This window comes from Paenibacillus apis, from assembly GCF_018333295.1.
GTDB lineage: Bacteria > Bacillota > Bacilli > Paenibacillales > Paenibacillaceae > Fontibacillus > Fontibacillus antibioticophila.
On record NZ_BORS01000002.1, the window covers coordinates 230686 to 288356 of the forward strand.

45 protein-coding genes, 1 tRNA gene and 4 pseudogenes (2 of these 50 only partly in view) are annotated in these 57671 nt (G+C 47.6%); 12 read left to right on the plus strand and 38 right to left on the minus strand.

Annotated features, from left to right (window positions below; all coding sequences use genetic code 11):
• Both KI362_RS03660 and KI362_RS03665 read right to left on the minus strand, forming a co-directional pair.
• Positions 1–1196 carry the 5' portion of an S-layer homology domain-containing protein gene (locus KI362_RS03660; RefSeq protein WP_301624945.1) on the minus strand. The gene continues 436 nt to the left of window position 1, outside the view, so the window shows 1196 of its 1632 coding nt (coding positions 1–1196); the start codon lies at positions 1194–1196; its stop codon lies beyond the left edge, outside the window.
• Between the two features lie 24 nt (positions 1197–1220).
• Positions 1221–5492 carry a PA14 domain-containing protein gene (locus KI362_RS03665; RefSeq protein ID WP_301624947.1) on the minus strand — a complete coding sequence of 1424 codons (4272 nt, stop codon included), beginning with the start codon at positions 5490–5492 and terminating at the stop codon, positions 1221–1223.
• 309 nt (positions 5493–5801) lie between these two features.
• On the opposite strand from KI362_RS03665, the gene KI362_RS03670 reads away from it, so the two are divergent.
• Positions 5802–6734, plus strand: a complete 933-nt coding sequence (locus KI362_RS03670) for a VOC family protein (RefSeq protein ID WP_301624948.1) — start codon at positions 5802–5804, stop codon at positions 6732–6734.
• Between the two features lie 162 nt (positions 6735–6896).
• Here the strand turns inward: KI362_RS03670 and KI362_RS03675 are convergent, their stop codons facing one another.
• Together KI362_RS03675 and uxuA are read right to left on the minus strand one after the other, a co-directional pair.
• A complete protein-coding gene (locus KI362_RS03675) occupies positions 6897–8504 on the minus strand; it encodes a mannitol dehydrogenase family protein (protein ID WP_301624949.1) in 1608 nt (535 codons plus the stop codon).
• A complete protein-coding gene (gene uxuA, locus KI362_RS03680; RefSeq protein ID WP_301624951.1) occupies positions 8504–9580 on the minus strand; it encodes a mannonate dehydratase in 1077 nt (358 codons plus the stop codon). The genes KI362_RS03675 and uxuA overlap by 1 nt, the downstream gene beginning before the upstream one ends.
• A gap of 149 nt (positions 9581–9729) precedes the next feature.
• Here uxuA and KI362_RS03685 point away from each other — a divergent pair, with 149 nt between their 5' ends.
• Positions 9730–10398, plus strand: a complete 669-nt coding sequence (locus tag KI362_RS03685; protein WP_044477936.1) for a GntR family transcriptional regulator — start codon at positions 9730–9732, stop codon at positions 10396–10398.
• Between the two features lie 209 nt (positions 10399–10607).
• On the opposite strand, the gene KI362_RS03690 is transcribed toward KI362_RS03685, so the two are convergent.
• The 19 genes and pseudogenes from KI362_RS03690 to KI362_RS03780 all read right to left on the minus strand — a co-directional run bounded on the left by KI362_RS03690 (position 10608) and on the right by KI362_RS03780 (position 30076).
• The gene (locus tag KI362_RS03690) at positions 10608–10847 is read right to left on the minus strand and encodes a NifU family protein (protein WP_044477935.1); all 240 of its coding nucleotides are present in this window, start codon (positions 10845–10847) and stop codon (positions 10608–10610) included.
• A gap of 48 nt (positions 10848–10895) precedes the next feature.
• Positions 10896–11108, minus strand: coding sequence for a hypothetical protein (locus tag KI362_RS03695; protein WP_301624953.1), 213 nt, complete (start codon positions 11106–11108; stop codon positions 10896–10898).
• Between the two features lie 57 nt (positions 11109–11165).
• Complete coding sequence (gene sufB / locus KI362_RS03700; RefSeq protein WP_301624954.1) at positions 11166–12563, minus strand: Fe-S cluster assembly protein SufB; 1398 nt, start codon at positions 12561–12563, stop codon at positions 11166–11168.
• A 42-nt stretch (positions 12564–12605) separates the two neighbouring features.
• A complete protein-coding gene (sufD, locus tag KI362_RS03705) occupies positions 12606–13889 on the minus strand; it encodes a Fe-S cluster assembly protein SufD (RefSeq protein WP_301625241.1) in 1284 nt (427 codons plus the stop codon).
• Between the two features lie 47 nt (positions 13890–13936).
• On the minus strand, positions 13937–14716 hold the full coding sequence (gene sufC, locus KI362_RS03710) for a Fe-S cluster assembly ATPase SufC (protein ID WP_301625243.1): 780 nt from the start codon (positions 14714–14716) through the stop codon (positions 13937–13939).
• Complete coding sequence (locus KI362_RS03715; protein WP_301624955.1) at positions 14697–15338, minus strand: MarR family transcriptional regulator; 642 nt, start codon at positions 15336–15338, stop codon at positions 14697–14699. Before KI362_RS03715 ends, sufC begins: the two co-directional genes overlap by 20 nt.
• Before the next feature lie 124 nt (positions 15339–15462).
• A complete protein-coding gene (locus KI362_RS03720; protein WP_301624957.1) occupies positions 15463–16062 on the minus strand; it encodes a YitT family protein in 600 nt (199 codons plus the stop codon).
• 22 nt (positions 16063–16084) lie between these two features.
• Positions 16085–16933 (minus strand): PRD domain-containing protein, encoded by an 849-nt coding sequence (locus KI362_RS03725; protein ID WP_301624959.1) that lies wholly within the window; start codon positions 16931–16933, stop codon positions 16085–16087.
• 32 nt (positions 16934–16965) lie between these two features.
• A pseudogene (locus KI362_RS03730) lies at positions 16966–18375 on the minus strand (glycoside hydrolase family 1 protein); the annotation flags it as partial.
• Between the two features lie 133 nt (positions 18376–18508).
• Complete coding sequence (locus tag KI362_RS03735) at positions 18509–19504, minus strand: LCP family protein (RefSeq protein WP_301624961.1); 996 nt, start codon at positions 19502–19504, stop codon at positions 18509–18511.
• A gap of 52 nt (positions 19505–19556) precedes the next feature.
• A pseudogene (locus tag KI362_RS03740) lies at positions 19557–21401 on the minus strand (acyltransferase family protein).
• Positions 21402–21563: 162 nt separating this feature from the next.
• Positions 21564–22910 (minus strand): ABC transporter substrate-binding protein, encoded by a 1347-nt coding sequence (locus tag KI362_RS03745; protein WP_301624963.1) that lies wholly within the window; start codon positions 22908–22910, stop codon positions 21564–21566.
• A gap of 23 nt (positions 22911–22933) precedes the next feature.
• On the minus strand, positions 22934–24049 hold the full coding sequence (locus tag KI362_RS03750) for an efflux RND transporter periplasmic adaptor subunit (RefSeq protein ID WP_301624965.1): 1116 nt from the start codon (positions 24047–24049) through the stop codon (positions 22934–22936).
• 15 nt (positions 24050–24064) lie between these two features.
• Complete coding sequence (locus KI362_RS03755) at positions 24065–24853, minus strand: carbohydrate ABC transporter permease (protein WP_301625245.1); 789 nt, start codon at positions 24851–24853, stop codon at positions 24065–24067.
• 89 nt (positions 24854–24942) lie between these two features.
• The gene (locus KI362_RS03760; RefSeq protein WP_301624967.1) at positions 24943–25803 is read right to left on the minus strand and encodes a carbohydrate ABC transporter permease; all 861 of its coding nucleotides are present in this window, start codon (positions 25801–25803) and stop codon (positions 24943–24945) included.
• A 106-nt stretch (positions 25804–25909) separates the two neighbouring features.
• On the minus strand, positions 25910–26647 hold the full coding sequence (locus tag KI362_RS03765; protein ID WP_301624968.1) for a hypothetical protein: 738 nt from the start codon (positions 26645–26647) through the stop codon (positions 25910–25912).
• Positions 26644–28074: a sensor histidine kinase gene (locus KI362_RS03770; RefSeq protein WP_301624969.1), complete on the minus strand. Its 1431-nt coding sequence runs from the start codon at positions 28072–28074 to the stop codon at positions 26644–26646. Before KI362_RS03770 ends, KI362_RS03765 begins: the two co-directional genes overlap by 4 nt.
• 2 nt (positions 28075–28076) lie before the next feature.
• A complete protein-coding gene (locus KI362_RS03775; protein ID WP_301624971.1) occupies positions 28077–28733 on the minus strand; it encodes a response regulator transcription factor in 657 nt (218 codons plus the stop codon).
• A gap of 431 nt (positions 28734–29164) precedes the next feature.
• Positions 29165–30076, minus strand: coding sequence for an AraC family transcriptional regulator (locus KI362_RS03780; protein WP_301624972.1), 912 nt, complete (start codon positions 30074–30076; stop codon positions 29165–29167).
• 151 nt (positions 30077–30227) lie between these two features.
• On the opposite strand from KI362_RS03780, the gene KI362_RS03785 reads away from it, so the two are divergent.
• Positions 30228–31421, plus strand: coding sequence for an MFS transporter (locus KI362_RS03785; protein ID WP_301624973.1), 1194 nt, complete (start codon positions 30228–30230; stop codon positions 31419–31421).
• Positions 31422–31518: 97 nt separating this feature from the next.
• A complete protein-coding gene (locus tag KI362_RS03790; RefSeq protein ID WP_301624975.1) occupies positions 31519–31995 on the plus strand; it encodes a DinB family protein in 477 nt (158 codons plus the stop codon).
• Positions 31996–32193: 198 nt separating this feature from the next.
• Here the strand turns inward: KI362_RS03790 and KI362_RS03795 are convergent, their stop codons facing one another.
• The gene (locus KI362_RS03795) at positions 32194–32370 is read right to left on the minus strand and encodes a hypothetical protein (protein WP_301624976.1); all 177 of its coding nucleotides are present in this window, start codon (positions 32368–32370) and stop codon (positions 32194–32196) included.
• Between the two features lie 179 nt (positions 32371–32549).
• Between KI362_RS03795 and KI362_RS03800 the strand changes: the two are divergent.
• From KI362_RS03800 to KI362_RS03830, 7 genes and pseudogenes are all read left to right on the plus strand, one after another.
• Positions 32550–33146: pseudogene (locus tag KI362_RS03800) on the plus strand (AAA family ATPase); the annotation flags it as partial.
• A 71-nt stretch (positions 33147–33217) separates the two neighbouring features.
• Positions 33218–33661, plus strand: a complete 444-nt coding sequence (locus KI362_RS03805) for a transposase (protein ID WP_301624978.1) — start codon at positions 33218–33220, stop codon at positions 33659–33661.
• A 7-nt stretch (positions 33662–33668) separates the two neighbouring features.
• Positions 33669–33956, plus strand: a complete 288-nt coding sequence (locus KI362_RS03810; RefSeq protein ID WP_301624979.1) for an IS3 family transposase — start codon at positions 33669–33671, stop codon at positions 33954–33956.
• A gap of 658 nt (positions 33957–34614) precedes the next feature.
• Positions 34615–36138 (plus strand): group II intron reverse transcriptase/maturase, encoded by a 1524-nt coding sequence (ltrA, locus tag KI362_RS03815; RefSeq protein WP_301624981.1) that lies wholly within the window; start codon positions 34615–34617, stop codon positions 36136–36138.
• A 74-nt stretch (positions 36139–36212) separates the two neighbouring features.
• Positions 36213–36698, plus strand: a complete 486-nt coding sequence (locus KI362_RS03820) for an IS3 family transposase (protein WP_301625249.1) — start codon at positions 36213–36215, stop codon at positions 36696–36698.
• A 37-nt stretch (positions 36699–36735) separates the two neighbouring features.
• On the plus strand, positions 36736–37077 hold the full coding sequence (locus tag KI362_RS03825) for an MmcQ/YjbR family DNA-binding protein (RefSeq protein WP_301624983.1): 342 nt from the start codon (positions 36736–36738) through the stop codon (positions 37075–37077).
• A 42-nt stretch (positions 37078–37119) separates the two neighbouring features.
• Positions 37120–37338: a DNA-binding protein gene (locus KI362_RS03830; protein ID WP_301624985.1), complete on the plus strand. Its 219-nt coding sequence runs from the start codon at positions 37120–37122 to the stop codon at positions 37336–37338.
• A 162-nt stretch (positions 37339–37500) separates the two neighbouring features.
• Here KI362_RS03830 and KI362_RS25495 read toward each other — a convergent pair whose 3' ends face one another.
• Positions 37501–37764 (minus strand): YkvA family protein, encoded by a 264-nt coding sequence (locus tag KI362_RS25495; protein ID WP_374705620.1) that lies wholly within the window; start codon positions 37762–37764, stop codon positions 37501–37503.
• 58 nt (positions 37765–37822) lie between these two features.
• A tRNA-Leu gene (locus KI362_RS03835) sits at positions 37823–37910 on the minus strand.
• A 585-nt stretch (positions 37911–38495) separates the two neighbouring features.
• On the opposite strand from KI362_RS03835, the gene KI362_RS03840 reads away from it, so the two are divergent.
• A complete protein-coding gene (locus KI362_RS03840; protein ID WP_301624987.1) occupies positions 38496–39416 on the plus strand; it encodes an ArsR/SmtB family transcription factor in 921 nt (306 codons plus the stop codon).
• A 52-nt stretch (positions 39417–39468) separates the two neighbouring features.
• On the opposite strand, the gene KI362_RS03845 is transcribed toward KI362_RS03840, so the two are convergent.
• The 12 genes and pseudogenes from KI362_RS03845 to KI362_RS03900 all read right to left on the minus strand — a co-directional run.
• Positions 39469–41538: a glycoside hydrolase family 43 protein gene (locus tag KI362_RS03845; RefSeq protein ID WP_301624988.1), complete on the minus strand. Its 2070-nt coding sequence runs from the start codon at positions 41536–41538 to the stop codon at positions 39469–39471.
• Between the two features lie 502 nt (positions 41539–42040).
• On the minus strand, positions 42041–42892 hold the full coding sequence (locus KI362_RS03850) for a hypothetical protein (protein WP_301624989.1): 852 nt from the start codon (positions 42890–42892) through the stop codon (positions 42041–42043).
• Positions 42893–43219: 327 nt separating this feature from the next.
• Complete coding sequence (locus tag KI362_RS03855; RefSeq protein WP_301624991.1) at positions 43220–43774, minus strand: hypothetical protein; 555 nt, start codon at positions 43772–43774, stop codon at positions 43220–43222.
• A gap of 295 nt (positions 43775–44069) precedes the next feature.
• Entirely contained in the window at positions 44070–44630 is a 561-nt protein-coding gene (locus KI362_RS03860) for a DUF1697 domain-containing protein (protein WP_306432815.1), read from the minus strand.
• 10 nt (positions 44631–44640) lie between these two features.
• Positions 44641–46743, minus strand: coding sequence for a 5'-nucleotidase C-terminal domain-containing protein (locus KI362_RS03865; protein ID WP_301624994.1), 2103 nt, complete (start codon positions 46741–46743; stop codon positions 44641–44643).
• Positions 46744–47052: 309 nt separating this feature from the next.
• The gene (locus tag KI362_RS03870) at positions 47053–48657 is read right to left on the minus strand and encodes an alkaline phosphatase family protein (RefSeq protein ID WP_301624996.1); all 1605 of its coding nucleotides are present in this window, start codon (positions 48655–48657) and stop codon (positions 47053–47055) included.
• 176 nt (positions 48658–48833) lie between these two features.
• Positions 48834–49945: pseudogene (gene glf, locus KI362_RS03875) on the minus strand (UDP-galactopyranose mutase).
• 16 nt (positions 49946–49961) lie between these two features.
• Positions 49962–50978, minus strand: coding sequence for a glycosyltransferase family 2 protein (locus KI362_RS03880; protein ID WP_301624997.1), 1017 nt, complete (start codon positions 50976–50978; stop codon positions 49962–49964).
• Positions 50979–51100: 122 nt separating this feature from the next.
• Entirely contained in the window at positions 51101–51706 is a 606-nt protein-coding gene (locus KI362_RS03885; protein ID WP_044477885.1) for a hypothetical protein, read from the minus strand.
• Between the two features lie 12 nt (positions 51707–51718).
• Positions 51719–54145, minus strand: coding sequence for a beta-glucosidase family protein (locus KI362_RS03890; protein ID WP_301624999.1), 2427 nt, complete (start codon positions 54143–54145; stop codon positions 51719–51721).
• A gap of 285 nt (positions 54146–54430) precedes the next feature.
• On the minus strand, positions 54431–57301 hold the full coding sequence (locus tag KI362_RS03895; RefSeq protein ID WP_301625001.1) for a glycoside hydrolase family 3 C-terminal domain-containing protein: 2871 nt from the start codon (positions 57299–57301) through the stop codon (positions 54431–54433).
• Positions 57302–57583: 282 nt separating this feature from the next.
• Positions 57584–57671: the 3' end of an ATP-binding protein gene (locus KI362_RS03900; protein WP_301625003.1), read on the minus strand. The gene runs 1223 nt beyond the window's last position; 88 of the gene's 1311 nt are visible here — the last part of the coding sequence; its start codon lies off the right edge, out of view; it ends in the stop codon at positions 57584–57586.

Sequence of the window (57671 nt, forward strand, 5' to 3'; positions counted from 1 at the left end):
CGCGTGATGCTGCGTCCCGGCGCATAATGATTATTGTCCACCCCGTTCACAATCTGTTTGGCAGCCAGCGACTTGACCGAAGCCTCCGCCCAATGGCCAACCAAATCAACAAACGTCTTGCTGTATTGCAGGATCGTGTAGTAGGAAAAATGATCCGCTGAGAACGTAAATTGACCGTTTTTCAAGACACCTGGCACATATTCCACAGATGCTCCGTCCGCATAATAGACACCGGCCAGATCCGCAGAAATAAGCTGTGCCTGTTCACTTGTCAAAGCTATCGTCACTACAGCGGATTTATCTAATTGATGAATTTCTTGAATGCTATCGCCGGAAATCAATTGAATCACTACAGAAAGCACGACACCCGTAGTTGCATAATCCGATTGATTTTTTAACGATTGCTCTACCCATGCCTTGGCTTCATTGTTCCAAGCCGCTTGCACTACAATATGGATTCGGGCAGACGAGTCAGCAGCTAGCGATAATGCCCCCGCTGGAAAACGCACCGTCCGATTGCCGGACACAATGATCAGGTCCGTTCCTTGATCGCTTAATTCCGTCAGCGATTTGGCCGGAAATTCCAGCGCCGCCCCGGATTCTGAGGCCGCAGCGGGAAGCTCAATCGTTACAGAGCCATTGGCCTGGCGAGCAGCCTCAGCGAGCACATCACGACCTACGATATAACGGCCATCCTTGGCCAGTTCAGGCTGAAGCTTTGCCCCGTTCGCCTGTCCTGCGGTAGGCGGAATCTCATCGGAATCTATCACAGGACTGCTATTATTATTCGCAGGCACTGTTGGAGTCGGGCTTGGAGCAGGACTCGGAGCAGGGCTCGTACCGGAGCCCTTGGCCGGAATTGTAAATGTTCCGCTCGCCGTCAGGCCGCCGTTTCCTGCAACCACCGTATATTGTCCTGCAGGAGCCAGGTCTTCCGCCTGAGGGATTGTAACTGTCTGCGAGTAAGCGCCGCTTGCTGCAGGTATCACATCAATATATAAGATGGTTTGATTCGGACTTACAATTTTGACCACAACATCGTCTGATTCATCCGCAACTTCTCCAGAAAGCGTAAGTTGACCTCCGCGTTGCACTTCCTTCACACTGAGATCCAGTGTAAAGGAAGCCGCGGCAAAGACCGAAGCCGGCATAAGCATAATCACCAATGCCAGAATCGCCGCCAAATATTTTCTCACCGTATTGTCCTCCCCTTCAGTCCGTTATTGAAGCACAACCGGTCTTGCCAGTTGGAATGGTACTTCAAGGCTGTTATCAAATTCGTCGAACACGAACACCTTCACGCTGTACTTATTCCCGCTGACGTTAAAATACTGGGAAACATTCAGCTTGCCGTTGTTCAGCGGTATGGCGTTGATCAAGATCGGCTCGTTCCCGTTCAATAGCTCAAACACTACATAGACAGGACCCGTGTAATTCTCCAGCTGCTCGATCTCCACATCCACCTGGAGCTGATCCTCCCTCTTCACCGTTCCGGTCAGCGCAAACGTATCTCTGAACCCGTTCACCGTAAATGGAAGATCCGAAGCCAGCGGCAAGCCTGCTTCTGTTCCAGCCGCAGCATTTCCTTTCACGCGTACCAGAACTGTACCGGCAGGATAGTCATGATCACCAACCGGCTGCGGATTTGACGTCACCGTCCGCCACGTAATGCCTTCGTCTACGCTGTATTCATAGTCCGAAAGTTCAGCATAACCCGGTACCAGCTTCCACCCGAAGGTGTTGCGAGCATCATCCACCACAGGATGGGTTGGCGCAGACGGCGCACCGCCTTGCAGAACTGCCGTCCGGACCTCTGAATTGTCTCGCTTGTCCACAGCTCTGACCGCAAATTCATAGGTTACAGAGAAGTCCAGCTTTTCAATTTCAACCTGGTAGTCTGTTTGTCCCGCTACAACAGGTACATAAACGCTCCAATTCGGTCCCAGTCTCCCGCTCGTCTCATAGACCCGGAAGCCGCGAATGAGATCATCCGCAGAATGATCAGCAGGCTGTGTCCAGGCTAATACCGCCCCTCCCGTATCGGTCTTATCAATCGACAGCTCTTCTACCGGATTGGGTTTGGCGCTGTTTTGTACAATCGTATAGCTATCAAACGGATCATCCTCTCCGGAAATATACGTATGGATCGTCAGGCTATCCTCCGTAATTTGAACCCCCGAATAGATCGGTTTGTACGGCTGTTGGTAGACGGCGGCAAAAGACTTGTCCGCGTTCGCGTTAATTCCATAATATTTTCGGCCCGGCGAGTTGTTGATCATATATAGCGTTCCGTCCGGATTCATCACTTGGCCATTCGTATCGGTAGTCACATTGGCTACAGGCTGATTGTTATACATCTGATAGGATCTCATAAAGACATGGTCGTGTCCTTGAAGGACCATATCGATCCCGAGTTCATCCAGCACAGGGTATAGCTTCTGCCGCAGCTCCTTGATATCCGTATCGTTAGCATGATTGCCTACCGAATAAATCGCTTTATGGAAAGCAACGATCTTCCACTTCTTATCTGTTTGAGCCACTTCTTTGCGAAGCCACTCCATTTGCTTGTTGAATGAATTGGTCTGTGCGTCATCCCAAGGGATGTCCCCTGTGTTCAGCACCATAATATGCGCGGGACCATAGTCAAAGGAATATACGGTTCCTCTTGGCTTGGGATCTGTATACGAATCATCCGGCAAATTAAAATGATAGAAGAAATTGTTGTTGTTCGGCCCTTCATGGTTGCCGATCGTTGCCATTACCGGCAGATTCATCAACATATCCTGCGGTTGTCCGAAATAATCGCTCCATTGGCTTTCGTTCGCTCCGGCATCCACCAAATCACCGGGCATCACCAGAAATCTCGCGTCCGGATAATCGTCCAGAGCGTTTCGGAGTGATTCGGCCCAGACGCGGTAATCCTCGGTGTTCGCGCCTTGGGAGTCCGTCATATACAAAAATTCGAACTCCGTCTCGTGTTCGCCTTCGGTCGTAAAGTGACCGTCCGTGCTCCAATTTCCGTCACTGCCTACCCGGTATTTATAAGCCGTTCCCGGGACAAGGCCGGATGCTATTGCTTTATGGCTGATATAAGTACCTGTTGTGCTGCCCAGATTCAAGTTCTTCAAGACCAGCGTATCTTCCGGCGCACCGGTAAAGCGGAGTACTGCTGTCGAGTTAAAGCTTTGATCTGCAGGTACGACTTCGACAATGCTGTCCAGAATATTTCCCGGGGCATGATCCGGAGCCTCATAAGAGGTATACCAGGCAAAGGAACGAGCCGTCTTCGCGTCACCATACAGGGACATAACAATATCCTTTGGCGAGTAGTCCACAGCTTCCGACTGGTTGACCGGACTAAAGGTAAATTCACTTATGCTTTTGCCGCTATTGAACTTCAGTGCGGCTTGTCCATCATATGCGATAGTTACGATTTCTTTAGGCTTGACAGTACTCTCGAGCTTCAGCTGGAGCATGGAAGGGTCATTTGCCAGCGCAGCCTCTTCAACCTTCAGCTCCTGATCGCCGACTTTTGCCGTTAGATGATCCTTGAGGCCGGAAGGAAGTACATCCAGCTCCTCCATGAGCTGCAAGGATACGGTCTGACCGTTCGCCGCCAAGCTGCCGGCGATAGGGCCGGTATAGTCTTCAGGCAAATAAAACGCGGTTGCCGGGACAATCTCCTTCACCATCGTTGGAGTGGACCAGCGCAAGTATAAGTTCGAACCGCCGAAATCTTCGAAGTAGTCCACTTTGAAGCTATATTTCACTCCGCTTTGCAGATTCACCGGCTGACTGATTTGTTCTACGTCCCAATCATTTTCCCAGTGATCGATCACGAGCCGATTGTCAATCCATAAGCGGAATCCGTTGTCACCGATCATGTAAAAGGTATAGTCATTCGTTTCCGGCACTGTAATCTGCCCGGTCCAGGATATGTTGGCATTGTCCTGTTGGCCGACCCAGGTCTGCAGAATCGGGTCCAGATTCGTGAAGTGGATTTGCGGATCAATTATTGTTGATTTGTGTTCGCCAAAATTAAACGGCGTGCCTGTGTTCGTGTAATATTGCCCCAGTAAACCTTGATTCTTCGCAATGACAGGAGGGGGAATATCAGAACTGTTTAATTCCATGGAGAAATACAAGTCTGAACTGCTTCCTCGCTGCTGATGAACCTCCACCGCAATGACGTTCTTTCCATCTAACAGCAGGGAAGGGTCAATATCGAAATACAATTCCTCACGCTCATCGCCTACCGCATCCGGAGCAAGCGTGGTGTAGGTAATGGCTCCTTGCGGCAAATTCGTACGGTAAACCTCCTGACCGTTCAAATAGACCACTGCGCCGTCGTCACGGATCAATACGGCAGAGAGCTGCTTAATGTCGTCCGCATTGGCAATCTGAAGCTCCTTGCGGAAATAGGTCGTAATATATCTATTGTTGCTGTCCGAACCATAATCAACCGCCGTGTTCGGCTGTTCCTTACCGCTGCTGGCGTATCCGAAGGAACCCGGAGCCGACTTCCATTGGCTGTCGTCAAAATTAACAGCGGTCCAGGCCGCTCCTTGATTCGAGCCATTATCTAGATAGGTCCATTCACTGTTGTGTGCGATCAATTGCCCGGCTGCTAAAGTCATTACGGTCTTCGGCATGGTCACCACGACTTCCGCAGATGCACTGTGCCCGCCATCTTCCGTAATCACCGTAAGTTCCGTTGTCCCTGGTGATATTGCCTTAACCAGGCCGTCAACACTCACCTCTGCGACAGAAGGGTCTGCCGTGGACCAGGAATAGCCCGGCTCGTCCGCATTACTTGGTGCAATGGTTGCCCGAAGTGATTCCGATTCTCCAACCTCAAGCTCCAGCCTTGACTTATCCAGGGAAATACCGGTTACCGGAATGGCATCTGCCGATGTATTCCCGAACGTTCCGTAAGCCTCGAACTCATAAATACTCGCCTGATAATGACCATTCCCGTTAATCTCACCAGGGTTTGTAATATTCAACTTAAAGTAGCGGGCCGTAACCGGCGCATCCAGTTCATGCTCTGTCACACCGTATGTGTTGTCTGTCACCGTGACCACATGGCTCCAATGAAGCTCATCAGAGCTGGCTTCAATCGTAAAATCGCGGGTATTATACTGCTCTGGCTCCCCCGCAGCACCGGCATGGTACAGCACGAACTTGTGAACCGTTGCCTCGCTGCCCGCATCAACCTCTAACCAATAAGGGTTGCTCCGTTCAGGTAACTGTGCATCCCCTTCGTAGGACCATTTCTTATCAGCAGCTTCCCCGTCAATAGCATTGGCCGCTGAATAGCTCTGCGAAATCTCCCCGTTAGCCGTGGCCGCAGCAGCCGCTCCGGCAAATACATTGACGTCACCGGGCTGCGCCACTGCCGGCTGAACCGGAACATACCCCGTTGAGAACAACGAGGTGATAAGTATAATTACTGCTAGAACCCGACTTGTAAGCGCAATCCTGCTCTTCACTCCTAAATTCCCTCCTAGACAAAGTAATGATTGACCTAAAGAATGATATGATTTAAGACCGGTTCAAACAATACATCGATCGTAAAGGGAGGATTAAAGTTTCGTAAAATTTTTTAATATCGCCTTGGCGACCAAACTCTGCAGTTCTTCCGCCATGGTTGAGAAAGTGGCGGCGGAAGCCGTAATCTCTTCCACATATTCTTATTTAAAATTGAATGATTTCAAAATAAAAATATTTTCGAGTCACAAAGTCGATTTTCAGGGTAAAATAGAAATGATAGCCTACCCTATATGTTTGGAGGAAAATATATGAGTGACGCCAAAAACGGTCCGCTGATCCATCCCATCATCCCGCACCTCTGGTTCGACAAAGAGGCGAAAGAAGCCGCGGAGTTCTACTGTAGCGTCTTCCCGGATTCCCAGATCACTAGCGCGGTGACGTTGCGCGATACGCCTTCGGGGGATCCCGATCTCGTTTCGTTTACCGTTTGGGGACACTCGTTTATGTCTATCTCCGCAGGGCCGTATTTTAAGATCAACCCTTCCATCTCGTTTATCGTCAATTTCGACCCGTCCCGGGAGGAGAACGCAAAAGAAATGATCGATGAGGTGTGGAGCAAGCTGTCCGAAAACGGCACCGTGCTGATGCCGATCGATAAGTACCCGTTCAGCGAACGGTACGGCTGGATTCAGGACAAGTACGGCGTCTCTTGGCAGCTTATGCTGACGAACCCGGCCGGAGAGCCGCGGCCGACGATCATCCCCTCTCTGATGTTCGTGGGCGAAAATTGCGGCAAGACGGAAGAAGCCCGCGAGTTCTACCTATCGGTCTTCCGCAACGCCAAACCGGGCTCTCTCCTCCGATATGGTCCCGGCCTTGAGCCGGACAAGGAAGGAACGGTGATGTTCACCGATTTTATGCTGGAGAACACTTGGTTTGCGGCCATGGACAGCGCGCACGAACACCAATTCGGCTTCAACGAGGCGGTGTCCCTCTTGGTCAATTGCGAGACGCAGGAGGACATTGACTACTACTGGGACAAGCTTTCCGCAGTGCCCGAAGCCGAACAGTGCGGCTGGCTCAAAGACCGATTCGGCGTCTCTTGGCAAATCTCTCCCGCCGCTCTGGACGAGATGATGGCCAAAGGTACGCCGGAACAGCGCAACCGCGTCACCCAGGCGTTTTTGAAGATGAAGAAGTTCAACCTGGCAGAACTGCGCCAAGCGTTTCAAGAGGAATAAAAAGCGGGAGGATGGCACGGCCCCGCGGCCGGCATCCTCCCGTTTTGCAACTCACTGCCACAGGCCAGTCGGCGATTCGGGGAAGCACGATCAGCAGGGCTCTCTATAAGGGTGACTTTTCAAAGTGTCCATCTTACGGGTCACAGTTAACTCTCTTTACCGCTATTTCAAGTATTTCTCCAGCGTTTTCCGCACGGCCCCCGGACCTTCCAGCATTTCATAAAACATGCGCTCGATCTTCTCCCCAAGTCCGATCGCGTACAAAGGAACGCCGAAAATGTTCTCGTCCTCAAGAATAGCGCGAACTCCCGAGGTTATATCGCCAAGCTTCACCCCTGCCAAATGCCCTTGCAACGCTTCCAGCAGCGGGTCCGGACTTAATGCGAACGGCTTGCCTTCATCATCCACTCCCAGCAAGTAGCGGCACCAGACGGCAATCGCCAGCGGGATGGCCGTTAACTCGGCTGGGTCAAGGTCCTCCCGGCGGATGTACGATTTGATCGTCTCACCGAAGCGGATTCCCACTTTCTGCGAGGTATCGGTTGCGATCCGCTGCGGCGTATCGGGAATAAACGGATTGGAGAAACGCTCCTGCAGCACTTCGTCCAGGAACTGCTTGGGATTCAAAATGCCGGGGTCAACCACGACCGGCAGCCCTTCGGTGTAACCGATCGTCTCCACGAATCTGCGCAGCGTATCGTCTTTCATCTCATCCGCAATCAATGTAAACCCAAGCAGACAGCCGGATACGGCGAGGGCGGTGTGGAGCGGATTCAAGCAGGTCGTAACCTTCATCGTCTCCACTTTGTTTACGGTGTCTCTATCCGTAAATATAATCCCCGCTTCTTCCAGCCGCGGTCGGCCGTTGGTGAACTTGTCCTCGATCACCAGATATTCGCTGATTTCCGCATTCACGAAAGGCGCGGTATAGGTGTTCTTGGAGGTAATGATCACATCCATTTCGCCGATGCCCTGCTCCAATAGCGCGGCCTGCACCGTTTCCGACGGACGCGGCGTAATTTTGTCGATCATGGACAACGGGAACGAAATATTGCGTTCATCTTCAAGATAGTCGATGAAGCCCGCTTCGACCAACCCTCTCTTCGCCCACTCCCTGGCAATCGTCAAGACGGCATGCTTCAGCTTGTCACCGTTATGCGAGCAGTTATCCATGCTGACGAAAGTCATCGGATATCGGCCTTTCAAATAACGGCGGTAAGCCAGCGAGGCGACAATGCTCATCACGTGAATCGGCTGCACGGGACCAGCTTCCATGTCCTTCTCCACGATGCCCAGGAAATGACCGTCCGGGCCGGTCAGGGAATAGCCTTTTTCCGTAATGGTGAAGCTGGCCATTTGCAGACTCGGATGCTCAAAGATCTCGATTAGGCGGCCGTAATCCGCTTCCCGGTTTTTGTCCGCCGTAACGGCCTCAACAATGCTGGCGACCACCTTCTTCTGAAACTCTCCGCGGGCATTCATCAGTACCAGCAGCGTCAAATTGTCATAAGGCTTGTAGACCTTGTCGATCATTTCAAAATCAAACGACTCCGCAGCGATAATCCCCGTATCCGCTTTGCCGCTGTCCAGCAGTTTTTGGTGGGCATTCGCCACAAAACCCCGGAAGATGTTGCCTGCGCCGAAGTGAACCCATTCCGGCTTTGAACCTGTGTTCTTCGCCACTTGCGCGATATCAAACTGAGGCAGCTCCACGCCTGCAGCCGCCCATGCCGAGGCATCGGAAATACGGTTAAAGGATAAGCGGAGCATTATTTTGTCTCCTTCGCATTTTCCAGGCTGTCCCAAACGCCCAGCAAATACATGACGCCCAGCGCCCGGTCATACAGGCCATAGCCCGGACGGCAGTTCTTCTCTTCTCCCCACAAATGTCGCCCATGATCGGGACGCACATAACCGGTGAATCCATTTTCGTGATAGGCCTTAACGACTTCCGCGATATCTACGCTGCCGTCACGCCCCCGGTGGGACACCTCGATAAAGTCCCCGTTATCAAACACTTTCACATTACGGATATGGGCAAAATGAATCCGGTCATGAAACTCGCGGATCATCGCCGGGAGATCGTTCTCGGGGTTCGTTCCCAGCGACCCCGTGCAGAAGGTCAGGCCGTTATACGGACTGTCCACGGCGTCCAGCATGCGGCGGATCGTGTCGCGGCTGCGAATGATGCGCGGCAGACCAAAAATCGGCCAAGCCGGATCGTCGGGGTGGATCGCCATCTTGATATCCACTTCTTCACATACCGGAATAATCCGCTCCAGAAAATACTTCAGATTCTCAAACAGCTTCTCTTCCGTTACATCCGCATAGGCGGCGAACAGCTCATCCAGCTTCGCCAGCCGTTCCGGCTCCCATCCCGGCATCGTGAAATCTCCGGCGCCTTTCAGAATCCGGTCCACCATCTCTCGAGGATGATTCGTAATGGCAGCCTTTTCATAAAAGAGCGCGTTCGAACCGTCGGGAAGCTCTTTGTACAGCTCTGTACGCGTCCAGTCAAAGACCGGCATGAAATTATAGCAGATCACTTTAACGCCGACTTTGGACAGTTTACGAATGGTATCGATATAGATATCGATATATTTGTCGCGCGTCGGCAAGCCGATTTTAATATCATCATGAACGTTAACGCTTTCCACAACCGCCGTACTGAAGCCTTTGCTTGTAATTTGGTCGGCCACTTCCTGAATCCGTTCCATTTCCCATACTTCTCCGGCCACTTTGTCGTGCAAGGACCAAACGATTCCCATAACTCCGGGAATTTGCCGGATATGGTCAAGGGTAATGTTGTCATTCCCTTCTCCATACCATCGCCATGTCATATTCATTTCATGATCTCCTCCTTCTTGTATACAAGATTGAACTGATCATAAGATACAAGTTTGAGAAGCGTCTGTTAAATTTATCACCTAGCTTGAATTCGATTTATGTTAACATGATGTATACCAGATAATACGAAATCAAAGCAGGAGTCCACATGTCAATTAAAGATGAGATCATGCGATCACTGAAGAGCGAAATCCTGACTCTACAACTAAAGCCCGGCACCATTCTAAGCGAAACCGCCCTATCCGAACGTTTCCAAATCTCAAGAACCCCGCTTCGCGATGTGCTGAAGCAGCTCAGTTTGGAGTCCTATATCGATATCTATCCGAAGAAAGGCAATCTTGTTTCCTTTATTGATTTGGAATCGGTGGAACAAATCATTTATTTGCGCAGCGTACTGGAGAAAGAAATTATCAAATATTTATCCTCCCACCTTCTGCTCACAGGCGTTCATGAGCTCAAGGAGATTTTGGACAAGCAGCTGGCCGTTATCCATGAAGACGAAGGCGGCGAACGATTTATGAATCTGGACGACGCTTTTCACCAATCCCTGTTTCGGCTGGCCGGGCGGGAGTTCCTGTGGAATCTGATTCAGCAGTCCAATGTCCATTACGCCAGATACCGCAGGCTGCATATGTTGAGAAAGGAAAAGCTGGTGGAGCTCCATCAGGAGCATAGCACCCTTCTCGAATTTATGATGAATAAGGAAATCGATAAACTGGACGAGCTTATCCATCATCATTTGAGAGAGGATATTAATTCTATGTACTTACAGAAAAATTTCGCGGAGTATATTAAGACCGGGGCTGGGGCGTCATAGCTGAAAAAGCTCAGGGCATCTGCATAAGCATCTGCCCCTGTAATCAATTAATTATTCTTTTGGGGAATACCTACAAATCGGTTTCGTTGATTTGATTCGGCATTTCTCCTCCTGAATGTCATCCCCATGATGAAGAACGTGATGATTATTGAAAAAGGAACCCGTGAAGAGTTCCCTTCCGTCGATACCTTCTTATCGTTAAAAGAAATTTAAAATACTTGTACCACTTCTTTAATATCATCGATTTCCTCAAGAATTGCGCGTTCGATAGCGGCTTTTAACGTAATCGTCGCACTTGGGCAACCGTTGCAAGCTCCCAAAAACCTTAATTTGGCGATACCGTTCTCAACCTCGACCAATTCAGCATCCCCACCGTCACGCAATAAGAAAGGACGTAGCTTGAAAAGCACTTCCGATACTTCGTCGAACAAAATCCCGTTATCCTCCATCATGCAAACTCCTCTCATTGTTTTCCCAACAGTCAATTCTTGCCTTTTTCATTCTGGATGCTCTGATTGATCCTTTGCCTTTTTTGTCAGAGAGGCCTCTTGCTCTGAAAGTTCCATTAAAATCGTATAAATTGGATCTGTAGGTATCATCACACCACAACTTGTAGCCATTCCTAAGAGCATACTAAGATAGAACTGAACTTTCTTCTTCTCTCGAGTAATTTGCTCTAATTCTGAGCTGTCTGAGTTATTTTTCTTCATTAAAACACACCCTATGCCTCCTATTAAGTGAAACGCTTGATGGATGAAAGGAATAAATCAACCGATGCTTCCCTCCATTTCAAATTGAATCAGCCGATTCATTTCAACAGCATATTCCATCGGCAATTCTTTGGTAAACGGCTCAATAAAGCCCATTACAATCATTTGTGTGGCCTCTTGCTCCGTAAGCCCGCGGCTCATTAAGTAAAATAATTGCTCCTCGGACACTTTGGATACGGTTGCCTCGTGCTCCAAAGTAATCTGATCGTTCTTAATTTCATTGTACGGAATCGTATCCGATGTTGAGAGATTGTCCAAAATCAACGTATCGCACTTAATATTGGACTTGGACCCTGCGGAATCGCGGCTGAAGCTGGACAACCCCCGGTAGCTGACTTTGCCTCCCTGCTTGCTGATGGATTTGGATATGATCGTAGAGGTTGTCTCGGGAGCAAGGTGAATGACCTTCGCGCCGGCATCCTGATGCTGATCTTTACCAGCTACGGCAATGGAAAGGATGGACCCCTTGGCTCCCCGTCCTTTCAAGATTACAGCCGGATACTTCATTGTTGCCTTGGAGCCGATGTTGCCGTCCACCCATTCCATTGTGGCGTTCTCTTCTGCGACGGCCCTTTGGGTTACCAAGTTGTAGATATTAGGAGCCCAATTCTGAATGGTCGTGTAACGGACACGGGAATCTTTCCGGCAAATAATTTCAATAACTCCGCTATGCAGAGAACTGGTACTATAAATAGGTGCTGTACATCCTTCAACATAATGGACAAAGCTGCCCTCTTCGGCAATAATTAATGTCCGCTCGAATTGGCCCATATTTTCGGAATTGATACGGAAATACCCTTGTATCGGAACCTCACACTGAACGCCCCGCGGAATGTATACAAAGCTGCCGCCCGACCAAACCGCACTGTTAAGCGCCGCAAATTTATTGTCGGCAGGAGGGATGATCGTCCCAAAATATTGTTTAAACACTTCGGGGTATTGCTTCAATGCAGTGTCCGTATCAAGAAAAATAACGCCTTGATCCTCCAGTTCTTTCCGCATATTATGATAGACGACTTCCGACTCGTATTGAGCGGATACGCCCGCCAGGAACTTTTGCTCCGCTTCAGGGATTCCCAGCTTATCAAAGGTGGCTTTAATCTCGGAAGGAACCTCCTCCCAGGTCTTTCCCTGTTTTTCCGAAGGGCGAACGTAATATTGGATGTCATCCAGATTAAGCCCGGCCAAATCCGCTCCCCACCCAGGCATCGGCATTTTGTAGAATTGTTTCAGAGCTTTCAGCCGAAAATCGAGCATCCATTCCGGTTCTTCCTTGATTCGGGATATTTCCCGGACAATCTCTTCAGTCAGACCTTTTCCGGATTGAAAAATAGACTGGTGCCCGTCGCGAAACCCGTATTTATACTCGCCCATATCCGGCGCTTGTTTAGCCATTAGTAACACTCCTTTTTTAACCTTTCAGACTCATTTGATTTGCTAGGATCTGCCGAGCTTGCTATCCACCAAATCTTGCAGGCGGTCGCGAACCCCCTCTAGCGGGATTTCCGAAATGACAGGAGCGAGGAATCCGAAAATAACAAGATATTCGGCTTCACTCCGTGATATCCCGCGCGACATCAGATAATAGATTTGTTCCGCATTGACCTGCCCCACGGATGCAGCATGACCGGCGGTTACATCATCCTCATCGATCAGCAGGATCGGATTGGCATCGCCGCGGGCTTTAGGGCTTAACATAAGCACGCGTTCTGTTTGCTGACCATCGCAATGAGTTGCGCCTTTTTCAATCTTTGTAATTCCGTTGATGATGGCGGTAGCTTCATCAAGCATGACTGCACGCGTAATCATCTGGCTTACCGAGCTTCTGCCAAAATGCCGGGCTTGCGTGGTGTAGCTCGATTTTTGAATGCCCGTGCCAATCGCAATCACCTTCGTGTCGGATACCGACCCATTGCCTTGAAGCAAAGTCTTGGTATCGCTGGCGGTATAACCCTTATTCATCTCCCCGATAATCCATTCCACGGCCCCCTCGGCAAGAACGACCGCCTGCCGCTCGGTGAAATCCGTTGTTGCTGCAGCAAGCTGATGAACCGAAGCGACCTGCACCTTCGAGCCCGCTCCCGCAAAGACCTCAACCACACCGTTATGCAATGCCTTGACATCATCCCCGCTCGATACACAATGATCCACATAAATGATCTTGCTGTTGCTCCCGGCCACAATTAAGACGTGAGGGGCGAATCGCACCCCGCTTGTATCGTTAAGAAAGATCGCTTGAATCGGCGCTTCAACCTCGACACCGTCCGGGACATATAGAAACACGCCGCCACTCCATAAGGCGCTGTGTGCAGCAGATAAACGATGCTCTTCCGGCTTCACTGCCTGATAGAGATAACGTTGAACCAACTCCTCATGCTCTTTTGCCGCTGTATGCAGGTCCGTTAAAATGACTCCCTGGGCGGCTAAGCTCTCGGACAATTCCGTATACACTACATCCGAATTGTACTGAACGATCAGTCCGCCTATCACTGGAGAAGCAACCAAGCCTCGAACAACCTCCGGCGCCTCTTCCAAACTTGACCACGGATGCTCCGCTTTGTAATCTCCTGTGTCGTAGATATCCCATTTCTCAAGTTTGGTTTTCTCCACTTTAGGCAGCTCCAGCGTTCCTGCCAGCTCAAGTGCCTGAATCCGGCGTTCAAGCAGCCAATGAGGCTCACCCATAGCACTTGACCAAGCGCGTAAAGCATTCGCATTCATTGAAATTCCTGTCTGTATACCCACTTGCGTTTCCTCCTCTCCCGCTTTTAAACTTCCTCGCCTACCGTCTCATCCGTAATCCCAAGCTCCTCTTTCACCCAATCGTACCCTTCGGCTTCCAGACGTTGGGCAAGCTCCGGGCCGCCGGATTTGACAATCCGGCCTTGCATCATGACATGCACAAAATCGGGGGTAATATAATTCAACAGGCGCTGATAATGAGTGATGATCAAAAAACCTCGATCCGGGCTGCGCATCTCGTTTACACCATTAGCCACAATACGCAGTGCATCAATATCCAGCCCGGAATCCACTTCATCCAGAATCACGAACTTGGGCTCAAGCAGCATCATTTGCAAAATCTCATTCCGCTTTTTTTCACCGCCGGAGAATCCCTCATTCAAATAACGATGCGCGAATTCCGGGTTCATCTCCAGCCCCTTCATTTTGCTCTCCATTTCACGGACAAAACGGATTAAGGAGATCTCATCGCCTTCTTCACGCCGCGCATTGATGGCGCTTCTGAGAAAGTCGGAATTCGTCACGCCGGCAATTTCACTCGGGTATTGCATCGCGAGGAACAAGCCTGCCCGGGCCCGCTCATCTACCTCCATCTCCAGAAGATCCTCATTGTCCAACGTCACCTTGCCGTCCGTAACCTCATATTTGGGATGGCCCATTAAAGCCGAAGCCAACGTACTTTTTCCCGTTCCATTAGGTCCCATAATCGCATGAATCTCTCCGCCATGAATCTCCAATGTGAGTCCTTTTAAAATTTCTTTGCCTTCAATCTTGCTTCTTAATTCCTCAATCTTTAAGGTCGTCATTCTCCCGTACTTCCCTTCCGTAGAGTTTTTCGGCACGCGCCAACAAATCACTCATAAATTTTCCGATCGTCTGTAACTCAGCCTCTGAATAGGACTCAATAAATTGGTAAAAACCTTCTTCCTTTTCTTGATGCAGCTTTTTATGCAAATGATAAACACGTCTTCCCTTATCCGTTAAGCTAAAATAAATCTCCTTCCGGTTGTTGTTCAACTGACTCTTCCTAATAAAGTCCGTTTCCAGCAGCTTTGAACAAATATTAGTAATGCTTGCTTTGGACAAATCCATTTTCTTCACAATTCCGGTATGGTTTATAGGTTCATAATCACCAATGCAATCGATCACGTGGACACTGGTAATATTGTTAGAAAGCATGTCGATCTGGTGCTCTCTGGCTTGTTGCCGAAACATGTCAATTTCATGCTCCATATACAACTCGTTCAGATGCAGCATTTTTATATACTGCTCGTAAAGATGACCTTTAAAATCATGTTGAAACTCCAATTTCGCAATCTCCCCTCTCTTGTAGTAATTACGGGCCAAATTCAGTGGCAGCAATAGATCATTACTTTTTTGTTCAGCACTAAACAAAATCATCTTAACACAGGTGATAATGATTATCAATATCAATAATTTTGATAAGCTGTAATTCTGGAGCCGCCTCAACCTCATAGAAATCGCCCTTCAACTAGCCTGCCGGGCCAATTGAAGGGCGATTAGTATAAATCATAATATTATCGGGATACCGTTATGCCCGACGGAATCTTGCAATGAGATGGGGCACTGATTTTGTGAAATCCATCGTTCGTCCCATAATGAGGGATGCCAGGAATGTGAAAAATGCCGTTTTGATGTCCATGATCATAGCTCCAAGTAAAAGAACCACAAAATCAAATGCGATATGAATCGTACCCATCTTTAGATTAGGAAAATGAAGCTGAATTAACCGTCCTATCAGTCCAACCCCACCGCTGGTCAGCCCTTGGCTAAAAACGATGCCCGACCCGAATCCCAGGCATGCCCCGCCAATCAGAATGCCTAACCATAGAGGAGGGTGCACCCAATTTCGGATGGGATACAAAAGGTCGAGGAAGACGGACAGAGCCCCTGCAACAATCACGGTCTGGATCACGAAGGAACGGCCAATCCGTTTCCAAGCCAGCAATAGCAAGGGAACGTTAAGAGCAAACACGATGATCCCCGGACTCCAATTTAGAGTATAGAGAGTGAGAATCCCGATTCCCGGAAATCCTGTACTGAACAAGTGAACGGGAACATATCCTGCATTTACGCCTAAACCCATAATAAAACATCCAATGAACGAAATCATAATGCGGTTCAATTTCAATATGGAAGAACCTCCGTCTAATCTAAGCCAACTGGTTATGGGAGATCAGCCTGTGAATATGCACGGCCAGATAGGTGAGCTCCTCGTTTGGAATGGTTTTTCCGTATACCTGGTGAATATACTCCTTGATTTTGAACGCCCCGTCCATCGCCTGCGGATACAGGCTGGCAATTTGCTCAAACAGGATATTGTCCGTATTTTCCAGCATCTTATCCGTGTAAAACCGCTCCACAAAAAACTTCACATGGGTTACAAAACGGGTATAATGAACGTTCTCCGCTTCCATATCAATATTCATTGAGTATCTCACCAGGTTGACGATGCTGCCGATCATTTTAGCCATCTTCATGCTGTCCCTGGATTCCTTCTCCCCGCTTTGGGCATTGATCAAATGAAAAGCGATGTTGGCCGCTTCCTCTTTGGGCATGTCGATGTGCAGCTTTTCTTTGATCAGCTCCAAGGAGAAGAGTCCGATTTCAAATTCCTCGGCATAGTAATTTTTAATCTCCCAAAACACTTTGTTGGCAATCGCGATATTTTTGTGATACCGTTCCACGGCAAAATGCAAATGGTCCATAAGGGTAAAATAGATCCCCGTGTTGAGCTTGGTTTGCAGCTTCTTTTCCGCGTAAGCCACGATTTGCCCGGTCAGTTCCACGTATACCGGAGGAATAGCGTCCAATACGCCAAGATACTCTTTGACTTTGACATTTTCGACGGGTACGAAGATTTGATCGGCTTGGTGCTCCTCGACGGTATTGCCCGCTTTCTGGCCGTAGCCGATGCCTTTGCCAAACAGAATGTACTCTTTGCTCTGCTCATCCTCCACCAAAACTACGCTGGAATTCAACACTTTTTTGATTTTGATCACACGGGTTACCTCCCTAATCAAAAGATGGGGAACTAATCCAAATTTTCGCCATTGGTTTCAATCACTTTTTTATACCAGTAAAAAGAATCCTTGCGGCTGCGCTGCAACGTGCCGTTCCCTTCGTCGTCCTGATCGACGTAAATAAAGCCGTATCTTTTGGACATCTGGGACGTGGAAGCGCTGATGATATCAATCGGTCCCCAGCTTGTGTAGCCAAACAGGTCGACGCCCGCTTCCACCGCTTCTTTCATTTGTTTAAAGTGTTCCCTGAAATAATTGATCCGGTAGTCATCATGGATGGAGCCGTCGCTTTCCACCCGGTCCACGGCGCCCATTCCGTTTTCCACAATGAGCAGCGGTTTTCTGTAGCGGTCGTATAGCTCGATTAGGGAAATTTTCAGGCCCACCGGGTCGATCTGCCAGCCCCAATCCGTTACGGGTAAATAAGGATTTTTCACCCCTGTGATCGTATTGCCGGACGTTCGCTCCAGCCCTTCTTTCGCGGACTCCGTTAATGACATATAGTAGCTGAAGGAGACAAAATCGACCGTATGCTTTCGTAAAATCTCCCTATCTCCCGGTTCCATTTGCAGATGAATATTTTTCTGCTCAAGCATGGTTTCGATCAGAGGCGGGTATTCTCCAAATACCTGCACATCCGCGTAAAAATAAGTGTGCAGATTCCTCATCAGCGTAATTTCCACATCTTTGGGGTGGCAGGTATTCGGATAGGTCGTCAGCATCGTCAGCATGCAGCCTACCTGGCTGCCCGGAATGATGCGGTGGCAATCCGCCGTCACCAGCGCCGAGGCGACAAACTGGTGATGCAGCGCCTGATAAATGGTCTCCTCCACCTTGCCCTCCGGACAACGCTCCGGGACAATGCCCGCGGTCGTGAAAGGATGGCGGATGATGCTGTCGATTTCGTTGAAGGTCAGCCAATATTTCACCAGGTCCTTATACCGCGAGAAGCAGACATTGCTGAATTTGACGAAATCATCAATGACCTTTCTTTCCGCCCACCCGTTGTATTTGACGCTCAATGCAAGCGGCATTTCATAGTGGGACAGCGTGACGATCGGTTCGATGCCGAGCCGTCTCATTTCCGTGAACAAGCCGTCATAGAACTTCAGCCCCGATTCATTGGGCTCGTTCTCTTCCCCGGTCGGAAAAATCCGGCTCCAGGCGATCGAAACACGCAGCGCCTTGAAGCCCATTTCGGCAAACAGCGCCAAATCCTCCTTATAGCGGTGATAAAAATCGATCCCCCTGCGTTTCGGGTATTTTTTGACGTCCGGGTCCTGCATCGCCCGTTCGATCATTTCGATGGTAACGACCTGGTGCGCCTCGTAATCCTCGACATTTAAATGAGGTCTGTACATGGCTATATCAGCGACGGACGGACCTTTCCCATCCACGTTCCAGGCACCTTCCGCTTGATTCTAGCCTGCCTTCCTTCCCGCGAGGAGGCAGGCTTATTTGATTAACACGATTACAAATTAAACACTATGTCCCCCCTTCTCCTTCCTGTCAATCGTTCCGACAAACAACGCCGATGAGCCGGCTGCGGAATTGTCACATGGCGGGAGGGTTTCCGTTCAGAGATTCACTTTGAATTGGATCTCCTTCAATAATTTCTTTCACATATTCCCGTAAAGCCGTTTCGCTTGAAACGGTCAATACTGCGGCTTTGCCGACATAAGTCTCCTTCAGCAGCTCCATCGGAGGAATCTGCTCACTCCTCTCGACGGTGCTCTCATACCCTGCCGTAAGCAGCTTTAACATATCGTTTACCGATAAGTTGGTATCGATATAGGGACTCACCTCCTGGAGGATCGAAGGCAGCTTCATGAGCGAAGTCGTGGATTTCATTTTCTCGGCCACCGCTTTAAGGAAGTCGCGCTGCCTTTGGGTGCGCGTAAAATCGGACATGGCATCATGACGAAAACGAACGTATTGCAGTGCGGTTTTCCCATCCAGATGCTGCTCGCCCTTGTCCAGATGGATATCGTATTCATGCCGATCGGCCTTGCTTTCATAATGCATGTCCTTTTCCACATAGAAATCGACTCCGCCGATCGCATCCACCAGCTTAATAAAGCCCTCGAAATCGGTATATACGTAATACTGAATCGGAATCCCCAGTAAATCGCTAACGGCGTTCATCGCCGTTTTGGGTCCATGGGTGACCGCAGTATTAATGCGGTTTTTGCCGTGTCCGGGAATGTCCGTGTAAGTATCGCGCAGTACGGAAAGCACATGGATGCGTTTATGAATGGGATGCAGCGAAACCACGACCATACTGTCGGATCTGGCGATTTCACCTTTCTTGGTTCCGCGCGCATCCACTCCCATCAACAATATATTTACAGGCTCGGTTCCCTCCCATTTGGGCGGCTCGACCGCCAAGGCTTCCTCCGCGCTCACCCCTTTAAACGGAGAATTTTCCGTCGATTTATTCAGGCTTTCCAAGCCTTTATACATGGATGAAACATAATGTACTCCAAAACCTATTACAGCTATTAGAATAAAGCCCGCCAAACAGAGTATCGTTTTTCTTCTGTAGGTCATCCCTATCATCCTTTCATCCTTTTGATGCATGCTGCAGAGGGGAAACTGCGGCTCACAGTTTCTGCAGGGCTTCGACCAGAAGCGAAGCGAAATACCTGCTTCCATCCGGCTTCAGATGAACCCCGTCCTGATAGAAGTAATCTGCTTTATCTTTACTGGCCGCGTACCAATCGACGACATCGACATTGCTGAATTCATCGGCTACACTCTGGATATTTGCGTTCACCGCGTCCTGCCAATCTTTCGGAACCCGAGTCGTTACCAGCAAAACCTGTTCTTTATCAGACAGGGATTCCAACAAGGAACGCAGTTGCTGTTTCTTGAATGGGCCGTTGGTACCGAGCTCAAGTATAATTTGATCGCCCAGCTTCCCTTGCGCTTGCAACTTATCGATCACATCCAGGGCTTGGGACATCTGCCTGCCCTCCTTACCATCAACGACAATCTTCGGCAACACTTCCTTGAGGTAGGGCTCGACTCCGATGATCACCGAGTCTCCGATTACAGTGACTCCCTCCCCGGTCAGCGGCTCCCGATGATTGAGCTGCTGCTCTCCCGAAAGCGCCGGCTCGCTCTTCGGAGCCAAATTCCGCGTCTCCGGTGGCTCATGCACAGTGGATGGCAGCCCTATTGCTTCCCGTCCCAAAGCGTCAACCGTCGTTTGGACAGGGGCGGCCCTCTCAGGCTTGTCCGCCGTATAGACCTGGGAGCGGAGTCCCACGCAAGCACATATAACGATAATTATTAATACGATTCCCCATGCGGCCCCAACTTTGCTTCTTTTCATCCTGGTTTCTTCCTTTCCCGAAGTACTCTTGCCCCGGCGAATCGGCTCTTCGACATACTTGTATGAAAGGGCCGAAAGTAACAAGCTGATCGCCAATTGCAGAAAAACACGACCTAAGCCCCCGGCCTCGTCATTTGCTGCGGAATTCGTCAAAATCATGACCGGATAATGCCAGATATAGAGACTATACGAGCGCTTCCCAATCCATTTTAGAGGTTCGCAACCCATGATTTTTCCCAACCGGCTGGCCGGATGCACCAGTACGGCGATGATTGCCGCGGTGAGCAGAGCTATAAAAAGAAACCCGCCGCGATACAGCCAATCATCAAGCTTATTGGTACCGAAAATCAGGATCATCAAGATGACAAGGCCAAGGCTGCCGGAAACATCGAGCAAAGACCGGGCTGAAGTCGAGATCGCCCCGTTCAGCTTCCAACTGGGCCAGATGACTGCCAGGGCCGCTCCAATAAGAAGGGCAAATGCCCGGGTATCCGTTCCGTAATAAACCCTGCTCGGATCCGTGCCTGGCTCATAAATGACGGCCATAGCCAGTGCGGAAACAGCAGCACCGGCGAGAAGCCACAGCATAAGTTTGCCTCGCCGCGGCGCAAGCTTTATACCGATCACCAGAACGATCGGCCAAACCAAGTAGAACTGTTCTTCAATCGAAAGCGACCACAGATGACCGATGGGGGATGGTGGGCCAAAGCTTTCAAAATACGAAACCTCATGAAAAATGAGGTACCAGTTATTTACGTAAAATAAAGAGGACAGGAACTCCCCCTTCAATGCTTAAAATAAGGGCGGATCGCTGCCGATAAGCCATACGGCCACGAAACCTAACATGCAGATCATCGCCGGCAGCAGCCTTCGTATTCGGCGAAGCCAGAAATCCATAAGGGAAAACCTTCGGTACGTTTTCCACTCGAGGAGAATCTGGTCCGTGATCAGGTAGCCGGATAACACGAAGAAGATCCCTACGCCCAGAAGTCCGCCCTGAGCCCACTTCAAATCAAGGTGATAGGCGATGACAGCGAGCACGGATAACGCTCTTAGGCCGTCCAACCCGGGCATATAGCGTCTGATCGGTTGATTCTGGTTCCCATTCATTGTGATTCAGTCCTTGCTGGCATATTGGTCATTTCTTTGCCAGTGTAATGCGCGAATATATGAAAAGTGAGGTAGACTTGTATTGAAGTTGTAAAACATTGAAAACGGCAGCTTCTGGCAATAGAAAAGGAACGGATTCAATCCGTCCCCGTGCTAAAGAAACTATTCGTTCAAATACGTCGTTACGCGATTCTGGATCAACTGGCTGACTTCCTCGGCGGTCTTCTGTCCATTCATATAGTAAGCAAATTCTTGCATAACGATATTCGTAATTTCCAAATCCGCCGAGCTGCTGGAAACGGCGGATTCCATTACCGATTTCAGCGTTTCCTCAGCTTGATCGAATGCCTTGGCATCAGGCAGCGGAAATGAAATCGGCGTGGAATCCGAAGCATCCCCTGTGCTGCCGGATTTCTCGATTTGCTCGCGGGCTTGCTGGATTTTTTTCTGTGCCGCCGCTTTGTTCAACGGGAATCCGCTCAGTTCGGTAGAATCCTGCATCTCCTCGGAGAGCATAAAACTCAAGAACTTCCAAGCCTCCGGCTTCACTTGCGATTTGTTGTTAATCGCATAGGCCTCCCCGGCCTCATAACCGATCTCGCCCGTTTGACCGGTAAACGAAGGGGCTCGGTAAATCGACATTTCCGGATTTAAAATACTGACAAGTGCGCCGGTAGGATTCGACATATCCGCAAAGCTGAACAATCCTTTGCTGTGATCTGCGCCAAACTCTATAGGCATGGCTTTTTGATCGTATAAAGTCTTGACCTGTTGCATCGCATTGCGAAACGCATCGGAATCGAAGCTCGCACTGTCGCGCTGATAGTACCTCTGCAAATCGCCCATCATCAAATAAGTGGGATCGATGTCCAGGAAGGCGTAAGTATCCTGACCGGCCTTTTCTTTCAGCTGTTTGGATAAATCGCTGACCTGGTCCCATGTCCATGTCTTGTCATCGACGGCAATCTCCGCTTGCTCCATAAGCGACTTGTTTCCTTGTACCAGCCCAGTCAGCGAGAAAGAGGTAGGAACAACATACAAACCTTCGTTAGATGCTCCGGAATCCACAAGGTAGTACTCACTCTTCTGGAAGGAACCGTCACTATCCATCAGTTCCCTGACATTGGCAAACGCCTGCTTTTTAATGAATTTATCCTTCGGCAAAAAGTCCGTAGCGATCAGATCGGAAGCCTTGCCGGATAAGATCTGGGTCGTAATCGACTGCGTGTACTTTTCCACCTCCAGCAGCGATATATTTTGCGTAACCTGTCCGTTCGCATCTTGCTTGGCCTTCATCGCCGTAAAATATTCTTTGATCTCCACATGAATATCGGGATGAATAGCTTCGAACTTTTGTACGGCCTCCTTCAGATACGGACTAGCTACCGGGGTTGCGATAACAATGTTTTTTTGTGCCCCTGGCTGCTGGCCCGCTTCTTTTCCTCCGCTCGAGCAAGCTGCAAGCAACAAGCTCATTATAGACAACATAACGAACCATTTTTTAAACATAGGTGCGTTGCCTCCCTTTTCTATTATTGCAGTCTTATCTGATTACCGTCTTGCAGCGGCACACTGGATTCCGTGATCACATCCATCTGCTCGTGAAGTCCCTCGACAACAAGCTCTTCGGCGGTTTCGTCCAGCACCCGAATATATTTCTTCTGCGCATAATAAGCGTTCCCCAGCGAGCTTTTATTTTCCTGAACCACAAAAACATAGCGTCCTTTGCCGTCATTCTTGGTATACTCCTTCCGAAGAACCATACCTTCCTGCAAGGAGGGTTTCTCGATCCGGATACTTGCCTGCTCCCCTCCCTTCAATTCCTCACCCGCAAGGGCGACGACCACGATTCTTTGCGCGGCCGAGATCCCCTGGGTCCCGGTCCCGTCCCCGTTGGCTCCATCAGACGGACGATCCTTGAATTCCGCCACCCTGCCATTCATCCGCTTCGTTTGGCCGCCTAGGATGACGCTGACGGGAATCTCCTCCTCCAGCATGAGCAACGCGGCGGAATCGGCACGGACGGTAAATGATACTTCAAACCCTTTACCGGGGCTTACCAAGGACAGTGCCTTCTGGCCCTGCGGTACGCGAAGCCCCTCCCGTGCCTGAACATCGCTTATAATCCCGTCATAGGGCGCTGTCAGCATCTTCTTTTGCTCCAGTTCGTTGCGAAGGGCATTTATTTTGCGTGCGGATGTCTCCTCATCCAACCTGTAGGTTTGCAAATCACGCTTCGCTTTGAGAATGGCGTCCTCATCGCCATGCTGCATCGCGACTTTGAATTGTTCCTCTACATCTTCCTTTTCCAGCATGCGTTTTCGCCGTGACGCCTCCTCGTCTAGCAACGTTTGTTCCAGCTCGGTTCCATCGAAAGCCACAAGTGCTTGGCCTTTGGCCACCGAATCGCCCTGCTTGACGTACACCTTCGTTACTTTCCAGCCGCTCTCGCTGATCAGGTCGTCCTGCTGCCCGGGCGAAACGACACCATTTCCTTCGACAAGATGATTCATCGGACCCGGGCTCGGCTTTTCCGTAATGACTTTCGGCAAAGTCATGGTTCGAAGCGTATTGGAAAACAGTGTAAACCCGGCAAGGGTCACAAGAAACAGCACAAGCAGAGATGGCGCCAAACGTTTTTTGATCACATTCATATTTGCCCCCTATCCTTTAATACCCGAGAGCTCGATCCCCTCGATAAAGTATTGTTCCATACTGAAAAAGAGCAGCAGCATAGGTGCCATATAGAGAACGGATGCAGCGAACATCACCCCTAATGTTTCATCCTGGACACGGGATAAGATGACCGATAACGGCTGCAGCGCTTCATCCTGAAGGAAGACAATCGGCTGTTCGACCATGTTCCAGTAATCCGTAAATAGCAGAACAATCAGGGCGGCGATCCCCGGCTTCACCATCGGTACGGCGATCCATCCGAATATCCGCAAAACTCCCGCTCCGTCCATCTTGGCGGCTTCTATGTAAGCAGTCGGTATTTGCAACATGAATTGACGGAGCAGAAATACACCAAAAGCTCCGAAAATACCGGGCCAAATGATAGAGGCCGTCGTATTCAGCAGCCCCAGCCGATCCGCCATGATATAGTTCGGCACGAGCGTGACCTGAAACGGCATAAGCATGGCGATCAGGTAAAGCAAAAACAACGGCTCTCTAAGGGGAAAACGCAGCTTGGCAAACGCAAATGCAGCGAGCAGCGCGACCACGGTCTGCCCAATGATGATCGGGGCCACCATCAAGACGGAGTTCCAGAACATATGCAGATAGTGCGTTGTCTTGATCAGCAGCTTGCCATACTGCGCAAAGGAAACCCAATCGGGAATCCATTTCATGTTAACCAGCTCCTTGGCACCGCTCTTGCCAAGCATATCGAAATTGGCATGGACTTCCCTCTCGGTCATCAAGGAGCTCACTACCGTGAGCACGACCGGCATCAGCACGACAACGGCTCCCGCGATCAAGACCAGGGTGCGTATCCACGCGAATACAAATTATCTCTTCTTCATTTCCTGCCCCCTGCTATCTATTCCATGAACGAATGAAACGACCGCTCAACGCGATAAAGGATAAACACCACCAATAGAATACAAAGCGCAAGGAGTGTCGCAGCGGCGGATAACTTTTCGATTTCGAGCGATAAGAACATGTTGTTTATGTAATGTTGCAGCATATAGATGCTGTCATGCGGATAATCGCCGGCGACCAGGTAGGTCTCCCGGAACACTTTGAACGAATTCAAGATGGACATCAATGAGACCAAAAACATGCCGGGCAGCAAATAAATCAGGGTAATGCCAAATTTACGGAAAATCCCGGCCCCCTCAAGATTGGCAATTTCATAATACTGGTCCGGAATATTCTGCAATGCCGCCAGAAACAGCACGACATTGTAGCCGATGTTCTTCCAAATATAAATCAGTACGATCGCGGCCATAGCCCAGTCCGACTTCATCCAATCGATCCGCGAAATGCCGGTTCTTTCAAGCAGGACATTGAGCGCACCGTTCCAATCGAAAAAAATTTGCCAAACCAGAACAACGGAAGCGACCGGAACAACAAGCGGCATCACATAGGCCGTACGCAGCCACTTGCGGAAAAATACCCTTGAGTTCAGAAATAGGGCAAGCGCAAGGGAAAGGATGATGAGCAACGGGACGCCGATGGCGGTAAACCGGAGCGTATTCGCCGCCGCTTTGGCGAAGGATGCGCTCTGCAGCAGGGTTTCGTAATTGGCCAAGGTCAGCTTACCGTGGTCCAGCCCGCTGCGGAAAGAATACAGAAGGCTCTGACCGAATGGAATCACATAAAAGGTGAAAAAGCCGACCGCGCTCGGCGCGAGAAAGCACAGGGCCATCCATATCTCCTTCTGCGCTGGACGTGACATATTCTTCAACCCCCTTTCTTGTCCCTTAAGTACAATAAAACATCCATATATAAGAAGTAAGGTCGAGTTGTAATGAAGTTGTAAAATCGCAAAAAAAAGCACCGTGTCAAGGGACCGGCGCAAGAAAAACAGACATGATATCTTTACTAAAACCCACGACCTCTCTCGTGTTTAAATGCAGCGTGAGCACGTACTGTATATTTTGGGTTTCCTTATTTTGGAACAATACGCTTCTGTATACCTGATTTCCCAAAATGGGTTGCTCTCTAGGCTCCAAGTCGTCCGGATTTACATCGCTTAACTGTTTTAGAAACTGCCTGGCTATGGAAACCAGTTCATCTTTGCCCGGTTGGCTGCCGCCTTTAACGGGATCGGACTCGTAGCCTGCATAGCTGTTAATCTCCAGGATATCGCCGTCCTTTGCATTCATTATCACGATGTAATCAATATAAGGTTTGTCCCGATTGCTTATGATGACACGGTATATTCCGTTAGGAATGGCGTTTAAGTAGGCTTCATACTGGGCAACGGGATCTGTATTCGTATCCCCCGAAATCCGATACAGCATCCTTTTTACCTGCTCCAAATCGAGTGTGCTGACTTCGAGGCTCAAATCCTCTGACGATATATGGGGATGAAAAAGCCGGTTTACCGCATCCACACTTAAATTTTTCACGGTGTCTTCCGATAAGGTTCCAGGGTACTCCTGCTTCTTTTCCGGCATGACCTGGTTTATTTTTTTGATCATCACCGTATCTTTGACGATCGGTTGGTATACTTCTCCGCAGCCTGCAAGAAGCATCAGGCAAGCGATCCCGCCGATGGCGAACGTTTGGGCCTTCATGAGTCCACCTCGCTTTCGCCCATCACCTTAAACTTAACAGTGACGGTGGTCCCTTTATGTTCTTCACTGATCACTTCGAACGTTCCCTGATGAATCCGGGCGATGCTTTGGCAGATGGATAATCCCAATCCCGCTCCATTGTAGCTGCGCGTTCTTGCTTTGTCCGAGACATAAAACGGTTCAAAGATGTTGTCCAAATGCTCGGGAGCTATCCCGATGCCGTGGTCTTCCACGGAGAGAACACCCTGTTGCCGGTCGGCGTACGTGCGAATCGTTACCGTCTCCTGTTCCGGAGATGCCTTGATCGCGTTATCCGCCAGATTGAAGATGAGAATTTTCATTAAATCCTTCTCCAGCCAAAGCCAGCAATCCTTACAGTCATAAACCAGGCGGATGTTCTTATCCTTCGCTTTCATGGCCAAAGCCGAATCCATTTCGTCAATGACGGTTTTTAAATTTGCCCGTTTCATCTCAAAATGGTCCGCCTGGGACAAAATCAAATCCATCATCTTCATAGAGAGGGATTCCAGCCTTTTGGCCTCGTTATAAATGACGTTCAACCCATCCAGGAAAACATCCTCTTGATATTTCGTCACCCGCAAAAAATTGGCGTAGCCGATGATCGAGGTTAGCGGGGTTTTCAGCTCATGGGTAAAGTTTTGGATAAACCGCTGCTTCTCCAAATTGTGCAGCTCCAGTTCATTGATTTTATCTTCAACCACCGAAACCATATGATTAAAATGATGGGCCAGGTTGCTGATTTCGTCTTTGGATTTGATCTCCACCCGTTTTGAGAAGTCGCCTTGCGCAATCACCTTTGCGGTTCTCATCATTTTGTCGATCGGTTTGGTCAGGCCTTTGCTGATCAAAAACATGAGAATGATATAGATGAGACAGGCGGCAATATCCACTTGCAGGAAAAAACGGAACTGTTCCGCCCGCTCCTGATAAATCGGCGTGACGTCTTTCATGTAGCCGATGGTAAATAATTTTTGATTTACCCGGACCAGACTGGAGGTAAACAAAATCGTCCGCCGATCCACGTCACTTAGCATATACCGGATCTCATCCTCGGAAGCCCCCTGCAGCTCCGGGTGCTGCACCGTAAAATCGACATTGCTGTACAGCTCGCGGTCCATTTCATCTACGATGCTTAGATACATCCTCTGGTCGTTATTCCTGGCCACAGCCTCATTTCCTATATTCGTAAACACCGTTTTTTCATATTCAAAGGAATTGTACATTTTCAGAAGCGGGGCCACCACCTCCATCGTCGAACGAATATTCATATTTTCCCTTAACATCGTATTGATCTCCTGCTGGAGCATCTTGCTGTGATTCCGTTCAATGACCAGCACCGAAGCCAGGTTAAAGATAATGATGAAAGTCAGGATCGAGAACAGGGATATTTTCTGCCAAAACTTCATGCCTAGTCCTCCAATCGGTACCCGATTTTATAGACCGTAATAATGCGATCATGCAATCCCAGTTTCTTGCGCAGCGCCTTAATATGCATGTCCACAGTTCGTGTTTCGCCATAGAAATCGATTCCCCACACTTTATCCAACAGCTGCTCCCTGGACAGGGCGATATTTTTATTTTTCAATAAAACAACAAGCAAATCGAACTCCTTCATAGTCAATTCTACCGGATTCCCTTGAACCCTGACCTCCCGTTTGTCCAATAAGACTTGAAGGTCTCGTAACGTTATGACGGTTTCCTCCCTGCCGAACCTGCGCAGCACCGTCTCAATCCGCGCCAGCAGTTCAAGAGCTTCGAACGGCTTCACAATGTAGTCCTCCGCTCCAAGCTTCAATCCGTTGACCTTGTCCGTCACTGCATTTTTCGCCGTCAGAAAAATCACCGGAATATGCAGCGGTCGGATTTTCTCCATCAGCTCAAAACCGTCGATTCCGGGAATCATCACGTCCAGCAGCACCAAATCGAACTTTTCGCACTGAATCCTGTCCCAAGCAGTCTGTCCGTCGTACACTTCGGTCGTCTCGTAATTCACGAGATTCAAGTTCATTTTGATAATGTTCGAAATGTTGATATCATCTTCAACAATTAATATTTTTTGGCTCAAAGCATCTCCGCACTCCCCGTCACTAAGGATTCCAAACTCGCCATTGATTATATCTCTTTCTTCTAAAAAAGTGAATTTGTAAGCAAGTCGCAACATATGAAAAGAAGCGGGAGCAGTCTGTTGGCCAGACCACTCCCGCCAAGCAACCGAGAAGGTTGGATGATGAAGCCAGGGACGAAAGGAGCGGAGCGTAGGCAAACCTGCGTGAGCAACGGAAGGCCCGGCTGAATTCAATGATTCGACGTCGATTCCGCTGCTCGAACCTACTTCGTCATGGGGAAGACAACTTTTTGAACAACCTTTATAAAGGCGCCGTAAAGCGGAACACCATTTATTATTCGTAATTATTACGCACAATAGTCTACCAGCATATTTCCATTCTGTCGAGTCTCCCGCCTCGTTATGGATGACCAGGAATCCGGGATTTTACCCTAACATTCAACAAATCCTTTTGCTGTCTCTGCCCCCTGCTTTCGCAGATTTTGAGGTGTGGTGCCAAATGCCTTCTTAAACATCCGGCCAAAATATCCGACATTTTCAAAACCGACCGTTCCGGCTATTTCCGTAACGGTATTTGTCGTGGTTTGCAGCAGTTCCCTGGCTTTATTCAAGCGGAACTGGATCAGATAGTCCACTGGAGAAGTATCTGCCCCTTCCTTGAAGCAGCGCAGCGCCTCGCTTTTGCTTACCTTGGCGGCAGAGGCGATATCTGCAAGTCGTATTTTTTCCGTATAATGCTCATAAATGTACTCCAGCATCAACCTCAATCGTGCCTGAGTAGTCTGGAAACCCGCGTTTTGCGGCAACTCCATACAGGCTTGCCTATGCAGATACAATATGCGCCAGATGGAGGCGAGGTTGATCTGTACGTCGAGCTCTCTTGTCTCTTCCTCCGAATTCAATAAGCGGAAAATCCTGTGCAAGGATTGCAAAATCTCGCTTTGCCAATCAATCTGATTGCTTAGAGATAAGCAAGAAATGGAAGAGTACAATACAGGTTGTACAAATTTTTGGTATACCGTTTGATTCCCGCCCGAAATCAGCTCCGAACCAAATACGATATTGGGCACAACCGCTCTTTCCCCTGCTTCATAACCGTGAATGACTTTTGAATTAATGAAAATCCCATCCCCTTGGCAGAGCTGCACGCTCTCTTCGCCAATCAGATAATCCGCCTTCCCTTCCTGAATGACGGCAAACTCCAATTCATCATGCCAATGTCGATTGACGTTGTGATTCGGGAAATTCTCCGTATCGTCCAGATAAAATTGGATTGGAAATGGTTTGGAGCCATGTGTTGCCAACTCCCGAAGTTGTTTATCTGTAGCAACCGCTGATTGCAATTCAAGCGCCTCCATTTTTGGCGATATTGTACTATAAACATGAGCAATACTGCAAGTAAATCAACATTTTCATGTGATATATTTAAACTCATGTGCAAACTGTTGTATATGGCATCCGTTTATCTATTAGACGATATCTCAGGAGGGAATTATGGCTACACTTCTTTTAATCATCATCTACATCGCATTCATCAGTTTAGGGATACCGGATTCGCTGTTCGGGACCGCCTGGCCTGCAATTAATCAGGAATTCGGCTTGCCGGTTTCGGCGGCGGGATATGTGACGTTTATCATTTCAGGATGTACAATTATTTCCAGTCTGATCAGTGCAAAGGTGATCAACAAATATGGCACAGGCAAGATCACGGCAATTAGCGTTGTCATGACCGCTGCCGCTCTGCTTGGCTTTTCTTATTCACAAAGTTTGGCATGGTTTTGCCTGTTTGCCATTCCGCTCGGATTAGGAGCCGGAGCTGTAGACTCAGCGCTCAACAATTACGTGGCGCTCCACTATAAGTCCAGTCACATGAATCTGCTGCATTGCTTTTATGGCATTGGGGTTTCGATAAGCCCGTATTTGATGTCGCTGGCGCTTTCGGAGCAGGACAATTGGCGAGGCGGTTACTACACTGTCTTCGTGATCCAAGGTGTCATCGCATTGATAACCTTGTTTTCGTTACCGTTATGGAGGATAGCAAACCAGGACAAGCAGGAGGCGAAGGATGAGGCTTCCAGAACGGTCAGTATCGCATACCTGTTTAAGCTGTCTTCGGCGAGAGCGGCGTGGCTGATGCTGATCGCTTCCTGTGCGATTGAGTACACAGCCGGCATTTGGGGAAGCACCTTCCTTGTATATACCAAAGGCTTGTCTGTAGAAAGTGCAGCCAAATGCCTTACCTTGTATTACGTCGGAATGGCTACAGGAAGACTGCTGGCGGGTTTAGCTGCGAATAAGTTGACCAGTTGGAAATTAATTCAAATCGGACAGAGTATCCTCGTTGCTGCGATTGTCATGCTCATGCTGCCCTTGCCCACTGTTGTATCGGCTGCCGCTCTATTTTTGGTCGGCCTTGGCAACGCACCGATCTTCCCAAATCTCCTGCACTTAACACCAAGAAATTTTGGCAAAGAGATCTCACAGTCAATGATGGGCACTCAGATGGCTGCCTCCTATGTGGGAATCGCACTAATGCCTCCGTTGTTTGGTCTGCTGGGGCAATCGCTTGGCTTGAATGTTTTCCCCTATTTTCTGATGCTGCTGTTTGTTGTTATGATTCTGTCCATGAGCCGTCTGATGGTGGTGCTAAAAAAGCAAAATCTGTATGACGGACGCTGGTTTCAATAGATGAGGCTAATATTGGATGATCTATGAATTCTTGTATGTGGATCTATTCTTGGTATAATCCTCTTTATAGATAAAACCTGAAGGAGAGGAAGCTGTAATGAATAGCAACGATTTGATAATCATGAATTTTGAAGAGGTTCGACGCAGGAGTATAAAGGTTTGGAAAGCCATACCTCAACAAATGTTGAATTGGAAACCGGATGAAGATGCCCTTACTTGTGCCGAAATGATTGGACATTTATTAGAAAGTGAATTTTTATATCACCAAATTCTTATCGGAAGAGGCAGTTCAGCATTAAATAATGTAGATAATCCATTTGAAAACAGAGAATTCACAACATTGGACGATGAAATTTCATTCGCAAAGCCTTATCGTGAGGATTTCTTAAACTATATTAAATCTCTTAGTGTACACGATTTAGAAAATATTAAGATAGACCGTTCTGATGTTGGTTATGTTAGATCGCTTGGCGATATGCTATTGAGAATTGCTTACCACGAATCTGTTCACACGGGTCAATTGTTAGACTACATGAGAACCATGGGGCTTGACCGCCCTAAAATATGGGATTGACAGACTGATATGAAACAGGCAGGGCTGACTCCCCTGCCCTGCCTGCAACCTCTTATTGTACTTTGTCCAGAGCCTTGTATACCGGATTTTTCAGGCAGAAAAAGCTCGCCACACATCCGATAATGCCGACAATAAAGAACATAATGGCGATGCCGCATTCATAAAAGGCTGAGTTACTATATAGTGATCCGAGTTGCTCTACTCCATTCCCTCAATCGTGCCTTCTTTCAAAATGAAAAACCCGTTTCTGGCAAAAGCTAAAATTTTGCTGGTGCTTATTCCCGTCTGCCTCGAAATATCAATCACCATCGTGTCCGGGTATTTCTCGACAATGCTTCGTACTTTGATGTATCCGTCTTCACAGCTCTTGCACATTTTTCTGCTTGTTTTTTCGGATAAATTTCCACAAAAATCACATATTTGATAATTCCCCATGCTGTCTCCTTTATGTTTACGACAATATACCTACTGAAGTATAGCAAGAATTATTACTATTTTACCCCATGATCTCTATTGCCGCTAGATGCCGTTGGAGAAATCAGTGAATCGGTTGCGGTATTAAAGAAATCCGAAACATAATGAAAGAAGCTGAGGAAAACAGGCAATTAGGGGAGAAAACCCTATTATTCATTGATGAAATTCATAGATTTAATAAGGCACAACAGGATGCCTTTCTTCCGTATGTGGAGAAAGGGAGCATTATTCTCATCGGCGCTACAACCGAAAATCCATCGTTTGAAGTTAACTCAGCCTTGTTATCTCGTAGCAAAGTTTTTGTACTTCATCAACTAAGCAGTGAAGATATTGTTGAATTATTAAAAAAAGCGATCATGGATCCTAAAGGATACGGAGAACAAAAGATCGGTTTTGAAGAGGGCGTACTTTCTGCTATCGCAGAATATTCAAATGGAGATGCCAGGGTGGCATTAAACACCTTAGAAATGGCTGTGCTTAACGGAGAGAAACAAGGGGAATATATTGAAATTAGCAAAGAAGGGCTGCTGCAAATTATTCATCGAAAATCACTTTTGTATGATAAAGATGGAGAAGAACACTATAATATCATTTCCGCACTGCATAAATCCATGCGAAATAGTGATGTAAATGCATCTGTTTATTGGTTGTCTCGAATGTTGGAATCAGGTGAAGATCTGGAGCTAGAATAAAAAGTGGACACCGGTTAAGAGAGTGTTAATAATGAACTTAACGAGGAGGTGTTCACGTGGGTGAACAACGGCAGCGATACAATGAAAAGTTTAAAAGAGAAACCGTAAAGTATATTCAGAATCAGACGAAGACGGTGGTGGAGATTGGCGAGGAGCTAGGAATCTCCCCTGGCGTGCTACACAACTGGCTGGGGAAGTACCGGGAGTTCAGCGATGAATCAGTAAACAGTGCGGAGAAGGTTCGAGAACTTGAGCAGCGGTTGAAGGAACAAGAAAAAGAATTAAGGGTAAGAGCGCAGCGAATCGCAGACGTCGAAGAGGAGCTTGCGATCATAAAAAAGCGGTGCACATCTTCAGCAAACCAAAGAACTGAGATTTCAGTTCATCAAAACCCATCGCTCCGAGTTTCGAGTGGAGAAGATGTGCCATGTTTTCAATGTTTCCCGGAGCGGATTTTACAAATGGAAAGCGGCGTCTGTCAGCGCTCAAGCGGAGCGTAAAGCACGGTTGCTAGAGCGAATCACCTATCATTTTGAGGATAACAAGAGACGTTATGGCAGCCCCAAAATCACCAAGCTTCTACAGAAAGAGGGCTACAGTGTTAGCGAGCGGACGGTAGGGAAATACATGCAAGAGTTGGACTTGCGCTCCTGTGTTGCTAAGCGCTTCCGAGTGAAGACGACCGATTCGAATCACGATTTACCGATCCATCCAAACCTGCTGAATCAAAACTTCAAAACGGCTGAACCGAACCAGGTTTGGGTTACAGATATCACCTACAGTACGCCCAGCTAACTAAGTTCCCTTAGAGGAACGCAGTTACTAGAGCATGTTTGGAATGCATGTCGAGTTTTTTTTTTTTTTACAGACATGCCCTTCTTCTGCTGTGAGAAGAAGTGAGCCGAAGTGGCGGTGACTTGCCGACACTGGCAAGGTGACGTAGTCCGCGGGAAACGGGGCTTGCGGCGAAACGGTTACGCCAAGATGAGTCTCTAGGCTGAGCATGGGAAGGTTGAGGAACACGAACCTATTAAACCGCATCTGAGGGTTGAAATGTCACCCCTGCCTACACCGTTTAACAGGCAGGTTGCGGACTGAACTTCCGTTAACCGAATTGATGGAATTCACGAAGGTCGGTTGAACATGTAGGTGCACCGGCTGGGAGTCACGAAGAGTGCACAGCTAGATCATGATGTCCGCGACGACTTGCAGAAAGCAAGGATAAAGACTGCGATAGGCAACCTAACCCATGTGTGGAGTCCATCATGCGAACTGGGGAAAGCCTGCATAGATGCCAAGGGAGTGTGTTCCCCGATGCTATGCAGGATGACGGAGCCTCCGTAGTAGTCCGAGGCCGGGAAAGCCGGTCACATGGCAAAGGGAGGCAGTTTAAGTGGTTTGTTTGGCTTATTAACTGACCGCAGTGAGGTGAAGACCTTTGATAATCAGTGAAATGCAAAGCAAACTGGCGACATGGTCAACTGAAAACAAGGAACGCAAGTTCGACCGACTCATTAGACTAATTGCTGACAGGTCTTGGCTAAGTGAAGCTGCTCGCATTACTCTCGCTTCAAGTGGAGCTCGAACAGCGGGTGTAGATGGCGTAAACAAGTGCAAGATGGAAGAAATACTCGACCTTGAACTGGAAATGTTACGCCATGAATTGCTAACGGGAAACTACTGTCCGCATCCAGCCCGACGGGTATACATCCCCAAAGCAAATGGCAAACTCAGGCCGCTAGGTATTCCTTGTCTTCGAGATCGTATCGTACAAAGGGCAATGTTGATGGCAATGGAACCAATATGGGAAAGTGACTTTCATCCGGTCTCCTATGGATTCAGACCAGCGCGGAGCGTTCATCATGCAATTCGAACTATCAAGATGCAATTGCAAGATGGAAACGAACAAACGAATGCAACCGCCGGCCGCTGGGTCATTGAAGGTGACTTGGCGAGCTATTTCGATACCGTACACCATCGGCTGCTTATGAAGGCTGTCCGTAAACGTATCTCTGACCAAAGATTCCTTTCCTTGCTGTGGAAGATGATCAAGGCAGGATGCGTAGACCATGGTTTATTTCGTGCTTCAAGTGAGGGAGTTCCGCAGGGTGGGGTCATCTCACCGCTACTATCCAATATTATGTTACACGAATTTGACCAATGGATGGAAGCGAAATTTCTGAACAAGAAGGCGCGGAAAGATCGTTGGGCTTGGAACTTCGGCATCCTGAACAAGCGTCCTATCGCGATACATGAAAATCGACAATGGAAACCAGCAATCTCTTATTGCCGTTATGCAGACGACTTTGTAGTTGTCGTCAAGGGAACCAAGGCCCATGCTGAAGAAGTGCGAGAGGCATGCCGGGGATTTCTCGAAGATAAGCTAAAACTTACATTAAATATGGAAAAGACACATATTACGCACGTGAACGATGGTTTTACTTTCCTCGGTCATCGCATTATTCGCAAACGAGGAGCCCGGGGACAAATGCGCCCTGTCTCATCCATCCCATGGGAGAAATACCGCCGCTTTACTGAGAAACTAGTCAAACAACTGTCAGGGAATTACGGCATGAACAGAATGGACTTAGTTGAAAGCCTTAACCGACAACTTGCAGGGTGGGCGAATTTCTACCAATACACGGACCACACAGCGACGATATACAGCAAAGTAGATCGCACGGTATTTTGGAAACTCGGATACTGGCTGGCACGAAAGTACAAACGCGGTTTTCGAGCGTTAATGCGAGACTATGTCCGATCACCGGAAAAAGGCAAAGCCAGAATCTGGGTACTGCAAGGTCAAAACAGCCGGGGCTTTTATGGGGAACTAGCACTGAGAAGGCTGATAACCAGCCGCAAAAGATGGTTCACATGGCGTAATCCGAACGAAAACCCATACATTCTCCGCTCTGAGAAACGTCGTACAATTGAATCCTATTATGACGAAGTCGCCTTTGCTTTAAGCAACACTTAAATGGAGAGCCGGATGCGCTGAGAGGTGCATGTCCGGTTCGGGAAGGAGAGGCAGGGAAATAGCTCGACTACGCCCTGTCTCTTACTTCACTTCCCTGTCGAGAAGGCCGGTTGTATTTGGCTAGTGTGCTTGACCTTTGTACGCGAGAGATTGTTGGCTGGAGGCTAGGAGAGCGAATGACGACCGATCTGGTACTAGGTGCCTTGGACGATGCATACAAAGCCAAACGGCCTCAGAAGGGACTCCTCCATCACTCCGATCAGGGATCTCAGTATGCCTCCGCAGATTACCGTAAACGGCTGAAGAAGTACCACATGAAAGCAAGCATGAGCCGCAAGGGGAATTGTTATGACAATGCCTGTATTGAATCGTTTCACAGCATACTAAAGAAAGAGTTTGTCTATTGTACCCGGTTTAAAACGAAGCAGCATGCACAGGATGAGATGTTTCAATACATTGAATTTTTTTATAACCGCAAGCGAATCCACAGTGCGCTGGGTTATGTTTCCCCTGTCCAGTTTGCAGCAAAGTTCAAAAAAAAGAAAAACCGCATAATCTGATTTTCTTTTGTGTCCACTTTCTTGACGGAGGTCCAAAATGAAATTAGAAGAAATCGTAGAATACTGTTTATCTTATCCAGCTTCATATGAAGATCATCCATTTGGAGAAGGTTGGATAGCCATACGCCACAAAGGAAACAAGAAGCTCTTTGCGTTAATATTTGAAAAAGACGATCATCTTTGCGTTAACCTGAAATGTGATCCTGATCGATCTGATTTCCTTCGAAACGCATTTAAAGAAGTTAAGCCGGGATATCATATGAGTAAAGAGCATTGGAATACGGTTATCTTAGATGGAGACCTTCCGGAGGATGATCTTCACGATATGGTAAAACATAGTTTTGACCTGACGAAACCCAAACGTAAAGTGAAAAAATAATTATTTTAGAAAATAAAATTTAATAATGAGGGTAGGCTAGACATGGACATTATTAATCATTCACCACCAGAAAACGATCTGCCCAATATGGGTAAGACCGCGAATCGTGTACTCCATAATGCTGGATTTTATCGGCTTGAGCAATTTATAAAAGTTACGGAATCGGATATTTTGAAGCTTCATGGGGTTGGACCGAAGGCAGTGAGAATACTGAATGATGCTCTTAAAGAGAAAGGGCTGTCTTTTGCAAAGAAACCATAAATTCGTTGTGCAAGTGCGGGGAACGTACCGGATAAGGTAGATATACTGTTTCAAGGCGCAACGAGGTTTCATCCCTCTACCATTCCCTGTTTTCTAAGACCGGTAATGCTATTGAAAATACACGTTTTGCTGAAAACATCTTTTTTCCTTTATACAGATATCTTAAGTCAATAATTTATAGCAGATGCTGCCGATCCAAACGACGATTATGATCCAAATCAAAATGAATAATGCACCAGTCACCCAATTTTTCTGTTTTCCCTGCTTCCTTATCTCCTCCGCTCTATCTCTGCACTCTGCAATAACAGGTTGAGGAATCATTTTAAGAAAGAGCGTAATTCCTAATGGAACAATGATTAAATCATCGAGATAGCCCAAAATAGGGATAAAATCCGGTATTAAATCAATCGGACAAATTCCAAGTATGCAAAAAGCTCCTGAATCTCCGCGAAAGGAAACTCAAGAGCTCGTTCATTGTCAAGTATGGTGCGGTCGAGAGGACTCGAACCTCCACGGGGGGTTAGCCCACACGGACCTGAACCGTGCGCGTCTGCCAATTCCGCCACGACCGCATGTAGTAAAACTTCAAAATTTACTGCAACAAAAATATGTTACCACGCTCCGCGAAGCAAGTCAATAAGTAATTTAAGGGCATAAGTAATATAAGGGCATTGCAATTTAGGGACAATGGTTGTGTTTATCATCATATTCCAATTCCGCCCATGAATGCCTTTAAGGATGCTCGCTTGTCATGCAGCAAGGTATTCAGATATACGTCATACCGCAATGATCGTGCAGGATGCTCCCGAATCATGCCCCAAATCATTTTAAGTGTAGCCAGTTTTGTACGATCTTTCGTATAAAGTGGCGGCCTGTGGCCCCTAAATGAAAGCATTTGTGCGTTTATTCGTACAAAATCTGCTTATCCAGGCCATAACTTAAAGTTTTGTGCGGTTTTCCGTATAAAATTACTTGTCTGACCACTACATCCATGATTTTTGTGCGATATTCCATACAAAAAGTCAGCGGCATCCGCAGATCTGTCCGATCTGAAGGGCCTGGCCAGCGAGATCGTGACCCTTGTTTGCCTGCTTAACCTTTTAGCTATACAATTATCTTAATCATTAATTAATTGGGTGAAAGCGAGGGAATACCCGATGAGAGAAATCTTGATTCATCCGGACAATCTGCCTCTATTTGAAGCACTCGCATCGGATACCCGGCTGAAGATCGTTGAGCTTCTGCTGCAGGGCCCTGGGAATATCAAGGAACTTGCGGAGCAATTAGGGCTGTCCTCCGCTATAATCACCAAGCACATCCAGAAGCTGGAGGAAGGCGGAATCGTACGCTGTGAGGCGATTCCTGCCAAGCGGGGCATGCAGAAGCAATGCCGCTTGGCGGATGATGAATATATGCTGCGGTATCCCTCTCATTTTACGGACAAACGCACGCTTCCTCTGTCCAATCAATATACCGTGTCCATTCCAATCGGACAATACTCCGCTTATCAAGTCAGGCCAACCTGCGGCCTTGCCTCCGAGCATAAGCTGATCGGCATGCGGGACGACCCGCGCTATTTTGCCGAGCCTGAATGCGCCAAGGCTCAGCATCTATGGTACTCCAGCGGCTTTGTGGAATATCGGATTCCGAACTATATGACCGCAGCCGAACAGATCAGCAGCATATCCATCTCCCTGGAGATCGCTTCCGAGGCTCCGGGCTATGAAGAGAACTGGCCATCTGACATCACATTTTCGTTGAATGGGCATCCGCTTTGCGTATGGACCTCTCCCGGTGACTTCGGAGAGCAGCGCGGAAAGCTGACTCCTTCCTGGTGGGGGGCGGGAAATACGCAATACGGTCTCCTTAAAACACTGCTTGTCAATGGAGAAGGCACCTTCGTTGACGGCGTAAAAATGTCCGATGTGCGGGTGAACGAGCTGAGCCTTGTCCGGTCAGAGGATATTCTGTTTCGAATCAGCTCTCTTCCGGAGGCCCGGCATCCGGGCGGAGTCAGCCTCTTCGGCAGAGCCTTCGGCAATTACGAGCAGGATATCGAAGTGATCATTACTACCTAAATGGATTAAACAAAGAAGGCCGGGAATAAGTCCCCGGCCTTCTTTGTTTATTTTATTTGCCGAGTTCGGTCAGCTGCAGATGCTCAATGACGGCATTGCCAGTGAGGATAATCCCTGGCGTTCCTTGCGATGGAGACACTGAACCGCAATAAACAATATCACGATCCATTCGCAGCATAAGCTGTCCTCCACGAAAAACGGAGCTTAAGGTGTGGGGCCGGCTCCAGTCGAAATGCCCGGGAAGCTGACGCGCCTCAAGGATTGATGCTTCACCGTTCACCTGCTGCACCACCCGCAGCATATTTGAGGAGCGATCCAGCACAAGTGCAACATAGTGTTCTGCGGATTCATACAATCCGTAAATACCAGCCTCCCCTCTCCGATGTCCTGGCGTGAGATCAAGCTGGAACTGGTACGAGGGTCCGCTGTGAGCAGGCAAATCAACAAGCCACTCTGAACGGGATGCAGGACTGGTGCCTAACATTTGCTCCATACAGCAGGCCAGCTGCCCCTTCCCGTGGATACGACGGATATGACTCGCTGCTCCGGCAGCCAAGGAACCTGTATATTCCAGATGCCGGGTAATCTCCACACTGTAGTAGTTAGCCGAGGTGAATTTTGTATACAGTCCGGCATATCCCTCACAAATCGGGAAGGAAGCCTCCAGCATCTTTACATCATCCAGCCAGACAACATAATTCTCGCCTGCCTGCTCAATACGCAGAAAATGGCTTGCTTCATAGTTAAAACCGGCAGGAAGCAATTTGCTTGCTTCCGGCAGCTTGACGCCTTGAACAACAGCATAGAGCCGAAGCCGCTTCTGCCCCACGTCCAGCAGACAGGCGGTATAGCTGTCATCTTCCTGGTAGCATGGATATACGCCATACAGTCCTCCCCGATGATCATGGTTCCAGGACAAATGAATCTCCATCCGCTTGGCTCCGAACTGCTCTGTGGTCAAAAGCGCCGCTTCGCCGCTTCGTTCCCTTTGGGTCAACACGCCTTGAGCAGCCTTCCAGTCCCCGCCCTCCGTCTTCCAATGGGCTTCCAGCTGCTCCTTATTGAACAGGTCGCGTACGGCGGGCATTGAAGGGGCGTCCTGCTCCGTATAGGTAGGGCCCGGGATCCACATTTCATCACCGCTCCAGAGCAAGCGGTCACTCCGCATCGTCCGCTGCTCCTTATCAAAGTCCAACGTATCCTTCGCGTCCCGCCCGTGATAGAATACCCAGTCATCCACATTGTTCAGACCGCGAACTACCGAATTATGACCTACGCCTTCTACCCCTTCATTTTTACGAAGCAACGGCTGATACTCCTGATCAGACGGGAACTTATTCCAGACCAGTTCACGCAAGCCCGCTCCGTCCTGTCCCTTCGCCATAGAATAGCCCAGGAAATAATTCGGGCGTACATAGGCATTGCCACTGTAAATGACATAATGCTTATCGCCTCTCCGCACATAACAGGCACCCTCGATCGTATGCCAGTCGCGGCCGTCGCCAAAACGATTCTCTTCATATATTTCCTCATCCAGGGTAGGCACCACAACAATCTGCGGCTGACCGGACGGCGTGAGCATATCCACCAGCTTATCCACCAGGATCACCGTGCCCGGACGCTCCGCATCCACTCCGGCATATTCATTATTCGAATAAAATAAATAATAATCGCCCTGCTCATCCTTTACCACATGCGCATCAATCGAGAAGGTATCATATAGCGTTCTGCGCATCTCATACGGACCCTCCGGCCGATCAGCTTCAGCTACGAGCAGGCGCTGCAAATGGACATCGTCCGCTTCCTCCGGCATGGAGGAGACGTACATATAGAACTTGCCGTTCTCGTACACGACCGCCGGTGCCCAGTACCCTTTTCTGCCCTCAAGCTGAAAGGCATATCCGAGGTGGGTCCAATTCACCAGGTCGATAGAATGCAGGACAAGCACCCCCTTGCCTCCCGTAGCAAAAGCGTAATATTCTCCTTGATGCTTCAGTACATACGGATCGGGATGAACCTTGGACTGGGCACCGTCAGTACCATTTCCAGGGGTAAGCTTAAGCGGGTTAACAAAAGTGCTGTCAGAGAGCACGGGCAAGAAGATTGAATTTTCCTGTAGCATAATTCTGAATCACCTCTAGTTATTTTATGTTAACATCTTTGTTAATCAATGAATTTATTTGTTTATTAAACAGTTTAAACCCCAAGCTCCCCTCTCCGCAACCCTTCTTCTCACAAATTTGCGGGACATAAAAAAGACGCACCGCAAAGCTACCGCAAGGCACGTCTTCTTCTAATGAACTTTTTCATCACCAGATTTCTCCTAATAAGACACTTGGACAATGGCACCATTCCTCTGATCTCCGTGCCTTCAGCCAGCTTTCCTCTAGATATTGCACAACCAGCAGCTCTAGTTCTTGGCCTTCTCTCATGAAAAGCACGTCCTGAACCTGCTCCAATTGCGTACCCCCGCCTGTCTATCAGAGGAAAGCTTGCGATAATTGCAGACTTCGCTATCCTACTAGATATTGGTAGTTTGTATCTACATCCTTCCTGACACAGTTGAAGACCCCTTGCAAAAGGGGGCTTTGTGTGCAAATATTGTCTGCGTAGCTTTCACCAACTTACTTGGAAATAATATAATAGCCGCCCCAAGTGCTATAATTAGCATAAGAATAGTTCCGGTCGCAAGTTCGTGGATCTGAGATATAATTACCAGATGCATCTCGATAGTCAATATTAGTTAATCCGGGTTTATGTGACCAACCGCCATCTGAATCCTGTCTATACCAATGATAATCAGTGCCTGGCGCTATAACAAGCGCGACTTTGTATTCATTTGAACCTGGCGTTTCGCTATAGCTTGAACTCCTAATTGTCCTTCCTAAATCCGCCATATCGGATTTTACCGCAGTAATTATTGCACTTGTAGTAAGCGAAGTGTAGTAATTTCCAGTTCTATACCCCGGTTGAAACATATAACCAGCTAACGGATCACTTGTGTCATTTGCAATTCTATTCAAAATATATCCATAACAATTTGCTCTAAAGACATTAGCTGGATCATTCCAATAGGAAGGGTTATAAGGGTATTCGCCGCCGCCTGTGGGCATCGAAGCAAGCAGAGATTTATCCTTAGTAGTTTTAGAGTCTGCCACAGCGGCTTGATTAACAGCTTGATCAGTAGCTTTATCAGATTCTATGCTTTTACGGACTTGATAATTATCCGGTGCTACATTTCTTCTAATATCAAATTCTTTGCCATCAATTTTGTGAACAAATTCACTTTCAACGGTAGCTTCAGGTACTGCCACAGCAGCTCCATCTGAATTTATACTTCTGCTGTAGTTATAATTATTCGGCGCTACGCTTTTTCTAATATCAATTTCTGCACCATCATTTCCAGCAGCAAATGAAGTTACTCCCAAACTCAGCATCAAAACAATAGATAATATCCAGCTTGAAAATTTTTTCATAACTATTCCTCCTCTGATCAATTTTTTGAACGACTCATCTTGTTGCATCTCAAGTCGCATCATCGAGGCGTAACAGTCTCCATTCTTATACCTGTGAGGCTCATTAACGGTATTCAACATCCCTCCCTTTATAGGTTATATATTCCATCTTTATCCAATTATATGATAACACAAAGATTTATGTGAGTAAATTACAAAATAAAGTATAAATGTAATTAAATCGAATGAAAATAGCAGGCTCAGGTTCTTACTAAGCCTGCTATACAGATAATTTTTGGTTATTTTTGTATTTTATTATTATTATATTTAATCATTACAGATACCAATTTAATTACTTTGAATAAACTCTTCTACATTATTTTCTCTAATATCTATATAACTTTCTGAATTATCGACTTTTACCAATCTAATATATGCAGGCTTTCCCCGTGGATTGTTCCCTCCAATAAGAAGGTAATAGTTTTCATCTATCCCATAACGCAAGATATAGAGTCCACTACCTATTTCCGTACTATCATAACTTTTAAAATCATTCCATGAAAGCTCTTGTCCTTTATGAGATAATTCTATCACTTTTTCTAAAGTCAATTTTTCTTTACGAAATAATTGCCATTGATTATCTATCATAACAACGATACCCTCCTTATAAGAAGCATATTGGGCCCCAACATACCCAAAATTACTTTGATCATTTTTTACTGGAATTTCGGAATCAGCTACTTGTGATGTAATTATGCCCATTAAATAGGAATCATCTATTTCAACGGAAATCCGCTCACCGGTATCAAGATAAAGATGATCTTCAATCATTAACATTGGTATTCGATCCGATTGTATACTACTTTCTGATTGTTTATTACTACAGGATGTCACTGTAATCATAAAAATGAATATACAAAACCAGATTATTTTCTTATTTATAACCATCTCCAAATTTCCTCCAACTTTAAAATATACTTCCTAAGTCATATACTTCTCAAGTCCAAAATATGCCCTAACGAATTCAAATGTACAATAAATACAAAAATATTATACGATACATTTGCAAAAAAATACCATATCCAAGTATAAAGCATAGTAGTAAAGATAGAGCTTGAGAACAACTGGCTTAAGCCCAAAAGAAAAGAGCCCCGCCGCAGCCGCGGCAGAGCTCTATTTCTAACGGATACAAAACCGGTCACTTGGAACAAGCTGCATAGATCTTGTTAACGGTATTGATGTTTCTTGAAGTCAAACGACTCTTGTAGGCTTTCTTGCCAAGCACCTTTGAACCGAAGTCGGTTCCTAGCGTGGAGCCTTTGGGGACCATCCAGAACGCCTCTCTGCCCACAGGAATGAACCGTTCTCCCGGCGCCTTGGGGGCAGAAGCGAATAGCCCGCTTAATTCGGAGACGACCTCTTTATGATCACAAAACAAACAGTAATGATGGAATTCGTCAGGAACCTCAACGGCGGAGGCTGCGGCAACGATATCTCCAATTTCATCTCTGGTTCTTAAGAATAAATGGCAATCATATTGGAATTCCTTGCCCAATGCCCGTGCAATCTCGGCGGTTTCCAGCTCTCCGAAAGCTTGGGAAGCATCCTGCGTTAAAATGATGTTTCCCGTTGCCAGAATGGTTTGAACATCTGGATAACCGAGACCGATCAATGCATCCTTTAAATCCTTCATCTTCATCGAAACGCCGTTAACGTTAATGCCTCTCATGAGCAATACATATTTACTCGCCATATGCATCACGATCCGATTAGTTCAACGCTTGAACAAGCAAGGAAACGATTTCGCCGCGAGTAAGCGTGGCAGAGCTATCCCCCACTTGGGCTTGCTCCTTGGTTACTGCCGCAAGAACCTTGGCAACCTCTCCGGCGGTCACTTGCTTGGATGGCTCGAAGCTGTCTGCGATCACGCCTTCCAGCAGTCCTGCCTCCTTCAGTGCAGCCACGGAAGATAAGGCCCATCCAGGAATAGCCGCTTCATCCGTGAACCCCGTAACATTCGTCGAAGCCTGAAGCTTCAATGCCCGGCTTAACATCACCGCTAATTCAACACGTGTTGCCTTATTATCCGGACGGAAGGAGCCGTCCGCATATCCATTAATGATGCCTGCCGCGGCAGCCTCCTCGATCGCAGCAGCATTCGCATGCCCTGAGATATCGCTAAATTCTACAGAGAGAGAAGCCCCTTTCACATCGATAATCCGGCCCTCCGGCTGTACGTTTACCGTACCAACTGTATCCAGATACTCGCGGAACACTTCATAATCAACCAGGTTCAATTCATAGAAGCGTCCGGCATTCTTGGCCTGCTTCATAGATGTGTAGAAATCTCCGCCATCGGCCGTATAAGAATTTGTCGCTACAATATAATATGCCTTTGGATCGATATCGGAGTAAGAGCCGTCCGCCTGCTTGATTTGAACCTGGACGATACGATTCCCTGCTTGAGTCTTGGCTCCGGTTACCGCATCAAGCACATCGCCGGCCTTGGTCGAATCATAATAGAAACGCATGCCCGAGATTTGCGGGAAACGGCCTTCTCCGTTCTCCACACCGCTCACGCCATTTTCCAATGCTGCAACGATCTCTTCACCCGTCATTTTCAGAGCGGAAAGGTTGTTGCCGAAGGGCATCGTCGTCAGCAAATGACCCAGCGTAATATCTCCAGCGCCGATGGATGCGCGAATGCCTCCGCCGTTCTGGATCGTGACATAGCCTTCCACATCGGATTCCTTCACAATACTCATCACTTTAGCTCTCATACCGTCAGCAACAAGATCACCCAGATTGGTCTCCTGCGTCCGTACCGTGCTGCGTTCTCCATCAAGGTCCACCAATGTCTTGCCGATCACCGTCTGCTTCAGTTCTTCCAAAGGTGCCGCATATTCCTTCAGCTTCGCCTCGGATTCAGCATCCCCCTTGATGAGGTACTCACCGGCATCATTTTGAGCATCCAGCGAAATCAGCTTGTCCTGCCATTCCGTCAGAACACCATCCGCATCAAAGACAACATCCAGCTGACCCAGATACTTGTTGTATTCGCCGGTTTGAACGATCAGTGTCGGCTCCCCGTCCGCATGATGGACCTCCGCCTCATTCAATTGCGTATGGGAGTGGCCGCCGACAATGATATCGATCCCTTCCACGGCTTCGGCCAATTCCTGGTCAACCGTATAGCCCAAATGGGATAACACAACGATTTTGTTGATTCCTTGGGCCTCCAGCGCCTCTACCTGCTGCCTGGCACTCTCGACCTCATCAGCGAATTTAATGTTCTCGCCCGGAGAAGCAAGGACCGCTGACTCCGGTGTGGTCAAGCCGATAATCCCAACCTTTTCACCTTGAACCTCTTTAATAATGGCCGGATAAATGTTCCCTGCTTCAGCAGGCGCACCGATGTCCTGCTTGGCATAGGCACTAAGAATCGGCTCCTTGCTGAAATCAATATTGGCGCTCACAAACGGGAACTTTGCCGCCTTCACGAACTCGACCAATCCCTCCGGACCCTTGTCAAATTCATGATTGCCAAATGTCATGGCATCATAGCTCAGCTTGTTCATGAAGAACAAATCTGCCAGGCCGTTAAACTGGTTGTAGTAGAGCGTTCCTGAAAATACATCCCCGGCATCCAGCAACAAGGTGCTGTCGTTGCGCGCTTCATTGACAGCCGTCACCCGGCGGGCAATGTTGTCCAGGTGCGCATGCGTATCATTCGTATGTAATACCCGAAGCTCAAACTTTTCTGTTGAAGCCGTTGTTTCCGCAGCCTTCGCTGTGCCAAATGCTGCTCCCGACAGCAACCCTGAAGCTACCAGTGCAACAGCTAGCAGCTTGCCAAAAGATGATCTTGCCAAATGCATAGCGTGGATTCCTTCTTTCAATTCGTATTTTTGGAACGATGAATCTACTAATACTATAAATTTAATAGATTTCTATGTAAACTAATTTAACACAAAGACCCAATTGATTTTACAATTCTCTTATTATCCTGACATGGTTCGTCATGTTGTGTGTGAATTCACAATATAGAAATGTACAAAGAAACGGAGCCGTGGCATTCAAAAGCCCTTGAATTCCCGTAAGGACAAATTCAAGGGCTTGCGTTCTATATTTATTTATGTTCGGAACTCCTCAAGCTGCTCATAATACTCTTGCTGCCTGGTCTATTGCTTTCTCTGCGTCTCCTTCGCCAAGAGTTTAAGCAAATAAGCTTTTAAGTCAACCATCCGCAAATAGTCCGGCTTTTGATCCGTGCCGCAAATAATCAACGGAACAAGCGATTCCATCTTGCGAATAGAACCGTGTCCGCCTCCTCCTTTGTGCGTGGGTGAATTGCCGCCTGTAAGCTCATATCCAGGTTTAGCCGTAACGACCAGAAATTCGCCCCGGTGAGAACGGAGTGCGCTTGACAAGCGCTTCAGAACATCAGGATAAAGATCGTATTTCAAGAAATGCTTGGCCCGGTCTACGCTCAAATCCAGCACCTCTTCGTCCTGTTCGACCGTCCATGCCTGGTTATAGGAATCGGTCAGGCCGCCGCCCGCTTTAAATTTGATCAGCTTGGCAGTGGATCCCTGCAAGGCGTAATTCCATTCCTTTTCTCTCCAGGAAATGAAATCGATACGCTGATCATTCTTTAAGATGTTTGCCAATTCTCTTAAGGAACGATCCGCTTTTAAAGAGTATACATAGGCCATCGTTTCATTGACGGCAAGAACGATCTCCGTCTCCTCAGATACGGCTTCACCCGGCCGCAGAATGTTGGTATCTCCCAGCAAGGCGGGCAGATCAATAACCGGATTCTGTTCATTAGGCAGGATGCGGGTCATGCCGCTGTCTCCTGCAATGATGAATACGGCTTCTTGTACAGCTTTTTCCGGGGATCCGAAGGTTTGTAATAAGGATAGAAGCTGCTGATCCAGCTCTTTGACCTTGGCAAGCCCTGCAGGACCCTTCTTATGCAGCTCCCGATCTAAATCCGGCAAATAGACGAACAAAAAATCAGGTAATTTATTGGATTGAACCAGATATTTTACGGCTTCAACAGCGAAATCATTTTGAACGCCCATCCGATTCAATAGACCATCCGGCAGGTCTTTAATGCCTTGAAACGGATTGGACAAGGACCCCAGCGACAACAGGTCCGGCCCTTTGACATCAATCTCTTTCGGTAAAGAAGCAGGGATTTGAATCCACTCGGGAATCACCAGCTTATGATTGGACGCTCCCCTGTAAATCAAGCCGTTGATCGAACCCGACTTTAATCCTTGACGGGCCAAGTCTTCATAGATTGTGGGCACGTCCTTGCTCAAATGGCTCCCGTTCAAATCCATGAGTGAGTCCGTCAAAACCGGATTAACGCCTTGCTTGATGATTTCCAGCGGACCTGTCCCATAATTGATCACTTTCTTATTGTCTGCGGAATACCAGGTCAGACCAGGCACCCGATGAACGTCAGAATACGCGCCGGTCATTAGCGAGCTGTCGATGGTGACAGACATCGTGGGAAAAGAACTGACCAGATTTTTATAATATTGTCCGTGTTCAGTAAGGAATTTGAATGCGGGAAGCTCCTGCTGGCTGATGCCTTGATCGATCGCCTGAACCATTAAAGAGTCCGCCATCAGGAAAATGACCTTTTTGGTATGTTCTCCGTTTGCGGAATGGATCCGCAGCAAATCTTGTTCTTTTGGTTTGGAGTGCTGGCATCCGATCAGCATAATCATGATAAAGATGGAGAGCCCGATCCAAATCTCCTTTTTTCTCATAACAACTCACCCCGTTTATGTACATTGTGTCTTGAAGTTCTTGGGATTATTCGAGGCAAGATCCTGCTAGCAGCTGTATGAGAATTCACTGGTTGGAAACCTAGGCCTGATATGCAAAATGCTCTTGAATCGTCCTTAGGGACAAATTCAAGAGCATAGATCGTTCGAAATAAATATTACATATCGTGTAAAACCTCTTTTGCTTTATGAAGCGCTGAAGCAATAACTTTATCCATATCATAATACTTATATTCGCCTAGACGTCCGCCGAAGATAACGCGGGGCTCGGCATCAGCCAACCGTTTGTAGCTGGCATACAACTCGCTGTTCGGTTCGTCATTAATCGGGTAGTAAGGCTCGTCGCCCGGTTTCCATTCCACGCTATACTCACGGGTGATTAAGGTCTGCGGTTGAGTACCGAATTCAAAATGCTTATGCTCAATAATTCGCGTATACGGAGTTTCGCAATCGGTATAATTTACTACAGCATTCCCCTGGTAGTTATCCATTTCCAGCAATTCGTTATCAAAGGTTAAGCTGCGATAGGCCAAAACCCCATATCTGTAATTAAAATAAGCATCAATCGGCCCGGTGTATACGATTTGTTCCGCCACCCCGTCCCAGTAGGCCTTATCGGCAAGATAGTCGGCTTCCAGCCTTACTTCAATGCCTTAATCATCTTTTCTACCATTGCGGTGTATCCGCCATGCGGAATCCCCTGGTAGGGATCATTGAAATAATTGTTATCATAGGTGAAACGCACCGGCAATCTGCGAATAATAAAAGCGGGCAACTCATGGCAAGGACGTCCCCATTGCTTTTCGGTATAGCCGCGAATTAACCTCTCGTAAATGTCCCGGCCCACCAAATTAATGGCTTGTTCCTCCAAATTGCGAGGATTTTCCACAAAGCTGTCGCGCCGCTGCTGTTCGATTTTCCGTCTGGCTTCTTCCGGGGTAACAACTCCCCACATTTGCCGAAAGGTATTCATATTGAACGGCAAATTGTAAAGCTCTCCCTTGTAGCTGGCTAATGGACTATTTGTAAATCGGTTAAACTCTGCGAACTGATTGACATACTGCCATACTTCTTTGTTGCCCGTATGAAAAATATGTGCGCCGTAGCGATGAACTTGAATATCCGCCACCTTTTCCGTGTAGACATTGCCGCCGATATGATTTCGCTTATCCAGGATCAGACAGGTTTTCCCCGCTTTCCTAGCCTCATGGGCGAATACTGCGCCGTATAGTCCCGCTCCGACAACCAGGAAATCGTATTTTTTATGCATCAGAGAAGCCTCCAAATCAGTTAAAGCCAACGACCTTCTGCGTAATTTTGTACACCCCGACCGAGATGCTGCGCCCCATCCGTCCCGGCAGACTCAACAGCCTTCCCATCATTCCGTACCGTAATTGATGATATAGCTCAAGGTCTGTTTCCTTAATATAATTCCAGAACTCTCGTTTCTTCTGTAAATGCTCTTTCGTTCCTCCACGAATCAGTAAGATCGTTGAAATCATCGTGACAATCTCAAGATGATGGAATAGATACTTGCTCTGCTTGGAGCTCGGATTGCTTTGCAGGCTCATCTGTTCAATTAATAGCCTGTTTACCTTTAGTTGTTGATCAATGCGCTTAATCATGACCTTCTCGTTGACCGATTGATCAGCACGGCCGATATAATATCTGTACAGATCGGTGTTCGAATAATAGATTTTATTCACATACGGCAAGGGCGCTGTTACATACAAGTTATCTACGTAAAAGGTATGCTTGGGCAGCACCAATCCACATTCTCGCAATACTGCTGTTCGATAAAGGAGCGAATGCATCATCAAATATTGGCCTTTGCGGAAGCGGCCGATCTCGTCCCAATTCAACACCTTATTTTCAGGCAGGACATTATCGTACCTCATCACCTTCTTGAATTTTGCACCCTCTTTGTCATAGACAAAGTTGCTAACCAGCAGATCGATGGTCTCGCCATCAGCCTCAAGCTGCTCCAGTGCGGCTAATATCTTCAGATACGCACGGGTATCCACCCAATCATCGCTGTCCACCACCTTGAAATAGCCGCCGGTCGCATATCTGATTCCTGTATTGACTGCTTCACCGTGCCCTCCATTGGCCTGATGAATCGATTTGATGATGGAAGGGTACTTTGCTGCATATTCGTCTGCAATCTCTCCGGTCTTGTCGCCTGAACCGTCATTTACTATCAGAATTTCTACGCTTTCCCCGCCCGGAAGTAGAGATTCTATACAGTATCTCATATAATCTTGTGAGTTATAGCAAGGAACAACGACTGATAATAGCTTCATGTTCACACAACCTTTACTTATTCTGCACTCCTCCAAAGTGACAGTATACCATATTTCACTTCAAACCACTGCCACTCAAGGGAAGGTTAATATCTCCAACACTAGCATCCCATTCTATGTTGTTATTTTTCTGGTTCCTGCTTAAAAATCACTTTAAAAATCGGGAAAAATACCCAGAATGAAATAGCGCTGTTGATGATCATCGTGATGACGTCCGCCGTTGTTTCTCCGGCGCCGCCCATCCCCCAAGTATTCATCAGCAAATTGTAAATCGGAGCTTTATACAAGCCCTGTGCGGCAGCTGCACCGATTGAAATCACAATATAAGCGATAACATACCAAAAAGCGGCCTGCCAAATATTACTGTTGGATTTAAAGGTGATATTGCGCTGAAGAAAAAAATTAATAATTTGCGCCATTCCAATTGCGAGTTGTACGGCAATAAAGTAAGCAAGTCCGCCTCCTCCACCGGCTGACAATGCGCCTGCTGCATAATCAAATACATAATAAGGGGTACCATCAAAATTACTCCCTAACTGTAAAACCTGAAAGCTTGTATCAATAAGTGTTGTTTTCGCGAACAAGGACTTAAACAGCGGCATAACGACAATTTGCAAAACCGTAACTCCGTTACTCAACAGAAAAAAGATAAGAAACTGCGCTATGTTCGGATGCTTCTCCGAATATCTGCTCCAGAAACCGATTAATCCTCTTGAATGTTGTTTCATAAGCTGCTCTCCTTATTGTGATTTCGCCGCCTGCATCAGCTTTTTCCGTTCCTTCAACAGATGGCGCACCCCTTTAAAGAAGCTGCCGTTAACCATCATCAGCATCCCATCCACCATAGGCATATTTACTAGGCCGCCGGTCATTCTTGCAATTCCTCGAAACGGCATATGATAAACTGACATCATGATCAGGTTCGCTGTACTTCTCTTTCCGATTTTCCGCAAAAACCAATGGGCAAAGGTCATCGCATGAAAAGCAATCCGTGCAACCCAGCCTTTGGCGTATTGACATTGTGCAATCGTATCATTATACCCGAGCGGTCGTGTACGGTCCCAGGTCGCTTTAGGCACCGGATAACCCAGCAGTTGCTCAAATTCGGCTTGCGTGACATTGCTTGCCTTGCCGGAATAATAAGACGGAAGCTTAGTCGGCTCATACGGCAAGGGCGCACCGCTGCCGTTAACATGAAGATTTGCTTCCAATCGGATATCCACGCTGGATGCCCCGATCATGATCGCATAATCCGCTTCCTCCACTTCCCAACGATTCGTCTTGATATTAAAGTAGCGGAAGGCTTTATCATCGAACGGAATATGAACCTCTTTGCTCTCTCCAGCCCGCAGAAACAGCTTGCAGAATCCCTTCAATTCCTTGTTGGGACGGAAGATATTATCTGAAGTGCAGCCTACATATAACTGAGCAATCTCCATACCGTCCATAGAACCGCTGTTGGTAATGGTGAACATTGCTCCTGTGGAATCGACGAATAGATCGGAATATGCAAATGAGGTATAGCTTAATCCATAGCCGAACGGGTATAACACATCAACCCCGGCTTTGTCATAGTAGCGGTAGCCGAAAAACAGCGATTCCCGATATTCCACACTGACCTCTTTACCTGGAAAATGACTTGCTGCCGGTGTATCCTCGTAACGGAGCGGATAAGTTTCTGCCAGTTTGCCGGAAGGGTTAACCTGTCCTGTCAGTACTCGCAGCATGGCCTTCGCGCCTGCTTGACCACTGAGGTAGCCATGCACCAGGCCTTTCACTTGATGAATCCAAGGCATCTCAATGGCTGCCCCGCAGGATAGCACTGCGACGATATTCGGATTAACTTCGTGAAGAGCTGCAAGCAAGGCTACTTGATTGCCGGGAAGACGCATGCTCTGCCGGTCCAGCCCCTCCGCCTCTGTCACCTCGTCTAACCCGATATAGAGCAATACGATATCTGCCTGCTTGGCCAGTGCGCACGCCCGGGATAGCTTGCTGCGATTTCGCTTGCCATAGCGCTCGAAGCCCGGCTCGTAGCCGATGCTGTTGATGCCGAACTGCCCCAGCAATTGCAGGGTCTGATCCAGCTTGGTCGGATTAACAATCGACGACCCTGCCCCTTGATAACGGGCTTCCTTCGCAAAGTCCCCGATAACTGCAACCTTCTTTTCGGATCGGAGCGGAAGAATGCCGTCCTCATTTTTTAAGAGCACAATCGACTCTTCCGCAACCCGCTGCGCTGCAAGATGATGCTGTTCGATTGGAAGCTCTGTCTTGTTCTTTCCGTTGTCCGCCAATGCCTTTTCCGTAGTAAAGACAAGCTGCAACAGGCGGTCTACGCACTGATTAAGCACTTCTTCATCCAGCTTGCCGCTCTTCACTGCCTGAACGATTTCAGCGTTGGTCTCACCTGCGGTTGTCGGCATTTCAAGCTCATTTCCCGCGATTAAGCCGGCAATACGATCGTTGCTGCCTCCCCAATCGGTCACGACGACTCCGTCGAACTCCCATGCCTTACGCAGAATGTCCTGCATCAAATGCAGATTTTCATTGGTATACGTACCGTTCAGCTTGTTGTAGGAGGACATAACAGTCCGCGGCTTGCCTTCAGTGATGGCGATTTCAAAAGCCGTTAAATACATTTCCCGAAGCGTTCGCTCATCAACGATCGTGTCGATGGACATCCGGCGCTCTTCCTGATTGTTGGCGGCGAAATGCTTGACACACGCAGATACGCCATGCTCCTGAATGCCCCGAATATAGCCGGCAGCCATTTTTCCTGCGAGATAAGGATCCTCGCTGAAGTACTCAAAATTTCTGCCGCATAACGGGTCACGCTTCATATTGATGCCTGGCCCAAGCAGGACATGAACGTTCTGCGCTGCTGCTTCCTGACCCAGATGGTGTCCGATCTGCTCGCCCAGCTCCACGTTCCAGCTGTTGGCAACGGTTGCAGCCGTTGGGAAGCAGGTAGCAGGAAGGCTCGGGTTCAATCCAAGATGATCGGCTGCTTCCGCTTGCTTGCGAATCCCGTGCGGACCATCCGCAAGGAACATGCTTGGAATTCCTAACCGTTCGATATTCTGTGTTTGCCAGAAATCCTTGCCAGACATTAATGAAGCTTTCTCTTCCAGCGTCATTTTTTCAATAAGATCTCTATATTTCATGTCTCTTCTCCACTAATTCTAAAGTTTGAAATAAAGCGCATTCATTTCCCTTCTACCTGCTCACTGATCATTCTTCGTGTAAAGGCTCGCTCCATTGAATCATCCCCTTTTCTTGCTTTCACTGTCATTCTAGCATGGTTCTATTTCGTGCTCAGACCCAACTCACAAACTGTATTTATTTCTGCACGAACTGTTCATGTCCATTTACGAAACATTTCGGCGGTACCCTCGGATAGGAGAGTACCGCCATAAAGTTTATTCCTCTGATTTAATCACAGAGTGAACTTATACACTGATTTTTTTCTGTTTAATCAGCTTTCTCGAGACGATGAACATTGCACCAAGAGCGATAAGGCCGATGACAATGTTTGCAGCAATTAACCAATACTTCCATAATGGCAATACAGCAACAATTTTAGAAGTAACGGAAACTCCGTTCATTGCATTGCTATTAATAATTGTGTAGAGAATTGCGTGAGTTGATTCTCTGATGTTACTTACTGTGGCAGGTGTTAACTGATCCTTTGTGAATTTCCATAGGTTTGCATCCGTGTTCAACCAGAGATTAGTACCTGCTTCCTGACCTTCCAAAATATCTTGGTAGGCGAAGATCGGAAAGGATGCCTGATCGGTGATCACCAAACCTTTAAAGCCCCATTCATTACGAAGTGTTTCTGTCATCAGGCCTTTATGACCTCCTGACCAACGGGCGCCAATTCGATTCATGCTCGCCATAGCCCCAAGTACTTCGCCTTCACGAACGGTTGTCTCAAAAGGCTGCAAATATAGTTCACGAGTCGTTTGTTCATTTGCAAACATAGCGCCGCCCATGCGGTTGGTTTCTTGTTCATTTAGAACAAAGTGCTTCATCATCGCGAATGCGCCCTTGGACTGAACACCTACGACTTCACTCGCGGCAAGTTTGCCTGAAAGGAAACTATCTTCAGAGAAATATTCAAAGTTTCTTCCTCCGAATGGCGTACGGTGAATGTTAATACCAGGTGCATACCAGCCTGCTACTTTGTTGCTAAGGCTATCTTCACCGATTAATTCACCCAATTCGCGAATCAGATCCACATTCCATGTAGACGCCATAACGACCTCTCCCGGATAAGCCACAGCCTTTACATTACCACCAACAAGTTCACCGGAGATTCCAGCAGGACCATCCTTATTAATGGTTGCAGGAAGATTAATGGATGGGATAGGCACTGTTGCATATCCTCCCATTCTGACTAGCTCGGTCATTTCGTCAACTGTTAACTGATCAAGCAGTACGTCCCATAACTTGTCGTCATATTCCCTTCCAATAAACATCGCAGCACTTAATTTTCCGTATTCCTCATTAATCTTTCCTGTCGCAGGCATTACAGCCTCAGGATCCTCTGTGTGAGAGACTTCAAGATCGGCGAGGAACTCTTGAGATGCAGTCATAGTACCCTCTGCGTATGTCACTGGCCATGTGCCTGTCCAGTCATTTCTTGAAAGGTATTCAAACGATGGATCATATTTTTTAATATCTACGTCAGCAAACTGATTCGTAATCTCATTTCCTGTAGCTGCGGATACTTTGTACGTTGTAGAATCCAGCTGATCAACAGTAAAATCCTTTACAAACGCTTCATTGCCGTCAGCATCCATTTGATCGGCTGTTGTCTTGCCCTTTGCTGCAAGGATATTATTCAATGAATCATGTGCGTTTCGACCTGCCGCAAAATAATAGGTGCCTGCATCAACAATGTATGTGCCATAGCCATGTGTATCATAGGTTTTCATTTCTTCTTTGTCGATTTCAATGTTGACCGTTTCTGACTTACCAGGCTCAATTGCTGAGGTTTTTGCAAAACCAACCAGTTCGGCAGAAGCCTTCTCAATTTTGTTTTGCTTGTCATATTCTGTATAAGGAGACTGCATATAAATCTGAACAACTTCCTTACCCGCAACAGAACCTGTATTCGTTACATTTAAGGAGACTTCGTACGTGTCATCCAATTCTTTTACGTTGTAGTCAGACCATTCAAATGTCGTGTAGGACAGACCATATCCAAAGGGAAACTGTACTTGGGTACTGTAATCGTAATTTGCCGCACTCTCATTGCCAAGAACTACATCCTCATATCTGGTTTCATAATAGCGATACCCGACATAAATGCCTTCCGCGTAAACCATATAGGAATTCCCCATAGTAACTTTGCTGTTGGCAATGTTGTAATTACCGAAGTTTTTCATTGCTGGAGAACTAAACACATCATAAGCATACGTATCAACTAATTTCCCGGACGGATTGACATTCCCGTTAAGAACTTCACCGATAGCATTAGCGCCATGCGGTCCGATAGCGCCCACTACAATAGCTGCATCAATGTCATACTCCTCCAGAAACCCTAATTCTAATGTGTTGGAGGCGTTGATTAAAACAATGACCTTATCAAATTTTTCAGTTGCCAGCTTAAGCAAATCTCTTTCGTTGTCATCAATCTCTAGATAATGAGAACCTGTAGGCAGCACAGCGGTCGTAAGATCGGAGCTTTCCCCACCGGAACGGCCAATCACAACTACTGCAGCGTCATTGTAATCCGAGAAGCTCTTCATGACTTCATCTTTATAAACACTTGCAGGGACTTCATTCACGGCATAAGGGCCCTTACCATAAATGTCTGGAACTTCTTTTCTGTAAGATGATCCGTCCCCCGTCTTATAAAAATCCCAAAGTGTCTTATTGATTTCAAATCCAGAGCTTGTTAGCGCAGCCAATAAATCAGGCGCTTTATTTGTATCAACTAATCCCGAAATGCCTGCTCCGTACACAAGATCGACAGAGCTCTGACCTAATAAACTGATTTTTGATCCAGCTTTCAGTGGCAGCGCGTTGTTATCATTTTTTAATAGCACAATACCTTCTTCTACGATTTCCTGACTGATCCGTTCACCTTCCGTCTGCATTTCGTCTGCAGAAGTAAATGCGCTCTTATAATATTCGGAATCCACCTCCGTATCGTCTTTTGAAGATACTATCTTGTCAGTGGAATGACCTAAATAGGTTGTGATGATCTGAGAATACTTTTCTGCATAAACGTTGCCTACGATTAGGCCTATAATTAGTATAATACTTACGATATAAGTACTAATTGCGGCCGTTTTTGATATGTTCTTCATGTAATATACCCCCATTTATTAATCAGAATTTTTCTCGAAGTTCATACTCGTTAGCGATTTTAAATAGGGTAAAGCGCATACATTTTATTCCTGTATTTAAACGCTTACGACTATATAATCTTCGATGGCATACGGGTATTCTAACACTTATTTATTTTAAAGAAGGAGAAACGCACGAACTGTCTCTTTTTTTGCATAAACTGCATCACGGCATACCAAAATAGCGGGCAAGCAGCCAGTTGGCCCACTGACTACTTGCCCGCCGTTTCTCCCAAATTCGCTCTATTTCTGTTTCATCGGAATTAATATTTTCAATTCAAACCAGTTGTCCTGCTTGCCAATGCTGACGACACCGCCGTATTTTTCCACG

Excerpts from the sequence above, each read along its gene's own strand:
- KI362_RS03890 (WP_301624999.1), bottom strand. The coding sequence starts at position 54,145 with ATGAAATATAGAGATCTTATTGAAAAAATGACGCTGGAAGAGAAAGCT.
- KI362_RS03895 (WP_301625001.1), bottom strand. The coding sequence starts at position 57,301 with ATGAAGAACATATCAAAAACGGCCGCAATTAGTACTTATATCGTAAGT.
- KI362_RS03785 (WP_301624973.1), top strand. The coding sequence starts at position 30,228 with ATGGCTACACTTCTTTTAATCATCATCTACATCGCATTCATCAGTTTA.
- sufB (WP_301624954.1), bottom strand. The coding sequence starts at position 12,563 with ATGGCTAAACAAGCGCCGGATATGGGCGAGTATAAATACGGGTTTCGC.
- sufD (WP_301625241.1), bottom strand. The coding sequence starts at position 13,889 with ATGAATGCGAATGCTTTACGCGCTTGGTCAAGTGCTATGGGTGAGCCT.
- ltrA (WP_301624981.1), top strand. The coding sequence starts at position 34,615 with ATGCAAAGCAAACTGGCGACATGGTCAACTGAAAACAAGGAACGCAAG.
- KI362_RS03870 (WP_301624996.1), bottom strand. The coding sequence starts at position 48,657 with ATGAGAAAAAAGGAGATTTGGATCGGGCTCTCCATCTTTATCATGATT.
- KI362_RS03675 (WP_301624949.1), bottom strand. The coding sequence starts at position 8,504 with ATGCTCCGCTTATCCTTTAACCGTATTTCCGATGCCTCGGCATGGGCG.
- KI362_RS03755 (WP_301625245.1), bottom strand. The coding sequence starts at position 24,853 with ATGCCGGTCGTGCTCACGGTAGTGAGCTCCTTGATGACCGAGAGGGAA.
- KI362_RS03880 (WP_301624997.1), bottom strand. The coding sequence starts at position 50,978 with ATGAAGCTATTATCAGTCGTTGTTCCTTGCTATAACTCACAAGATTAT.
- KI362_RS03735 (WP_301624961.1), bottom strand. The coding sequence starts at position 19,504 with ATGACCTACAGAAGAAAAACGATACTCTGTTTGGCGGGCTTTATTCTA.
- KI362_RS03845 (WP_301624988.1), bottom strand. The coding sequence starts at position 41,538 with ATGCTACAGGAAAATTCAATCTTCTTGCCCGTGCTCTCTGACAGCACT.
- KI362_RS03760 (WP_301624967.1), bottom strand. The coding sequence starts at position 25,803 with ATGTCACGTCCAGCGCAGAAGGAGATATGGATGGCCCTGTGCTTTCTC.
- KI362_RS03855 (WP_301624991.1), bottom strand. The coding sequence starts at position 43,774 with ATGATTACAGTGACATCCTGTAGTAATAAACAATCAGAAAGTAGTATA.
- KI362_RS03795 (WP_301624976.1), bottom strand. The coding sequence starts at position 32,370 with ATGTGCAAGAGCTGTGAAGACGGATACATCAAAGTACGAAGCATTGTC.
- KI362_RS03825 (WP_301624983.1), top strand. The coding sequence starts at position 36,736 with ATGAAATTAGAAGAAATCGTAGAATACTGTTTATCTTATCCAGCTTCA.
- KI362_RS03690 (WP_044477935.1), bottom strand. The coding sequence starts at position 10,847 with ATGGAGGATAACGGGATTTTGTTCGACGAAGTATCGGAAGTGCTTTTC.
- KI362_RS03745 (WP_301624963.1), bottom strand. The coding sequence starts at position 22,910 with ATGTTTAAAAAATGGTTCGTTATGTTGTCTATAATGAGCTTGTTGCTT.
- sufC (WP_301625243.1), bottom strand. The coding sequence starts at position 14,716 with ATGACGACCTTAAAGATTGAGGAATTAAGAAGCAAGATTGAAGGCAAA.
- KI362_RS03850 (WP_301624989.1), bottom strand. The coding sequence starts at position 42,892 with ATGAAAAAATTTTCAAGCTGGATATTATCTATTGTTTTGATGCTGAGT.
- KI362_RS03670 (WP_301624948.1), top strand. The coding sequence starts at position 5,802 with ATGAGTGACGCCAAAAACGGTCCGCTGATCCATCCCATCATCCCGCAC.
- KI362_RS03860 (WP_306432815.1), bottom strand. The coding sequence starts at position 44,630 with ATGCATATGGCGAGTAAATATGTATTGCTCATGAGAGGCATTAACGTT.
- KI362_RS03790 (WP_301624975.1), top strand. The coding sequence starts at position 31,519 with ATGAATAGCAACGATTTGATAATCATGAATTTTGAAGAGGTTCGACGC.
- uxuA (WP_301624951.1), bottom strand. The coding sequence starts at position 9,580 with ATGAATATGACATGGCGATGGTATGGAGAAGGGAATGACAACATTACC.
- KI362_RS03830 (WP_301624985.1), top strand. The coding sequence starts at position 37,120 with ATGGACATTATTAATCATTCACCACCAGAAAACGATCTGCCCAATATG.
- KI362_RS03765 (WP_301624968.1), bottom strand. The coding sequence starts at position 26,647 with ATGAAGGCCCAAACGTTCGCCATCGGCGGGATCGCTTGCCTGATGCTT.
- KI362_RS03695 (WP_301624953.1), bottom strand. The coding sequence starts at position 11,108 with ATGAAGAAAAATAACTCAGACAGCTCAGAATTAGAGCAAATTACTCGA.
- KI362_RS03885 (WP_044477885.1), bottom strand. The coding sequence starts at position 51,706 with ATGAAACAACATTCAAGAGGATTAATCGGTTTCTGGAGCAGATATTCG.
- KI362_RS03840 (WP_301624987.1), top strand. The coding sequence starts at position 38,496 with ATGAGAGAAATCTTGATTCATCCGGACAATCTGCCTCTATTTGAAGCA.
- KI362_RS03770 (WP_301624969.1), bottom strand. The coding sequence starts at position 28,074 with ATGAAGTTTTGGCAGAAAATATCCCTGTTCTCGATCCTGACTTTCATC.
- KI362_RS03685 (WP_044477936.1), top strand. The coding sequence starts at position 9,730 with ATGTCAATTAAAGATGAGATCATGCGATCACTGAAGAGCGAAATCCTG.